This window comes from Nocardioides panacisoli (assembly GCF_039537325.1).
GTDB classification, from domain to species: Bacteria; Actinomycetota; Actinomycetes; order Propionibacteriales; family Nocardioidaceae; genus Nocardioides; species Nocardioides panacisoli.
Genome location: NZ_BAABAH010000003.1, coordinates 54181 through 110223, shown reverse-complemented (window position 1 = coordinate 110223; position 56043 = coordinate 54181). Strand labels below are relative to the sequence as shown.

The 56043-nt window shown below is 72.9% G+C and carries 49 protein-coding genes (2 of these 49 cut by a window edge); 31 read left to right on the top strand and 18 right to left on the bottom strand.

The genetic code is table 11. From position 1 onward, the window contains the following. A protein-coding gene (locus tag ABD709_RS05870) for a dihydrofolate reductase (RefSeq protein ID WP_344773270.1) crosses the window boundary here: on the top strand, positions 1-327 show its 3' portion. The gene continues 180 nt to the left of window position 1, outside the view; only the last 327 of its 507 coding nucleotides appear in the window; the start codon falls outside the window, past its left edge; the stop codon is at positions 325-327. Between the two features lie 3 nt (positions 328-330). On the opposite strand, the gene ABD709_RS05865 is transcribed toward ABD709_RS05870, so the two are convergent. Then, entirely contained in the window at positions 331-1686 is a 1356-nt protein-coding gene (locus tag ABD709_RS05865; protein ID WP_344773268.1) for a pyridoxal phosphate-dependent decarboxylase family protein, read from the bottom strand. A gap of 55 nt (positions 1687-1741) precedes the next feature. Between ABD709_RS05865 and ABD709_RS05860 the strand changes: the two genes are divergently transcribed. From ABD709_RS05860 to ABD709_RS05850, 3 genes are read left to right on the top strand one after another with little or no spacing between them, the layout of a single operon-like run. Further along, a complete protein-coding gene (locus tag ABD709_RS05860; RefSeq protein WP_344773266.1) occupies positions 1742-2689 on the top strand; it encodes an LLM class F420-dependent oxidoreductase in 948 nt (315 codons plus the stop codon). A gap of 23 nt (positions 2690-2712) precedes the next feature. Further along, a complete protein-coding gene (gene dapA, locus ABD709_RS05855) occupies positions 2713-3621 on the top strand; it encodes a 4-hydroxy-tetrahydrodipicolinate synthase (protein WP_344773264.1) in 909 nt (302 codons plus the stop codon). Beyond that, complete coding sequence (locus ABD709_RS05850; RefSeq protein WP_344773262.1) at positions 3618-5303, top strand: ribonuclease J; 1686 nt, start codon at positions 3618-3620, stop codon at positions 5301-5303. Before dapA ends, ABD709_RS05850 begins: the two co-directional genes overlap by 4 nt. Before the next feature lie 65 nt (positions 5304-5368). Here ABD709_RS05850 and ABD709_RS05845 read toward each other — a convergent pair whose 3' ends face one another. After that, positions 5369-8377 carry a M4 family metallopeptidase gene (locus ABD709_RS05845; protein ID WP_344773260.1) on the bottom strand — a complete coding sequence of 1003 codons (3009 nt, stop codon included), beginning with the start codon at positions 8375-8377 and terminating at the stop codon, positions 5369-5371. Positions 8378-8547: 170 nt separating this feature from the next. On the opposite strand from ABD709_RS05845, the gene ABD709_RS05840 reads away from it, so the two are divergent. The 8 genes from ABD709_RS05840 to ABD709_RS05805 all read left to right on the top strand — a co-directional run bounded on the left by ABD709_RS05840 (position 8548) and on the right by ABD709_RS05805 (position 21051). Next, positions 8548-11142, top strand: a complete 2595-nt coding sequence (locus tag ABD709_RS05840; protein ID WP_344773258.1) for a DNA translocase FtsK — start codon at positions 8548-8550, stop codon at positions 11140-11142. A gap of 5 nt (positions 11143-11147) precedes the next feature. Further along, entirely contained in the window at positions 11148-12722 is a 1575-nt protein-coding gene (locus ABD709_RS05835) for a helix-turn-helix domain-containing protein (RefSeq protein ID WP_344773859.1), read from the top strand. Positions 12723-12794: 72 nt separating this feature from the next. Beyond that, positions 12795-14186 (top strand): 30S ribosomal protein S12 methylthiotransferase RimO, encoded by a 1392-nt coding sequence (gene rimO, locus ABD709_RS05830; RefSeq protein ID WP_344773256.1) that lies wholly within the window; start codon positions 12795-12797, stop codon positions 14184-14186. Further along, positions 14183-14833 (top strand): CDP-diacylglycerol--glycerol-3-phosphate 3-phosphatidyltransferase, encoded by a 651-nt coding sequence (gene pgsA, locus ABD709_RS05825; RefSeq protein ID WP_344773254.1) that lies wholly within the window; start codon positions 14183-14185, stop codon positions 14831-14833. Before rimO ends, pgsA begins: the two co-directional genes overlap by 4 nt. 123 nt (positions 14834-14956) lie before the next feature. Then, positions 14957-17776: an ExeM/NucH family extracellular endonuclease gene (locus ABD709_RS05820; RefSeq protein WP_344773252.1), complete on the top strand. Its 2820-nt coding sequence runs from the start codon at positions 14957-14959 to the stop codon at positions 17774-17776. Positions 17777-17799: 23 nt separating this feature from the next. Then, complete coding sequence (locus tag ABD709_RS05815) at positions 17800-20178, top strand: bifunctional metallophosphatase/5'-nucleotidase (RefSeq protein WP_344773250.1); 2379 nt, start codon at positions 17800-17802, stop codon at positions 20176-20178. A gap of 27 nt (positions 20179-20205) precedes the next feature. Beyond that, positions 20206-20706: a CinA family protein gene (locus ABD709_RS05810; RefSeq protein WP_344773248.1), complete on the top strand. Its 501-nt coding sequence runs from the start codon at positions 20206-20208 to the stop codon at positions 20704-20706. 36 nt (positions 20707-20742) lie between these two features. Beyond that, entirely contained in the window at positions 20743-21051 is a 309-nt protein-coding gene (locus ABD709_RS05805; protein WP_344773246.1) for a helix-turn-helix domain-containing protein, read from the top strand. A gap of 45 nt (positions 21052-21096) precedes the next feature. Here the strand turns inward: ABD709_RS05805 and htpX are convergent, their stop codons facing one another. From htpX to ABD709_RS05790, 3 genes are read right to left on the bottom strand one after another with little or no spacing between them, the layout of a single operon-like run. Continuing rightward, a complete protein-coding gene (gene htpX / locus ABD709_RS05800; RefSeq protein WP_344773244.1) occupies positions 21097-21975 on the bottom strand; it encodes a zinc metalloprotease HtpX in 879 nt (292 codons plus the stop codon). Positions 21976-22035: 60 nt separating this feature from the next. Continuing rightward, entirely contained in the window at positions 22036-22821 is a 786-nt protein-coding gene (locus ABD709_RS05795) for an Fpg/Nei family DNA glycosylase (protein WP_344773242.1), read from the bottom strand. Beyond that, positions 22814-27358, bottom strand: a complete 4545-nt coding sequence (locus ABD709_RS05790) for an ATP-dependent helicase (protein ID WP_344773240.1) — start codon at positions 27356-27358, stop codon at positions 22814-22816. Before ABD709_RS05790 ends, ABD709_RS05795 begins: the two co-directional genes overlap by 8 nt. 45 nt (positions 27359-27403) lie before the next feature. On the opposite strand from ABD709_RS05790, the gene ABD709_RS05785 reads away from it, so the two are divergent. Genes ABD709_RS05785 through ABD709_RS05770 form a run of 4 tightly spaced genes read left to right on the top strand, consistent with a single transcriptional unit; the run spans position 27404 to position 29552 of the window. Then, the gene (locus tag ABD709_RS05785) at positions 27404-27994 is read left to right on the top strand and encodes a GNAT family N-acetyltransferase (protein WP_344773238.1); all 591 of its coding nucleotides are present in this window, start codon (positions 27404-27406) and stop codon (positions 27992-27994) included. A gap of 6 nt (positions 27995-28000) precedes the next feature. Next, positions 28001-28411 (top strand): VOC family protein, encoded by a 411-nt coding sequence (locus ABD709_RS05780; protein WP_344773236.1) that lies wholly within the window; start codon positions 28001-28003, stop codon positions 28409-28411. Positions 28412-28425: 14 nt separating this feature from the next. After that, on the top strand, positions 28426-29070 hold the full coding sequence (locus ABD709_RS05775; RefSeq protein ID WP_344773234.1) for a hypothetical protein: 645 nt from the start codon (positions 28426-28428) through the stop codon (positions 29068-29070). Continuing rightward, positions 29067-29552 (top strand): GNAT family N-acetyltransferase, encoded by a 486-nt coding sequence (locus ABD709_RS05770; RefSeq protein WP_344773232.1) that lies wholly within the window; start codon positions 29067-29069, stop codon positions 29550-29552. The genes ABD709_RS05775 and ABD709_RS05770 overlap by 4 nt, the downstream gene beginning before the upstream one ends. On the opposite strand, the gene ABD709_RS05765 is transcribed toward ABD709_RS05770, so the two are convergent. Further along, on the bottom strand, positions 29528-30952 hold the full coding sequence (locus ABD709_RS05765; protein ID WP_344773230.1) for a 13E12 repeat family protein: 1425 nt from the start codon (positions 30950-30952) through the stop codon (positions 29528-29530). The genes ABD709_RS05770 and ABD709_RS05765 overlap by 25 nt on opposite strands. A 114-nt stretch (positions 30953-31066) precedes the next feature. On the opposite strand from ABD709_RS05765, the gene ABD709_RS05760 reads away from it, so the two are divergent. Next, entirely contained in the window at positions 31067-31315 is a 249-nt protein-coding gene (locus ABD709_RS05760; RefSeq protein ID WP_344773228.1) for a DUF2188 domain-containing protein, read from the top strand. A gap of 19 nt (positions 31316-31334) precedes the next feature. Here ABD709_RS05760 and ABD709_RS05755 read toward each other — a convergent pair whose 3' ends face one another. Continuing rightward, positions 31335-31865 (bottom strand): DUF1697 domain-containing protein, encoded by a 531-nt coding sequence (locus ABD709_RS05755; RefSeq protein ID WP_344773226.1) that lies wholly within the window; start codon positions 31863-31865, stop codon positions 31335-31337. A gap of 25 nt (positions 31866-31890) precedes the next feature. Then, a complete protein-coding gene (locus ABD709_RS05750; protein WP_344773223.1) occupies positions 31891-32223 on the bottom strand; it encodes a TfoX/Sxy family protein in 333 nt (110 codons plus the stop codon). 52 nt (positions 32224-32275) lie between these two features. On the opposite strand from ABD709_RS05750, the gene ABD709_RS05745 reads away from it, so the two are divergent. Then, positions 32276-32680, top strand: coding sequence for a VOC family protein (locus ABD709_RS05745; protein WP_344773221.1), 405 nt, complete (start codon positions 32276-32278; stop codon positions 32678-32680). On the opposite strand, the gene ABD709_RS05740 is transcribed toward ABD709_RS05745, so the two are convergent. Continuing rightward, entirely contained in the window at positions 32671-33096 is a 426-nt protein-coding gene (locus ABD709_RS05740) for an anthrone oxygenase family protein (protein WP_344773219.1), read from the bottom strand. The genes ABD709_RS05745 and ABD709_RS05740 overlap by 10 nt on opposite strands. Positions 33097-33169: 73 nt before the next feature. Between ABD709_RS05740 and ABD709_RS05735 the strand changes: the two genes are divergently transcribed. Then, entirely contained in the window at positions 33170-34078 is a 909-nt protein-coding gene (locus ABD709_RS05735) for an AraC family transcriptional regulator (RefSeq protein WP_344773217.1), read from the top strand. Here the strand turns inward: ABD709_RS05735 and ABD709_RS05730 are convergent. The 4 genes from ABD709_RS05730 to pdxR are packed head-to-tail and all read right to left on the bottom strand — an operon-like array spanning position 34057 to position 36849. Further along, positions 34057-34626 carry a TIGR03086 family metal-binding protein gene (locus tag ABD709_RS05730; protein ID WP_344773215.1) on the bottom strand — a complete coding sequence of 190 codons (570 nt, stop codon included), beginning with the start codon at positions 34624-34626 and terminating at the stop codon, positions 34057-34059. The genes ABD709_RS05735 and ABD709_RS05730 overlap by 22 nt on opposite strands. Then, positions 34623-35120 (bottom strand): SRPBCC family protein, encoded by a 498-nt coding sequence (locus tag ABD709_RS05725; protein ID WP_344773213.1) that lies wholly within the window; start codon positions 35118-35120, stop codon positions 34623-34625. Before ABD709_RS05725 ends, ABD709_RS05730 begins: the two co-directional genes overlap by 4 nt. Beyond that, positions 35104-35469 carry an ArsR/SmtB family transcription factor gene (locus ABD709_RS05720; RefSeq protein ID WP_344773211.1) on the bottom strand — a complete coding sequence of 122 codons (366 nt, stop codon included), beginning with the start codon at positions 35467-35469 and terminating at the stop codon, positions 35104-35106. The genes ABD709_RS05725 and ABD709_RS05720 overlap by 17 nt, the downstream gene beginning before the upstream one ends. Before the next feature lie 48 nt (positions 35470-35517). Then, the gene (gene pdxR, locus ABD709_RS05715) at positions 35518-36849 is read right to left on the bottom strand and encodes a MocR-like pyridoxine biosynthesis transcription factor PdxR (protein ID WP_344773209.1); all 1332 of its coding nucleotides are present in this window, start codon (positions 36847-36849) and stop codon (positions 35518-35520) included. Positions 36850-36918: 69 nt separating this feature from the next. On the opposite strand from pdxR, the gene ABD709_RS05710 reads away from it, so the two are divergent. Together ABD709_RS05710 and ABD709_RS05705 are read left to right on the top strand one after the other, a co-directional pair. After that, on the top strand, positions 36919-37599 hold the full coding sequence (locus ABD709_RS05710; protein WP_344773207.1) for a pyridoxamine 5'-phosphate oxidase family protein: 681 nt from the start codon (positions 36919-36921) through the stop codon (positions 37597-37599). After that, a complete protein-coding gene (locus ABD709_RS05705; RefSeq protein WP_344773205.1) occupies positions 37596-38882 on the top strand; it encodes an APC family permease in 1287 nt (428 codons plus the stop codon). Before ABD709_RS05710 ends, ABD709_RS05705 begins: the two co-directional genes overlap by 4 nt. 79 nt (positions 38883-38961) lie before the next feature. Here the strand turns inward: ABD709_RS05705 and ABD709_RS05700 are convergent, their stop codons facing one another. After that, positions 38962-39666 carry an NUDIX hydrolase gene (locus ABD709_RS05700; RefSeq protein ID WP_344773203.1) on the bottom strand — a complete coding sequence of 235 codons (705 nt, stop codon included), beginning with the start codon at positions 39664-39666 and terminating at the stop codon, positions 38962-38964. Further along, positions 39663-41729, bottom strand: coding sequence for a nicotinate phosphoribosyltransferase (locus tag ABD709_RS05695; RefSeq protein WP_344773201.1), 2067 nt, complete (start codon positions 41727-41729; stop codon positions 39663-39665). Before ABD709_RS05695 ends, ABD709_RS05700 begins: the two co-directional genes overlap by 4 nt. Here ABD709_RS05695 and ABD709_RS05690 point away from each other — a divergent pair. Next, entirely contained in the window at positions 41624-43075 is a 1452-nt protein-coding gene (locus ABD709_RS05690; RefSeq protein WP_344773199.1) for an HsdM family class I SAM-dependent methyltransferase, read from the top strand. The genes ABD709_RS05695 and ABD709_RS05690 overlap by 106 nt on opposite strands. Here ABD709_RS05690 and ABD709_RS05685 read toward each other — a convergent pair. Next, complete coding sequence (locus ABD709_RS05685) at positions 43041-43562, bottom strand: TOPRIM nucleotidyl transferase/hydrolase domain-containing protein (RefSeq protein ID WP_344773197.1); 522 nt, start codon at positions 43560-43562, stop codon at positions 43041-43043. The two genes, ABD709_RS05690 and ABD709_RS05685, sit on opposite strands and share 35 nt — an antisense overlap. A 55-nt stretch (positions 43563-43617) precedes the next feature. Between ABD709_RS05685 and ABD709_RS05680 the strand changes: the two genes are divergently transcribed. Genes ABD709_RS05680 through ABD709_RS05665 form a run of 4 tightly spaced genes read left to right on the top strand, consistent with a single transcriptional unit; the run spans position 43618 to position 46723 of the window. After that, a complete protein-coding gene (locus ABD709_RS05680; RefSeq protein ID WP_425575047.1) occupies positions 43618-44544 on the top strand; it encodes an ABC transporter ATP-binding protein in 927 nt (308 codons plus the stop codon). Beyond that, positions 44544-45338 (top strand): ABC transporter permease, encoded by a 795-nt coding sequence (locus ABD709_RS05675; protein ID WP_344773195.1) that lies wholly within the window; start codon positions 44544-44546, stop codon positions 45336-45338. The genes ABD709_RS05680 and ABD709_RS05675 overlap by 1 nt, the downstream gene beginning before the upstream one ends. Next, complete coding sequence (locus ABD709_RS05670) at positions 45335-46144, top strand: ABC transporter permease (RefSeq protein WP_344773193.1); 810 nt, start codon at positions 45335-45337, stop codon at positions 46142-46144. The genes ABD709_RS05675 and ABD709_RS05670 overlap by 4 nt, the downstream gene beginning before the upstream one ends. 9 nt (positions 46145-46153) lie before the next feature. Continuing rightward, the gene (locus ABD709_RS05665) at positions 46154-46723 is read left to right on the top strand and encodes a DM13 domain-containing protein (RefSeq protein ID WP_344773191.1); all 570 of its coding nucleotides are present in this window, start codon (positions 46154-46156) and stop codon (positions 46721-46723) included. Here ABD709_RS05665 and ABD709_RS05660 read toward each other — a convergent pair. After that, on the bottom strand, positions 46716-48287 hold the full coding sequence (locus ABD709_RS05660) for a non-homologous end-joining DNA ligase LigD (protein WP_344773189.1): 1572 nt from the start codon (positions 48285-48287) through the stop codon (positions 46716-46718). The genes ABD709_RS05665 and ABD709_RS05660 overlap by 8 nt on opposite strands. An 88-nt stretch (positions 48288-48375) precedes the next feature. On the opposite strand from ABD709_RS05660, the gene ABD709_RS05655 reads away from it, so the two are divergent. After that, positions 48376-48837: a potassium channel family protein gene (locus tag ABD709_RS05655; protein ID WP_344773187.1), complete on the top strand. Its 462-nt coding sequence runs from the start codon at positions 48376-48378 to the stop codon at positions 48835-48837. Here the strand turns inward: ABD709_RS05655 and ABD709_RS05650 are convergent. Further along, positions 48834-49610, bottom strand: coding sequence for an IclR family transcriptional regulator (locus ABD709_RS05650; RefSeq protein WP_344773185.1), 777 nt, complete (start codon positions 49608-49610; stop codon positions 48834-48836). The two genes, ABD709_RS05655 and ABD709_RS05650, sit on opposite strands and share 4 nt — an antisense overlap. Positions 49611-49690: 80 nt before the next feature. On the opposite strand from ABD709_RS05650, the gene hutH reads away from it, so the two are divergent. The 4 genes in view from hutH to ABD709_RS05630 are tightly spaced (at most 9 nt apart) and all read left to right on the top strand, a layout consistent with a single transcriptional unit that may run on beyond the window. Continuing rightward, positions 49691-51241, top strand: coding sequence for a histidine ammonia-lyase (gene hutH, locus ABD709_RS05645; protein WP_344773183.1), 1551 nt, complete (start codon positions 49691-49693; stop codon positions 51239-51241). Continuing rightward, positions 51238-52929, top strand: a complete 1692-nt coding sequence (hutU, locus tag ABD709_RS05640; protein WP_344773181.1) for a urocanate hydratase — start codon at positions 51238-51240, stop codon at positions 52927-52929. The genes hutH and hutU overlap by 4 nt, the downstream gene beginning before the upstream one ends. Next, positions 52929-54173: an allantoate amidohydrolase gene (locus ABD709_RS05635; RefSeq protein WP_344773179.1), complete on the top strand. Its 1245-nt coding sequence runs from the start codon at positions 52929-52931 to the stop codon at positions 54171-54173. Before hutU ends, ABD709_RS05635 begins: the two co-directional genes overlap by 1 nt. 9 nt (positions 54174-54182) lie before the next feature. Further along, a protein-coding gene (locus ABD709_RS05630) for a helix-turn-helix transcriptional regulator (protein ID WP_344773177.1) crosses the window boundary here: on the top strand, positions 54183-56043 show its 5' portion. 902 nt of this gene lie beyond the right edge of the window; only the first 1861 of its 2763 coding nucleotides appear in the window; it begins with the start codon at positions 54183-54185; the stop codon falls past the right edge of the window.

The window sequence follows — 56043 nt, the reverse complement described above, 5'->3', positions numbered from 1 at the left end:
ACCAGCAGGTCGTGGACGGCCGACGGCGTGCAGGTCGCGCACAGCGTGCCCGAGGCGCTCGAGCTGGCCGACCAGGTGCTCGCCGGCCAGCCGCCCGAGCGCCAGGTGATGATCGGCGGGGGAGCGGCGGTCTACGCCGCCGCGCTGCCCTACGCCGACGAGCAGGTCATCAGCGAGATCCCGCTCCGGCCGGCCGGCGACACCCACTACCCGGCCTTCAGTCGGCAGCGGTGGCGCGAGGTGAGCCGGGAGCCCCGCGACGGCTTCACGATCGTCACGCTCGAGCGCGCGTTCGGCTGCGGCGGCGCCGAGACCACCGGCGGCTGAGCCTCAGCGGGTCCGGGCGCGGTCCGCGCACTCCAGGACGACTGCTGCGATGTCCTCGGCGTCGGCCGGCGAGGACTTCCACGACGAGACGCTGATCCGCATCGCCGTGCGGCCGTGCCACTGGGTCGCTCCGCACCAGAGCCGGCCGTCGGCCTGGACGGCCGCGACCAGCGCGGCCGTCGCCGCCTCGTCGTCGAGGCGCACGAGGACCTGGTTGAGGACGACCTCGTTGAGCACGTCCACACCGCCGGCACGGAGCCGGTCCGCCACGGCGCGGGCGGTGTCGCTGGTGCGCCGGACGAGGTCGGCGACGCCGGCCCGCCCCAGGGCGCGCAGCACTGCCCAGACCTCGACCTGCCGGGCGCGCTGCGACGACTGCGGCGTGTGGTGCATCGCCTCGAACGCCGCGTCGTCCCCAGGCAGGTAGCCCGCGACGGCGGTGAACGTACGGCGCAGCGCGGCCGGATCACGCACGAAGGCGATGCCGCAGTCGTAGGTGACGTTGAGCCACTTGTGTCCGTCGGTCGCCCAGGAGTCCGCGCGATCGAGGCCGGCCACCAGCTCCGCGCGGGAGGGGTCGGCGAGCGCCCACAGCCCGAACGCGCCGTCGACGTGCAGCCACGCGTCCCGCCCCGCCGCCCAGTCGGCGATGGCGTCGAACGGGTCGAACGCGCCGCTGTTGACCTCCCCGGCCTGGGCGCACACCAGGACCGGACCGGTCACGTCAGGCAGACGCTCGGCCCGCAGCCGACCCTCGTCGTCGGCGGGCACCTCGACCACCCGCCGCCGCCCCAGGCCGACCAGGCCGAGGGACTTCGAGAGCGTGGAGTGCCGGTGGGCACCGACCACGACGGTGACCGGCGGCGCGCCGAACAGCCCGTCCGCCTGGACGTCCCAGCCCTCGCGTTCGAGGAGTGCGTCCCGGGCCGCAGCCAGGCAGGTCGCGTTGGCCACGGTCGCGCCGGTGGTGAACACGACGCCGGTCGTCGGCGGCAGGTGCAGGAGATCGACGAGCCAGCCGCGCACGACGTCGTGCAGCCGGGCGGCCACCGGCGACATCACCGGCAGGGCGGCGTTCTGGTCCCACGCGTCGGCCAGCCAGGCTGCGCCCAGAGCCGCGGGGTGCACACCGCCCACTACGAAGCCGAAGTAGCGGTCGCCGGTGCTCGCGACGGTCGCGGGCGACCCGGCCCGGTCGAGCAGCCGGAGGGTGTCGGCCACGTCGGCCCCCGTCTCCGGCATCGGCTCGTCGAACGCGGCGAGGCCGGCGATCGCGTCGGAGGCCGGGTAGGCGGGACGGGCGTCGACCGTCGCGGCGTACTCGAGAGCCGCCGCGGCCGCGGCGCGCAGAGCGTCCATGTGCCAGTCGTACCACCATCGGACCGTCTCTGGAGCGGCCTGAGAAGGTGGACGCATGACAGTGGAGCTGCGGGTGTTCACCGAGCCGCAACAGGGCGCGACGTACGACGACCTCCTCCAGGTCGCCCGGACGGCCGAGGAGCTCGGCTTCGGGGCGTTCTTCCGCTCCGACCACTACCTGGCCATGGGCGGCGACGGACGCCCCGGGCCGACGGACACCTGGACGACCCTCGCAGGGCTGGCGAGGGAGACGTCGACGATCCGGCTCGGCTCGATGATGACCAGCGCGACGTTCCGCCATCCCGGGGTCCTCGCGATCCAGGTGGCGCAGGTCGACCAGATGAGCGGCGGCCGGGTCGAGCTCGGCATCGGCGCGGGCTGGTTCGAGCAGGAGCACACCGCCTACGGCATCCCGTTCCCGGACACCCGCGAGCGCTTCGAGCGGTACGCCGAGCAGCTGGAGCTGATCACCGGCCTCTGGTCCACGAAGGTGGGGGACACCTACGACTTCGCGGGCAGCCACTACCAGCTGTCCGACTCGCCCGCGCTGCCGAAGCCCGCGCAGGACGGCGGTCACGCCGGCGGCCCGCCGGTGCTGGTGGGCGGCCTCGGTGCGCGGAAGACCCCGGCGCTCGCCGCGCGGTTCGCGGACGAGTTCAACCTGCCCTTCGCCGATCTCGAGACCACCCGCACCCAGTTCGAGCGGGTCCGGCGGGCGTGCGAGGAGATCGACCGCGACCCGGAGTCGGTGGTCCGGTCCAACGCGCTGGTCCTGTGCGTCGGCGCGGACGAGGCCGAGGTCCGGCGCCGCGCCGAGGCGATCGGCCGCGAGGTGGAGGAGCTCCGCGAGCACGGCGTCGCCGGCACGCCGGACGAAGCCGTCGAGCGGATCCGCGCCTACGCGGAGATCGGGGCTGAGCGGATCTACCTGCAGACGCTCGACGTGTCCGACCTCGACCACCTCAGGCTGGTCGCCGCGGAGGTCATGCCGCAGCTCGGCTGACCGGTGGCGATAGGCTGCCACCCATGACTGCTGCGCCCTTCGGCACCGTGCTGACCGCGATGGTGACGCCGTTCCACGAGGACGGCTCGGTCGACTTCGAGGGCGTGCAGAAGGTCGCCCAGCACCTGGTCGACCACGGTCACGACGGACTCGTCGTCTCGGGGACGACGGGGGAGTCGCCGACCACCACCAAGGAGGAGGACGGCGAGATCCTCGCGGCCGTCAAGGACGCGGTGGGCGGCAGCGCCAAGCTGGTCGCCGGCATCGGCACCAACGACACCAGCACGTCGATCTGGCTCGCCCAGCAGGCCCAGAAGGTCGGCGCGGACGGCGTGCTGCTCGTCACGCCCTACTACAACAAGCCCGGCCAGCGCGGGGTGCTGAACCACTTCCGGCAGGTCGTCGACGCGGCCGAGCTCCCGGTGATGCTCTACGACGTCCCGGGTCGCACCGGCACCCAGATCGCTCTCGAGACCTACCAGGCCGCGGCCTCCTGGGAGCAGGTCGTCGCCGTGAAGGACGCCGTGGGCGACATGGCGCGCGGCGTGCGGCTGACCGACCTCGGGCTCGCGGTCTACTCGGGCGACGACGTCAACAACCTGGCCTGGCTCGCGCACGGCGCCGCCGGGTTCGTCTCGGTCGCCGGCCACGTCGTCGGAGACCGGCTCCGCCAGATGTACGACGAGTTCCATCACGGCGATCCAGCCGCCGCGCTCGACACCTTCGCCGGCATGCTGCCCGCCATCGACGCGATCATGGGGGTGCCCAACTACGGCGCCACCGCTGCGAAGGCGGCGCTGCAGCTGGTCGGGGTGCTCGACAACCGCCACGTCCGCTCCCCGCTGGTCGAGCTCGACGACGAGGAGCTCGCCGCGCTGCGCGACGGCCTCGTGGCCGCCGGCATCGAGCTGGCCGGGGACGTCGCCCGGTGAGCCACCCGCACCCCGAGCTCGGCTCGCCCCCGGAGCTGCCCGCGGGCGGACTCCGCGTGATCCCCCTCGGCGGCCTCGGCGAGGTCGGCCGCAACATGACCGTCTTCGAGTACGCCGGCCGGCTGCTGATCGTCGACTGCGGCGTGCTGTTCCCGGACGACTCGCACCCCGGTGTCGACCTGATCCTGCCGGACTTCACCGCCATCCGGGACCGCCTCGACCAGGTCGAGGCGCTGGTGCTCACGCACGGCCACGAGGACCACATCGGCGCGACGCCGTACCTCCTCCGCGAGCGCGAGGACATCCCGCTCGTCGGCTCCGAGCTGACCCTCGCGCTGGTGAACTCCAAGATCCGCGAGCACCGGCTCCGGCAGACCGTCCACCACACGGTCAAGGAGGGCGACCGTATCTCCTTCGGCCCCTTCGACTTGGAGTTCGTGGCCGTCAACCACTCGATCCCCGACGCGCTGGCCGTCGCGATCCGCACCGGTGCCGGGATGGTGCTGCACACCGGCGACTTCAAGATGGACCAGCTGCCGCTGGACGGCCGGATCACCGACCTGCGCGCCTTCGCGCGCCTCGGCGAGGAGGGCGTGGACCTGTTCCTCGTCGACTCCACCAACGCCGAGGTCCCCGGGTTCACCACCCAGGAGAAGAAGATCGGGCCGGTCCTCGAGCAGGTCTTCCTCGAGTCCAAGCAGCGCATCATCGTCGCGTGCTTCGCCTCCCACGTGCACCGCGTGCAGCAGGCGCTCGACGCCGCGGTCAAGCACGACCGCAAGGTCGCCTACGTCGGGCGGTCGATGGTGCGCAACATGGGCATCGCCCGCGACCTCGGCTACCTCACGGTCCCGCCGGGCGTCATGGTCGACGCCAAGGAGCTCGCCGAGCTGCCGCCGGAGCGCCAGGTGCTGATCTCGACCGGCTCCCAGGGCGAGCCGCTCAGCGCGCTGTCCCGGATCGCCCAGCGCAGCCACAACTTCGTGCACCTCGAGGAGGGCGACACCGTCATCCTCGCCTCGAGCCTGATCCCCGGCAACGAGAACGCCGTCTACCGCGTGATCAACGGCCTGGCCCGCCACGGCGCCAAGGTCGTGCACAAGGGCAACGCGCTCGTGCACGTCAGCGGCCACGCCAGCGCCGGCGAGCTGCTCTACTGCTACAACATCGTCAAGCCGCGCAACGTCCTGCCCGTGCACGGCGAGATCCGGCACATGCTCGCCAACGGCGAGCTCGCCAAGGCGACCGGCGTCGAGAACGTCGTCTACGCCGAGGACGGCGTGGTGGTCGACCTGGTCGACGGGCGCGCCTCGGTCGTCGGCAAGGTCGACTGCGGCTACGTCTTCGTCGACGGCCAGTCGGTCGGCGACGTCACCGAGTCCGAGCTCAAGGACCGGCGGATCCTCGGCGAGGAGGGCTTCATCTCGGTGATCGTGGTCGTCGACTCGGTCAGCGGGAAGGTCTCCGCAGGCCCCGAGATCCACGCTCGCGGCCACGCCTGGTCCGACTCCTCGTTCGACGAGATCAAGGGCCCGATCACCGAGGCGCTGGACGCTGCGATCGCCGAGGGCAACACCGACGCCTACCAGCTCCAGCAGACCGTACGACGCGTCATCGGCCGCTGGGTCAGCCAGAAGCACCGAGCGCGCCCGATGATCATCCCGGTCGTCGTCGAGGCCTGACGACCGCCGACCACGGGGGAGGGCCCCCACCGGAGATCCGGTGGGGGCCCTCCTCGTTGCTGTAGCTACTCGTCCGTCGTCAGGCGAGCCGCCTTGCGCGACACCTCCTTGCAGACCTGCACCGCCACGTCGTCGATGTACCAGCCGTCGACGCCGTTGCAGCCGTCCCGGCCCATGTCGAAGCGGAACTGGACGACGTCGCCCTTCTTCGCTCCGGCCTTGGCCAGGTTGACCACGGAGGTGCCCCACGAGCCGGTGACCTCGCCACCGTCGGTGCCGGTGAACGCGGCCTCGCCGGCCATCGGGTCGGTGTTGCCCTCGGCGACGCTGGCGAGCGTCGCACCCGGGCCGTTCAGCACCCACGCGTCGGCGGGGATCATCTCGAAGGGGTCCCCGTTGATGCTGATCTTCACGTTGCCGCCGTCGAAGCCCTGCTCCGTGGCGACGTAGTGGGCGAAGGACAGCCGCGGCTGGAACCCGCCCGGCACGGTGACCTCCGGGCTGATCAGCCCGTCGCGGGAGGACTCGTCGTCCGCGTCGAACGCGCAGCTGCCCGTCGTCGGATCGGCGCCGAAGGCCACCTTCGACTTCGGGTGCGTCCCGGCGCCGCCCGGCAGATCCGTGACCGGCGGCAGGTCCTTGGTCACCTTCCACGGGTGCGAGGTGTGGCCGCCCGGGTAGTCGCCGGACGGGTCAGTGGTCGTCGTCGGCGGGTTCCCGTTGACGAAGAACTCCGCGTCCTTGGTCCAGTTCCCGAGTCCGTGCTCGAAGTCCTCCGACCAGACGGTCTTGGTCTTGAACTGCTTTCCGCAGGAGACCGTGCCCTTCTCCAGCATCGGCTGGAAGTTGCACTGGACCGGGTTCTTCCGCAGCTGGGTCACCTTGACCGCGTTCGCCACCTGGGTGCAGTCCGCCGCCTTGATCTTGGCCGCGGGGGGAGCGGTCGCCTGACCGTCCGCCTCGTCGGCCCGCTGCGGGTTGCCCAGCGTGACCTTGTTGATCGCCTTGCCGGTCAGGTCGGCGCACGAGGCCTCCAGGCCGTCGGCCAGGTCCTTGAAGCCGGACACCGGCGTCAGGTAGTTGGTCTGCGTGTGCCAGAACAGGTTGGCCGCCTTGTCCAAGCCGATCCCGGTGACGTTCCCCGGGGCGTAGCCGTCGACCAGGATGGCGTAGGTCCGGTTCACGATGCCCGAGTTGGTGTGCACGCCGCCGTGGTCGTCGGAGCCGTCGCAGATGTACTCCTCGTCCGACACGCGGCCGGGGTCGCCGTAGCAGTTCGGGCTCCACATGTCGCGGATCGCGCCGCCGAAGGCAGGGTCGTTCTCGCCCGACAGCCAGCGGTAGGTGTCGTCGGTGTCGGCCGGCTGGGCGTTCACCTTGAGCGTCACCGGGCCGGGCACGCTCTTGATCTTCGTGCCGCTGGCCTGGTCGACCATGATCCCGTAGAGCGACGACTCGCCGGCGACGCTGAACGGCGGCTCCTCGCGGTTGTCGCCGATGACGATGCCCTCGGCCCCGGCGTCCTCCGCGTTCGCGATCTTGACCGCGAACGTGCAGAAACCGCGGTCGACGAAGACCCAGTTGCCGGCGACCTCGGCCGCGTTGTCGAGCGGGTCGCAGCCGTTGGTGGTGGTGTCGTTGGCGATCGGGTCGTTGTCCGGTCCGTCGGTGTCGGCGTCGGCGCCGACGACCACCTGGACGGTCAGCGGCGTCTGGGTGATGACCGGTCCGAAGCTGGCCGGCGCCGCCTGGCAGTCACCGGCGATCTCGGCGGGAGCGGTGATCGAGACGGCGATCGGCGAGCGCGTGTAGTTGGAGCACGTGCCCGGCGTCCGCTTGATCGGGTCGGCCTGCGTCTCGCCCTTGTCGTTGAAGCGGTTGTTCAGCATGTCGACGGTCTCGCCCCAGATGTCGGAGTAGGCCTCGTTCATCGCACCGGGCTGCCACTGGTAGATCAGCCCCGAGGTGTACTCCGTGTAGGCGTGCGCCCACTCGTGGGCGACCGTGTCGTCGCTGCTGACGCCGTTGCAGTAGTTGGTCGTCTGGCCGTTCCAGTTGGCGTTGGGGCAGTCGATCCGGCCGTCGTTGTTGACGGTCGTCATCGGGTGGCCCTTGCCGTCGTAGGAGTCCCGGCCGAAGGTGTTGCGGAACATCCAGTAGGCCTCGGCCGTGCCGAGCACCTCGTTCTGCTGGTCCTGGTCGAGGCCGTCCGGGAACGGGTCGCCCTCGTGCCAGACCTCGGTGAACGTGCTCGGGTCGTCCGAGCCGTTCGCCTCGACCAGCGTCCGGTCGAGGTCGTCGGTCATCATCGACCACCGGTTGAGGTACTTCCCGGTGGCGGCGTCGAGGACGACCATCTCGCGGATGTTGTTCTTGTTCCAGACCTCGGCGACCCACGCGAGCTTCGCTTCCCCGTCGATGCCGCGGGTGGATCCGGTCCGGTAGACCATCAGCTTGATGTCGCGGACGGTGAGGCCCTGCTTGTAGTTGGCGGGGCCGCCGTCCTCGTAGCCGGCCGGCTGGGCCTTCACCATGGTGAGCGCCCGCGCGCTGGCGTCGCTCTCCGAGACCTTCGGGGTCGTCGAGAGCGACAGGTGCGGAGCGGCGTAGCCGTTGACCGAGGTCAGGTCGCCCTGCCGGTCGACGTGCGCCTTGAGCTCGGCCCCGAACACGGGGACGCCCCGGTAGGACTGCGAGAAGGAGATCGAGTAACCGGCCTGGTCGGCGTAGACGCCCGACTGCTTGAGCTCGTCGGCACGGGCACCGAAGACCGTGGCGTAGCGCCGTAGGTACGTCGTCGCCTTGTCGATCGCGCCCTGCCGGTCCTCGGCACTGACGCCGGGCAACAGGTCGGCGTTCGTGCCCGTGGCGCGGGCGAAGCCCACGTCACCGGTCGCCGGGTTCGCGCGGAGTGCGACGCTGCCCGAGGCGACGCTCCTCATCTTGCTGACCAGGTTGGGGTCCGGCTTGGCCGCGGGAGCGGCCGACGCGGACAACGCCGGTGGTGCCGCCAGGCCGGCGGCAACGAGGGCGAGACCGAGAGCGACGCTCCGGCCTCGAGAGAGAATCTTCACCGAGAAGCCCCTTCACATTTATGAATTGCGAGGAGTGCGACCAAGGGGAGCGCACCGTCCCGAAACCCTAGGAGTGATCTGTGCCACGGGTCAACGGGCGGGAAAGCCGCGCGGGAGACACGCTCGTGTGGTGCCTGTGACTGGTGTGATCCGTGGGTAGGTTGTTCACCATGGCGACCCGTACGTCTTCCCCGCCGGGGTCGCGAAGCCGGACCACGTCCTCCAACCGCAGCTCGTCGAGCGGCGCGAGGAAGACCACCAGCTCGCGTTCCCGGAGTACGACGAAGAGAGCACCTGCCCGCTCGACCAAGGGCAGGTCCGGCTCCTCGCGCCGTCCGGCACCCCGCGCGGTCCGCAGCGGCCCCGGTCCGGTGGCCCGCGCGTTCGGTGCCCTCGGTCGTGGCGTCGCCGCGGTGTGGCTCGCCGTGGCGCACGGCGTCGGCGCCCTGGTCCGCTCGATCGTCGGAGGCGCCCGCGACATCGAGCCGGAGCAGCGCCGCGACGGCGCCGGCCTGCTGCTGGTCGCGCTCGCCCTCGTCGTCGCCGCTGCGATCTGGTTCGAGGTGCCCGGCGGGCTGATGGCGTTCGTGCGTGCCGCGGTCTCCGGCACGGTCGGGAAGGTCGGCTGGCTGGTGCCCCTGCTCGTCCTGCTCGCCGCGTGGCGGGTGATGCGCGACCCGGTGCAGAACGGCCCGGTCGGCCGCCAGATGATCGGCTGGACGGCTTTCGCCTTCGGGCTGCTCGGCATCGTGCACATCGCGAACGGCAGCCCCGAGCCGGTCAACGGCGACACCACCGTCCTCCGTGACGGTGGGGGAGCGATCGGGTACGTCGTCTCTGCGCTGCTGCTCGACCTGCTGCGGTCGGCGTACGTCGTCGTGCCGATCCTGCTGCTGGTCGCCTTCTTCGGCGTGCTCGTGATCACCGCGACGCCGCTCTACCGGGTCCCGGACAAGCTGCACGCCCTGGGCGACCTGCTGCTCGGCCGGCCCGCCGTCGACGACGCGGACCCCACCCGGCCGATGCGCGGCCGGGCGCTCGACGACACCTTCGGGCCCACCGGCGACCCGGCCTACGACACGCCTCTGCTCGAGGACAAGAAGAGCCGCAGGAAGCGCAAGCCGCCGGCCGACCCCGAGGAGAGCATGGAGCTCCTCGAGCCGATCGACATCCCGCTCGTGGACCCGGAGCCCGTGCCCGCCGCGCTGGTGGCCGACGACGAGCCGACCGGCGAGATGGAGCCCCCGCCGCACACCCCGCTGCCGCAGCGCGTCGAGCAGCTGGAGCTGTCCGGCGACGTCGTCTACTCGCTGCCCGACGCGGCGGTGCTCAAGGCGGGCGACCCCCACAGGGCCCGGTCCAAGGCCAGCGACGACGTCGTCGCGCGCCTGCAGGCCGTCCTCGACGAGTTCGCGATCGACGCACAGGTGACCGGCTACACCCGCGGTCCGACGGTGACCCGCTACGAGATCGAGCTCGGCACGGGCGTCAAGGTCGAGAAGATCACGAACATCACGCGGAACATCGCCTACGCCGTCGCGACGTCGGAGGTGATGATCCTCAGCCCGATCCCCGGCAAGTCGGCGGTCGGCGTCGAGATCCCGAACGTGGACAAGGAGATCGTCTCCCTCGGTGACGTGCTGCGGTCCAACGCGGCCCGCAACAACCACCATCCGATGGTGGCCGGCCTCGGCAAGGACGTCGAGGGCGGCTTCGTCGTGGCGAACCTCGCGAAGATGCCGCACCTGCTGGTCGCCGGAGCCACCGGCTCCGGAAAGTCGAGCTTCATCAACTCGATGATCACCTCGGTGCTGATGCGGGCCACGCCCGACGAGGTGCGGATGATCATGGTCGACCCGAAGCGGGTCGAGCTCACCGCCTACGAGGGCGTGCCGCACCTGATCACCCCGATCATCACCAATCCCAAGAAGGCCGCCGAGGCGCTGCAGTGGGTCGTGCGCGAGATGGACATGCGCTACGACGACCTGGCCAACTTCGGCTTCCGGCACATCGACGACTTCAACAAGGCCGTCCGCTCGGGCAAGGTCGAGGTGCCCGCCGCCAGCGAGCGGGTGCTGACGCCGTACCCCTACCTGCTGGTGATCGTCGACGAGCTCGCCGACCTGATGATGGTGGCGCCGCGTGACGTCGAGGACTCCGTCGTCCGGATCACCCAGCTCGCACGCGCCGCGGGCATCCACCTCGTGCTCGCCACGCAGCGGCCGTCCGTCGACGTCGTCACCGGCCTGATCAAGGCCAACGTCCCGTCGCGGCTGGCGTTCGCGACCTCGTCGGTGACCGACAGCCGGGTCATCCTCGACCAGCCGGGCGCCGAGAAGCTGGTCGGCCAGGGCGACGGTCTGTTCCTGCCGATGGGTGCGTCCAAGCCGATCCGGGTCCAGGGGTCGTGGGTCAACGAGAGCGAGGTCGCGCAGGTCGTCAAGCACTGCAAGACCCAGCTGCAGCCGACCTACCGCGAGGACGTGACTGCCCCGCAGCAGAGCAACAAGGTCCTCGACGACGACATCGGCGACGACCTCGACCTGGTGGTCCAGGCGATCGAGCTGATCGTCTCGACCCAGTTCGGGTCGACCTCGATGCTGCAGCGCAAGCTGCGGGTCGGCTTCGCCAAGGCCGGCCGGCTGATGGACATCCTCGAGAGCCGTGGCGTGGTCGGACCCAGCGAGGGTTCCAAGGCACGCGACGTCCTCGTCAAGCCCGACGAACTCGACTCCGTCATCGCGACCATCCAGGGGGAGGCGTGAACGAGATGCCCGAAGACCCGACCAACGACCTGACCAACGACCCCGACGCCCACACCACTCCCAGCGTCGAGGTGCGCCGCAACCTCGTGCTGTCCGCGAGCGTCGGCGCCGTCGCCGGCCTGCTCGCGGCCGCCTTCGCGGTTCGCGCGTTCGGGGGCGGCGACCTCCTCGACTGGGCCGGCTTCACCGTCCTCGGGGTCATCGCGCTCGTCTACCTCGCCGCCGTCGTGGACAGCCGGGCGCCGCTGCTCATCGCGGACGACCAGGGCGTCCGGCTCCGCGAGGGGTCGACCTGGCTCGGCGTCGCGTGGACCGACATCGAGTGCCTCGAGCACCTGCCCCGGCACGGCCTCCTCAAGGACGGGCACCTGCTCGTCGTCGGCGACGACGACCAGCAGCTCGTCGTACCGCTGACGCTCGCGACCCGCGTCGTCGGCGCCGCCCCCGGGATGCTCAGCGACACGCTCGCCGACCTTGCGGACGGCCGCGCCGACGTCGTCGAGGTGGTCCCCGGCCTCGACGAGCCCGCGGACCAGCTGACCGAGGCCGACCCGGACCCGGAGGAGACCATCCCCGTCGTCCGCCGCGGCATCGCCGCCGAGGTCGACCGGCACTACCACGGCGACGCGCACCCGGGCGACCCCGGATCCGACGCCATCGCGACCGGTGAGATGGCGGCGGTCCGGTCGACCGTGGTGCCCGCGCGCTTCGACGTACGCGTCGAGCCGCGCCCGCAGGCGCACCTGGACAGCCACCTCGACACCCACGGCGCCAACGCGCTCCGCCTGGACGCGCTCCCGGACCCGGAAGCGGTCCCGGACGAGGTCACCGTCGTCCTGACCGACGTGTCGGTGCAGCCGGCGGACGAGCCGGTCGTCGGACCCCAGCTGGCGGAGGCCCGCGAACGGCTCCGGCTCAGCGTCGAGCAGCTGTCCGAGCGCACCCGGATCCGCCCGCACGTGATCGAGTCCATCGAGGTCGACGACTTCGCCCCCTGCGGCGGCGACTTCTACGCCCGCGGCCACCTGCGCACCCTCGGTCGGGTGCTCGGCGTCGACTCCGCGCCGCTCGTGGCGACCTACGACGAGAAGTACGCCGACGCGCCGGTCGACCCCCGCAGGGTGTTCGCCTCCGAGCTCGCCACCGGCGTCGGCGGCTCGATCCGCGGCACCCGCGGCGGCCGGAACTGGTCGGTCCTCATCGCGGCCGTGATGGCGGCGATCCTGGTCTGGTCGATCGCCAAGCTGGCGATGGACGGCCCGGTGCAGCTCGACCACCCGCCGGTGCTCAACCAGAGCGGCGGGCTGCCCAAGGCCGGCGCCGGCAAGGCCGACCCCGTCGGGGTGACGCTCACCGCCGTCAAGGGCGGCGCGCAGCTGGTCGTCCGGGACGCCTCCGGCGACGTGGTCTTCGACGGCAACCTCGCGTTCGGGCAGACGTCGGACCTGAAGGTCGTCCCGCCCGTGCGGGTCTGGACGTCCGACGGGTCGGTGACCGCCTCGGTCGACGGCCAGGAGGCCGAGCCGCTCGGCGACACCGGCAGCGAGGCCAGCACCACGCTCGTCGCCCCCTCCGACTGAGGGCCGCGCAAGGCATCTCACGTCGGCCCGGTTTCGCGCTGGCGAGCCGGGTCGCGGGATACTCGGTCGGACATGACCGATTCCGAACTCGCCGTCGCGCTGCTGACGCTCGGCTGCGCACGCAACGACGTCGACTCCGAGGAGCTCGCCGGGCGCCTCGCCGCCGGCGGCTTCCGGGTCGTCGACGACCCCGAGGACGCCGACACGGTGGTGGTGAACACCTGCGGCTTCGTCGACGCGGCCAAGAAGGACTCGATCGACACCCTCCTCCAGGCAGCGGACCTGAAGGACCCTGCCGGCGGTGCCCACGTCAAGGCGGTCGTCGCGGTCGGCTGCCTCGCCGAGCGCTACGGCTCCGAGCTCGCCGACTCGCTCCCCGAGGCGGACGCGGTCCTCGGGTTCGACGACTACGGCGACATCGCCGAGCGGCTGCGCTCGATCGTGGCGGGAGAGCGGCCGCACCCGCACACGCCGAGGGACCGCCGGAAGCTGTTGCCGATCAGCCCGGCCGAGCGGGACGCGCTGCCTGCGGTCGAGGAGCGCAAGCGGCTCAGCGACGCCCCGTGGGCGCCGCTGAAGCTCGCGAGCGGATGCGACCGGCGCTGCACCTTCTGCGCGATCCCGGCCTTCCGCGGCTCCTTCGTCAGCCGCCGCCCCTCCGACGTGCTCACCGAAGCGGCCTGGCTCGCCCGCCAGGGTGCGCGCGAGGTCTTCCTCGTCTCGGAGAACTCGACGTCCTACGGCAAGGACCTCGGCGACATCCGGCTGCTCGAGACGCTGCTGCCCGAGCTCGCCGCGGTGGAGGGCATCGACCGGGTCCGGGTGTCCTACCTGCAGCCGGCCGAGACCCGTCCCGGCCTGGTGCAGGCGATCGCGACGACCCCGGGCGTGGCGCCGTACTTCGACCTGTCCTTCCAGCACGCGAGCAACGCGGTGCTGCGCCGGATGCGCCGGTTCGGTGACCCCGACAGCTTCCTCGGCCTGCTCGAGCAGGTCCGTTCCTACGCGCCCGAGGCCGGGGTCCGCTCCAATGTCATCGTCGGCTTCCCCGGCGAGACCGAGGACGACCTGCAGACGCTGTGCGACTTCCTGGTCGCGGCGCGGCTCGACGTCACCGGCGTGTTCGGCTACTCCGACGAGGACGGCACCGAGGCGGCGTCCTTCGACGGCAAGCTCGACGACGACGAGATCGCCGCTCGCGTCCGGCACGTGACCGACCTGGTCGACGGCCTCACGTCCGACCGCGCCGAGGAGCGGATCGGCAGCACCGTGGAGGTCCTCGTCGAGGAGCACGATGACGACGGCCTGCCGGTCGGGCGAGCCGCCCACCAGGGACCCGAGGTCGACGGCACCACCCGGCTCACCCGTGCCGACGGGGTCGGCGTCGGAGATCTCGTCGAGGCGGTCGTCGTCGGCAGCGACGGCGTCGACCTCGTCGCCGAAGCCACGGGAGGACACCGATGAGCGAGACGAACGACACCGGGACCGCGGCTCCCGCCCCGGTGAGCAACTGGAACGTCCCCAACGCCCTCACCACCTTGCGGATCGTGATGGTGCCGTTCTACGGGTGGGCGCTGCTCGTCGACGGAGGCGACTCCGTCGCCTGGCGCTGCGTGGCGTGGTTCATCTTCGGCGTCGCCATGATCACCGACAAGGTCGACGGCGACATCGCGCGCAAGCGCAACCTGATCACCAACTTCGGCAAGATCGCCGACCCCATCGCCGACAAGGCGATCACCGGGATGGCGTTCATCGGCCTCGCGATCATCATCGACACCTGGTGGATGTGGGCGATCACCGTGGTCGTCCTGGTCCGCGAGTGGACCGTCACGCTGTTGCGGCTCTCGATCCTGAAGAGGGTCGTCGTCCCGGCGGCGCAGAGCGGCAAGGTGAAGACCGCGGCGCAGGCCGTGGGCCTCGGGCTGCTGACCCTGCCGCTGCTCGAGGTGGACGGGTGGCTCGACGTCCCTGGCGAGGTCGTCTACGGCTTCGCGCTGGTGATCCTCGGCATCGCCGTGGTCCTCACGATCACCTCCGGCTACGAGTTCTTCCGTGAGGTGTGGCGGCAGCGACACGAGATCCGCGAAAAGTCACCGGAACGTCGGAAATAGTTCGCCGGGACTCTTGCGGTTGCCCCAGGCAAGCGACATAGGGTCGGGGTCCTCCGCACGGCCGCTCGGGGCTGTCCGCGGTCCCTCGTCCCGTGCCAGTCGAAATCTCGGAGTCTCGGTCCCATGCGCAATTCACAGCGTCTTCTGTCCTGCACGCTGGGCGCCGGACTGGCCGTCACCGGCCTCGTCCTCGCCCCGACCCCTGCCCACGCGAACCCGGCCGGCTCCGGCCTGGTCATCTCCGAGGTCTACGGGGCGGGCGGCAACAGCGGTGCCGCCTACAACGCCGACTTCGTCGAGCTCTACAACCCGACCGGCGCGGCGGTCGGCCTGGCCGGCACCTACATCCACTACCGGTCGGCGGCCGGCGGCTCGGGCGGCACGCCCGTCGCGCTCACCGGCAGCGTGCCCTCCCACGGCCACTTCCTGATCCGGATGGGCGCGACCGGCGCCAACGGCGCCGCGCTGCCCTCGCCCGACCAGGAGCCGGGCTCCTTCTCGATGGCGGCCGCCGGTGGCCAGGTGTTCCTGCTCTCGCAGAGCACGCCGGTCGCCACCTCCGGTGACATGGCCGGTGCGCCCGGCGTCATCGACATGGTGGGCGCCAGCGGCTCGACCAGCTTCGAGCACTCCGCGGCGGGTGCCGCGACCGCCACGAGCTCGCTGAACCGCACGGCCGCGGGCGCGGACACCGACAACAACACCGCCGACTTCACCCTCGCCGCGCCGACGCCCACCGGCAGCAGCGGCGGAGGCGGCGGCACCACGCCGCCGGTGGACGCGACGATCGCGCAGATCCAGGGCACCGGTGCGGCATCGCCCCTGGCGGGACAGGCCGTGCACACGACCGGCGTCGTCACCGGCGTCTACGGCGACCCCTACGACGACCAGCCCGGCATGGCCAACTACGGCGGCTTCGACGGCTTCTACCTGCAGACGGGCGGGACCGGTGGCACCACCGATGCCACGCCCGGCGCCTCCGACGGCGTCTTCGTGTACACCGGGAACAACCTGCCGGCGATCGCGGTCGGCGACTCCGTCGACGTCACCGGCACCACCAAGGAGTTCAGCGGCCTCACGGAGGTCGACGCGTCCGCCGGCACCGTGAGCCCGCTGACGCCCGCGCTCGCCCCGGTGACGCCGCTCGCGGCGGCGTACCCGACCGACGACGCCGGCCGCGAGGCCGAGGAGGGGATGCTGCTCGCGCCGACGGACACGTTCACGGTGACCGACAGCTACTCCACCAACCTGTACGGCGAGGTCGGCCTGGCGACCGGCAACCGCCCGCTGGTGCAGCCCACCGAGGTGGGCCGACCGGGCAGCGCCGAGGCCCAGGCCGCGATCGACGACAACGCCAAGCGGGCGGTCACCCTCGACGACGGCGCCAGCATCGACTACCTGAAGAACGGGTCGGCCCAGCAGGACTACCCGCTGCCGTGGCTCGCGCCCGACAACCCGATCCGCGTGGGTGCCGAGACCACGCTGCACGCGCCCGTCGTGCTCGACTACCGCAACGGCCAGTGGGACCTCCAGCCGCAGCACCCGGTGACCGACGAGGGTGCCGACGTGGCGACGTTCGAGAACACGCGGCTGCAGAACGCCGCGCCGCAGGACGTCGGCGGCGACCTCCACATCGCGACCTTCAACGTCCTGAACTTCTTCGACACCACCGGCGAGCAGTTCGAGGCCGACGGCGGCTCGTGCACCTACTACACGGACCGCGACGGCAACCCGATCTCGGACAACACCTGCACGCCGAGCGGACCGCGCGGTGCCGCGACGGCTGCGAGCTTCCAGCGCCAGGAGGACAAGATCGTCACCGCGATCAACGGTCTCGGCGCGGACATCGTGTCGCTCGAGGAGCTGGAGAACTCGATCAAGCTGCTCGGTGAGACCGACCGCGACGAGGCGATCTCGGCGCTCGTCGACGCCCTCAACGCCGAGGCGGGCGCCGGCACCTGGGCCTACGTCCCCTCCCCGGCATCGGCGACCACGCCGGAGCACGTCGACCAGCAGGACGTGATCCGAACCGGCTTCATCTACAAGCCCGCGACCGCCCAGCCGGTCGGCGGCTCGGAGATCCTGTTCGACTCCACCGAGTTCGCCAACGCCCGCGAGCCGCTCGCCCAGGCCTTCAAGGCCACCGGCGCGCCGGACTCGGCGGCGTTCGCCGTCATCGCCAACCACTGGAAGTCCAAGGGCTGCGACGGCGCGACCGGCGACAACACCGACGCAGGCGACGGGCAGTCCTGCTACAACGGCGACCGGACCCGCCAGGCCGCCCGCGTGCTGCAGTTCGCGAACGACTTCGCCGCCGCGCGCGGCACGTCCGCGGTGTTCCTCGCCGGTGACTTCAACTCCTACACCCAGGAGGACCCGATGCAGGTCCTCTACGGCGCCGGCTACCAGGCGATCACCTCCGACGACCCGAACGACGACAGCTACTCCTACGGTGGCCTGTCCGGGTCGCTGGACCACGTCCTCGGCAACAGTGCAGCGACGGCGATGGTGACGGGTGCGGACGTCTGGGAGATCAACGCCGACGAGTCGGTGGCCTTCCAGTACAGCCGCTACAACTACAACGTCACCGACTTCTACGCCCCCGACCAGTTCGCGGCGTCGGACCACAACCCGGAGATCGTCGGCATCGACGTGCCGACGCTGGACGTGGTCACCCCGTCGAGCATCAGTGGCGAGCCGAAGGTCGGCAAGAGGCTGGTCGGCACGCCGGCGACGTTCACGCCCGACCCGGAGGCCGTCACCTACCAGTGGCTCGCGGACGGCGTACCGATCGCGGGGGAGACGGGCACCACGCTGAAGCTGAAGAAGGAGCTGATCGGCAAGCGGATCACGTTCCGCACGACCGCGACGTCACCCGGTTACAGCGACGGGGTGTCCGTCTCGGACCCGACCGCACCGGTGTTCAAGGGCTCCGGAAACTGAGAATCGAACGGAGTGAGATGCGCATGAGAAGCAGCACGCCCCGGCGGCTCGCCGCCTCGACCCTCGGAGTCGGTCTCGCCGTCGCCGGACTGACCGCCGCCGGCACGGCGCCCGCCTCGGCGGCCGCCCCGGTCGACATCCAGATCCTCGCGACCAACGACTTCCACGGCCGGATCCTCCAGAACGCCTCGGGCGGCGAGGCCGGCGCCGCCGTCCTCGCCGGCGCCGTCGAGCAGCTGCGTGGCACGAACCCCAACACGGTGTTCGCGGCCGCGGGCGACCTGATCGGCGCGTCGACGTTCGAGTCGTTCATCCAGCACGACAAGCCGACCATCGACGCCCTGAACGCCGCTGGCCTCGAGGTCTCCGCGGTGGGCAACCACGAGCTCGACCAGGGCTACGACGACCTCGTCAACCGGGTGATGGCGCCCTACGACGCCACGACCAACCCCGAGGGCGGGGCGGAGTGGAAGTACATCGCCGCCAACCTGAAGATGAAGGCCACCGGCGATCCGGCCGTCCCCGCGACCTTCATGAAGTCCGAGGGCGGCGTGGACGTCGGGTTCGTGGGCGCGGTCACCGAGGACCTGCCGTCGCTGGTCTCGCCCGCCGGGATCGCCGACATCGACGTCACCGACATCGTCGACTCGGTGAACACCGAAGCGGCCGCGCTCAGGAACGACGGCGCCGACGTCGTCGTCATGCTGGTCCACGAGGGCTCCGCATCGACCGACTGCCAGTCGCCTCAGTTCACCGATCCCTCGACCACCTGGGGCAACATCGTCCAGAACGTGTCCCCGGACGTCGACGCGATCGTCTCCGGCCACACCCATCTCGCCTACAACTGCCACTTCCCGGTGTCGGCGTGGGCGGGCCGGCCGGTCACCGACCGCCCGGTCGTCTCGGCCGGCCGCTACGGCGTCAACCTGAACCAGCTCGAGTTCTCGGTCGACCCCGACACCGGTGACGTGCAGGCGGTGGACCAGCAGCTGCTGCCGCTGATGAGCCCCGATCCCGACGGCTCGGGCCCGGGCCTGCCCACCGCTCTCTACCCGGCCGACCCCGCGGTCCAGACGATCGTGCAGGACGCCAAGGACAAGGCCGCCGAGCTGGGTGCGCAGGTGCTCGGCCAGGTGGCGGCCCCGTTCAACCGGGCGAAGCTGGCCGACGGCACCACCGAGAACCGCGGCGGGGAGTCGACGCTCGGCAACCTGGTCGCCGAGGCACAGCGCTGGGCGACCGAGAAGCCCGAGTCCGGCTCGGCGCAGATCGCGTTCATGAATCCCGGCGGCCTGCGTGACGACATGGCCGGCACGGTCGACGGGGACGCGCGCGACGTGACCTACAAGCAGGCGGCCGTCGTCCAGCCCTTCGCCAACACGCTGGTCAACATGGACCTGACCGGCGCGCAGATCGAGACGGTCCTCGAGCAGCAGTGGCAGCGCGACGCCAACGGCAAGGTCCCGTCCCGGCCGTTCCTCCGGCTCGGCGTGTCGAAGGGTTTCACCTACACCTACAAGGAGTCCCCGGTCACCGCGCCGGGTCAGCAGGACGGCACGACCGTCGACACCTTCCAGGGTGAGGTCACCGGGATGTGGCTGAACGGTGAGCCGATCGACCCGGGCGCGACGTACTCCGTCACGGTGAACTCGTTCCTCGCCTCGGGTGGGGACAACTTCCGCGAGCTCGCGAACGGTGCGCACCAGGCCGACACCGGCAAGGTCGACCTGTCCGCGATGGTCGACTACCTGGCCCAGTTCGCGTCCGACGCGCCGCTGCCGGTCGACTACAGCCAGCGCGCGGTCGAGACCTCGGACGTGGCGCCCGCCGAGCCCGGCGGTGACGTCGCCTTCGACGTGTCCTCGTGGTCGATGTCCACCCAGGCCGACGTCAAGGACAGCGAGATCACGGTCAAGCTGGGCAAGAAGGTGCTGGGCACGGCCCCGGTCGACAGCACCGTCGGTACGGACCCCTACGACAACACGGGGACCGCGCACGTCGACGTCACCCTGCCCGTTGGTGCCGACACCGGCTCGACGTCGCTGACCCTGGTCGGGTCCGACACCGGCACCCGGGTCCACGTCCCGCTGAAGATCAAGAAGGCGGTCCCCACCCTGAAGGTGACCGTCACTCCGGACCGGATCGTCGCGGGGGAGACCAGGGCGCTGGTGACCGTCAAGGTCGTCGCGCCGAACGGCATCCCGGCCACGGGCGCCGCGTCGGTCGAGTGGTCGGGCCGCCAGCAGGGGCAGGGCGTCGGGGGATCGCTCGTCGACGGCAGGTTCCGGGCCCGGCTGCCGGTGTTCAAGAAGGCGGGCACCAAGACGCTGACGATCAAGTACGGCGGCAACGACCAGCTGGCCAAGGTGACCGACACGGTGACGATCATCATCCGAAGGTGATTGAACGCCCTGCCTAGGATGCGCCCCATGGCTGACGAGACGGACCTGATCGACCTCCTCGTCGCCCATGGGGCATCCGTGGTGACGGCCGAGTCGCTCACCGGCGGCCGGCTGGCCGCCCGGCTGACGGAGGCGCCGGGCTCCTCGCGGGCGTTCCTCGGCGGCGTGGTGACCTACGCCACCGAGGCCAAGATGGCGGTGCTCGACGTACCGGAGGAGATCGTCGAGAAGTACGGCGTGGTCTCCGAGGAGTGCGCCCGGGAGATGGCCGAGGGCGCGCGCCGACTGTACGGCTCGACGTACGCCCTCAGCGCGACGGGCGTGGCCGGTCCGGACCGCCAGGAGGACAAGCCGGTCGGCACCGTGTTCGTCGGGCTCGCGGGCCCTGAGGGCACCGAGGTGCTTTCGCTGGACCTGGACGGCGACCGGGAGACGATCCAGAAGAGTACGGTGGCCGCAGCGGTCGAGGTGCTGACCGAGCGGCTGGGTTCGGCAGGTCGGGACCCGGAAGATCCGGCGCTCGGGTAGCGTTGTGCAGACGACACGGAGAGGAGGGCGATCGCGATGAACACACCGGTGCTGTTCCGTCGGTTGCTGGGTGACGTGTTGCGCGACCGGCGCTCCGAGCTCGGGATGACCCTTCGCGAGGTCTCCGGTGTCGCGCGCGTGAGCCTCGGCTACATCTCCGAGATCGAGCGCGGACAGAAGGAGGCGTCCTCCGAGCTGCTTGCCTCGCTGTGCGACGCGCTCGACGTCTCGCTGTCGCGGGTGCTCCACGACGTCGCCGACCTGGTGGCGCTCGAGGAGGGCCTCACCGCCGCCGAGCTCACCCCGATCCGGCCGCGGCCGGACGTCGTCGCCTCCGCCGCCTGACCCTCGCCGCCTGATCCTCGCTGCCTGGTCCTCGACGCAGGCGGGTCAGCGGGGGCTGCTCGCCATCGCCTCGAGGCGGGCGATGCGGTCACCCATCGGCGGGTGGGTGGAGAACAGCCGCGACACGTCCTGAGCGCGGAACGGGTTCGCGATCATCAGGTGGCTGGCGTTCTGCAGCTGCGGGGACGGCGCGAGGGGGGCGCGCTGGGTGCCTGTCTCCAGCTTGCGCAGGGCCGAGGCCAGGGCGAGCGGGTCGCCGGTCAGCCGGGCGCCGTCCTCGTCGGCGTCGTACTCCCGCGTGCGGCTGATCGCCATCTGGATCACCATCGCCGCGAACGGCGCGAGCAGGGCGGTCGCGATCATCGCGATCGGGTTGGGCCGCTCCTCGTCGCTGCCGCCGCCGAAGATCGAGGTGAACGCCAGGAACTGGCCGACCGAGCTGATCACGCCGGCGACCGCCGCGGCCACCGAGGACGTGAGCACGTCGCGGTTGTAGACGTGCATCAGCTCGTGACCGAGCACGCCGCGCAGCTCGCGCTCGTCGAGCAGGCCGAGGATCCCCTCGGTGCAGCAGACCGCAGCGTGCTGCGGGTTCCGTCCGGTCGCGAACGCGTTGGGCGCCTGCGTCGGGGAGACGTAGAGCCGGGGCATCGGCTGGCCGGCCCGGGCGGAGAGCTCGCGGACGATCCGGTACATCCCCGGAGCCTGGGCCTCAGTGACCGGCACGGCGTGCATGGCGCGGATCGCGATCTTGTCGGAGTTCCAGTAGCCGTAGGCGGTCGTGCCCACACCGATCAGCGCGAAGATCCAGACGAAGGCGCTGTTGCCCGTCGCGGCCGCGATCAGCCCTCCGACGACCAGCAGCAGCGCGAAGATCGCGCCGAAGAGTCCGGCCGTCTTGAGCCCGTTGAAGTGGCGGTGCATGTCTTTGCCAACGCGGCCGAGCGGCGGAGCGTTCCCGGTGCGGCGCGGGTCACAGCAGACTCACAGGGGCTGGCAGCGCGGGCACCAGTACGTCGTGCGCTGCTTGTCCGGCGGGCCGATCGGGCCCGCCTGCACGATCGTGCCGCACCGTCGGCACGGCTGCCGGTGCCGGCCGTAGATCCAGAGCGGGTCCCGGCGGTCGCCGGTGGTCACCGGCCGGCCGGTGCTGACACCGGTCTGCAGCATCAGCCGGCCGCGGGTCAGCAGCCGCTCCGGGTCGCGCACGGTGCCGACCGGCGCGAGCGGGGACGCGCCGTGGACGAAGCAGGCCTCCGCGACGTAGATCGTCCCCATCCCGGCGACCACCGTCTGGTCGAGGAGCGCCTCGCCCAGCGGCCGGTCGGGGTCGGCGACCAGGCGCTGTGCTGCTGCCTCGGCGTCCCAGGTCGCTCCGAGCAGGTCCGGCCCCAGGTGGCCGATCACCTGGTCCTCGTCGGCGGTCGGCAGCAGCTCGACCAGCCCGAGGCTGAAGCCGACCGCCTCCTGCTGCTGGGTCGTGAGCACGACCCTGACGTTGTGCGCCGGCGCCGGCCAGCGCCGTCCCAGGTCGACCACCCGCCAGCGGCCCTCCATCTTCAGGTGGGTGTGGAGGGTCAGCGGCGTCCCGTCCCGCTCCATCCGGGTCAGCAGGTGCTTGCCGTGGGTGGCCGTGCGGTGCACCTTCGCCCCGGCGAGGTCGACGGTCGCGAGCGACGGCCAGCGGAACTGGCTGCGGGTCAGCGTGCGCCCGGCGAGGGCACGGTCCAGCCGGTTGCCGGTCAGCCGGACCGCGTCGCCCTCAGGCATGCGCGGTGCGGATCCTCAGCCCGCGCGGGGTGGCGAGGAAACCGGCAGCGTCGAGCGCCTCGCGCAGGGGCGACGGACCGGCGCCGAGGATCGGGGCACCGTCGGCCCGCTCGACGGTCAGCCTGCCGAGGGTGCCGCGGCGTGCGGCTGTGGACAACGCCTCGGCCGCGGGGCGCAGCAGCTCCGGCTCGTCGCTCCAGGTGAGCAGCGTCCGGCCGCCGCGCTCGACGTAGAGGACGAGCCGGCCGTCGACCAGCACCACCAGGGCTCCCGCCTTGCGGCCGGGCCGATGACCACCGTCGTCGGGCAGGGCGGGCCAGGACAGGGCGGCGCCGTAGGGGTTGGCGGGGTCGGTCGCGGCGAGCGCGACGGCAGCCGGCTTGTCGTCCGCCGACCCGTCGGCCGGCCGGGCGAAGGTCCGCAGCCGGTCGACCGCTCCTGCCGTGCCGAACTGGGAGGCGCCGAGGCCCTCGACGAAGTAGCCGCGCCGGCAGCGGCCGGACTCCTCGAACCGGGACAGCACGCGGTAGGCGGCCGCGAAGCCGCCGGGGACGCGCTCGCTCGTCACGGCACCGCGGGTGACGACGCCGTGCCGGTCGAGGAGTCGCTCGGCGGTGGCGTGCGCACGCCGGGTGGCGTCGTCCTCGATCTCCGGGAGCAGCGACCAGCGGCCAGCGGTCTCCGGCGGCCCGGATCGGGCGACCCGACCTGGGCGCGGAGCCGCCCGCCGGCTCCGGTGCGCGGGGCGACCGGCGTTGGTGAGCGCCCGCAGCGGGGCAAGGGTGTCGCCGGAGATCCGGCCGCTCCACACCAGGCCCCAGAGGGCCGCGCTGAGCGCGGCGTCGTCCTTGGACCTGACCGCGTCGCTGAGCTGCCGGAAGAACCAGGCGCCGCCGGGAGCGAGCATCTCCAGGACCTTCGCCTGCAGCTCGTCGGTGGCGTCGCCGTCCGGGTCGGGGAGGGTGAGGTGGGCCTGGTCGGCCAGGTGCAGCGACACCCAGCCATCCGTCCCGGGCAGCGGGCCGTGACCGGCCCAGAGGACCTCGCCGGTGGCCGTCAGCTCGTCGAGGTAGGCCGGCTCGTAGTCGCGCACCCGGGCGGGCAGCACGAGCGACTCCAGCGCCGAGGCAGGCACCGGAGCGCCGGCGAGCTGCTCGACCGCGCGCACCACGCCGTCCACACCGCGGAGTCCCTTGCTTCCGGGGCCGACGTGCTGCCACGCGGCGGAGAACCGCGCCAGGGCGGTCGGCTCCACGGGCTCGATCTCGTGCCGGAGCCGGGCCAGCGAGCGGCGCCGCAGCCGCCGGAGGACCTCGGCGTCGCACCACTCCTCGCCGGCGCCCGTCGGCCGGAACTCGCCGGTGAGGACCCGGCCCTGCGCCTCCAGGCGCTGGAGCGTGTGGCGCACGACCGCGGGGCCGAGGCCGAGGCGGGTCGCCACGTCGGAGACCGTGAACGGCCCATGGGTGCGCGCGTAGCGGCCGACCAGGTCGGCCAGCGGGTCGTCGACGGGCTCGAGGAAGGTCGCCGGTGTGCCGGGCGGCACCGGTGTGCCGAGGCCGTCGCGCAGCCGGGCGACGTCCTCGACCACGGCGTGCGCGTCGCCGTACGCCATCCGGACCGGGACGACGCGGCGGGTCAGCGCAGCCAGCCAGCCGTCGATGTCGGCGCCCTCGACGCTCCGCTCCCGGATCTCCTCGAGGGTGAGCGGGCCGAGGAGCCGCAGCGTGTCGACGAGCGCCTCGGCGTCGCGGGCGCGCCGGTCGGGGGCGGTGCGCTGGAGCTCGGCCTCGACCTCGGCGAGGACGTCGGGGTCGAGCAGCTCGCGCAGCTCCGCGCGGCCGAGCAGCTCGGCGAGCAGGCCCTGGTCGAGGGTGAGCGCGGCGGCACGGCGCTCGGCGAGAGGGGAGTCGCCCTCGTAGACGTACTGGGCGACGTAGCCGAACAGCAAGGTGCGGGCGAACGGGGAGGGCTGGGCCGTCTCGATGTCGGTGACGCTGACCTCGCGCCGCTCGATCCGGCGCAGCAGGTTGGTGAGCGCGGGCAGGTCGTAGACGTCGTTGAGGCACTCGCGGACGGTCTCGAGCAGGATCGGGAACGACGGGTAGCGGGACGCGACCTCGAGCAGGGCGGCGGCGCGCTGCCGCTGCTGCCACAGCGGCGAGCGCCGGCCGGGGTCGCGGCGGGGGAGCAGCAGGGCCCGGGCCGCGCACTCGCGGAACCGCGACGCGAACAGGGCGGACCCGCCGACCTCGCGGGTGACGAGCTCCTCGATCTCGTCGGGCTCGAAGACGACCAGCTCGGCGGACGGCGGCTCGGCGTCGGTGTCCGGGATCCGGATCACGATGCCGTCGTCGGAGGCCATCGCCTGGCCGTCGAGGCCGTAGCGCTCCCGCATCCGCGCGTTGATCGCGAGTGCCCACGGGGCGTGCACCGCGTTGCCGTAGGGCGAGTGCAGCACCAGCCGCCAGTCGCCCAGCTCGTCGCGGAACCGCTCGAGGAGGAGGGTCTGGTCGCTCGGCAGCACCCGCGTGGCGTCGGCCTGCTCGCGGAGATAGGTGACCAGGTTGGCCGCGGCGTTGTCGTCGAGGCCCTCGGCGTGCGCCCGCGCCCGCGCCTCGGCGTCCGGGACCCCCCCGAGCTCGCGGGTGAACGCGCCGATCGCCTCACCCAGCTCGGCCGGGCGGCCCAGGGTGTCGCCCTTCCAGAACGGCAGCCGGCCGGGGATCCCGGGCGCGGGGGAGACGATCACCCGGTCGTGGGTGATGTCCTCGATCCGCCAGCTGGTCGCGCCCAGCGCGAAGACGTCGCCGACGCGTGACTCGTAGACCATCTCCTCGTCGAGCTCGCCGACCCGCCGGCCGGTGCCCTCCCCGATGAGGAAGACGCCGTAGAGGCCGCGGTCGGGGATCGTCCCGCCGCTGGTCACCGCGAGCCGCTGGGCACCCGGCCGCCCGGCGATCCGGCCGGTCACCCGGTCCCAGGTGAGCCGCGGGCGCAGCTCGGCGAACTCGTCGCTCGGGTAGCGGCCGGCGAGCAGGTCCAGCACGGCGTCGAAGACGGACCGGGGGAGCTGCGCGTAGGGCGCCGCTCGCCGTACGACGTCGAAGAGCTCGTCGACCTCCCACTCGTCGAGGGCCGCGGCCGCGACGACCTGCTGGGCGAGCACGTCGAGCGGGTTCGCGGGGATGCGGAGCGCCTCGATGCCGCCGCTGCGCATCCGGGCCACCGAGACCGCGGCAGGCACGAGGTCGCCGCGGTGCTGGGGGAAGAACACGCCCTTGGACGTCTCGCCGACCTGGTGACCCGCGCGGCCGACCCGCTGCAGCGCGCTCGCCACGCTCGGCGGGGACGCGATCTGGACGACCTGGTCGACGGCGCCCATGTCGATGCCGAGCTCGAGGCTGCTCGTCGCGACGACGGCCGGCAGCCGGCCGGACTTGAGGTCGTCCTCGACCAGGGCCCGCTGCTCCTTGGAGACCGAGCCGTGGTGGGCCTTGGCCAGCAGCTCGGGCGCGCCGGCGGAGAGCCCGGCCTGGGCCATGATCTCCGCGGGCGGGGCGACGCCGTCGGTGCTCACGCCGGTCGCGATCTCGTTGAGCCGGGCGGTGAGCCGCTCGGCGCCCCGGCGCCCGTTGGTGAACACGATCGTCGAGGTGTGCTCGCGGATCAGCTCGGCGACCCGCTGCTCCACGTGGGGCCAGATGCTCTGGCCGCGCCGGGCGGTCGACTCGCCCAGCTCGTCGTACTCCTCCACCTCGGGGAGGTCGGCCTGCCCGGCGTTGGGCTCGGTCATGTCCTCGACCGGTACGACGACCTGCAGGTCCCACTCCTTGTGGGCCGGGGGAGCCACGATCTCGACCGGGGCGGCACCGCCGAGGAAGCGGGCCACCTCCTCCGTCGGCCGCACGGTCGCGGACAACCCGATCCGCTGTGCCGGGCGCGGGAGCAGCGCGTCGAGCCGCTCGAGGCTGAGCGCGAGGTGCGCGCCGCGCTTGGTGCCCGCGACGGCGTGCACCTCGTCGAGGATCACCGTGTCGACGCTGCGCAGCGTCTCCCGGGCCTGGCTGGTGAGCATGAGGAACAACGACTCGGGTGTCGTGATCAGGATGTCCGGCGGCCGGGTCTGCAGCCGGCGCCGGTCGGCGGTCGTGGTGTCCCCGGACCGGATGCCGACGGTGACCTCGGGCAGCGGCTTCCCGTCGAGCCGCTCGGCGGTCTGCCGGATCCCCGTCAACGGCGCGCGGAGGTTGCGCTCGACGTCCACCGCGAGCGCCTTCAGCGGCGAGATGTAGAGCACCCGCGTGCGCTGCTTCCGGTCGTCCGGCGGCGGTGTCGTGAGCAGCCGGTCGATCGCAGCCAGGAAGGCGCTGAGCGTCTTGCCGGACCCGGTCGGTGCGACCACCAGGCTGTGCCGGCCCGCGTGGATCGCCGCCCACGCGCCCGCCTGGGCAGGGGTCGGCTCCGCGAAGGCCGCGCGGAACCAGGCGCGGGTCGGCTCGCTGAAGGAGCCCAGCGGATCGGAGGTGGGCGGCACCGGACAAGTCTTGCGCACGGCACCGACACCACTGAGAGTGACGGCATGAGCGCGAGCGGGACCGACGGCTACCGGGTCCGGGAGCTGGGTTCGGGCACGTGGGAGGCCTACGCCGCCCTGATCGAGCGGCACAACGGCGTCTGGGGCGGCTGCTGGTGCACGTGGTTCCACACGATGTCCTCGGAGAAGGAGCGGGACGCCGACGCCAACCGGCGGCTCAAGCAGCGCCTGGTGAGCGAGGGGCGTGCCCACGCCGCGGTGGTCTTCGACGGCGACGAGGCCGTGGGCTGGTGCCAGTACGGCGCCCCGGCCGAGCTGCCGAACATCAAGCACCGCAAGGAGTGGGAGGCGACGTCCGTGCGATCGCCCGACTACCGGGTGACCTGCTTCTTCGTGGACAACCGCTACCGGCGCAAGGGCGTCGCCGAGCTCGCGCTGCAGGGGGCGCTGGACCTGATCGCGGAGGCGGGTGGCGGTGTCGTCGAGGGGTATCCCCATGACACCGACGGGGCGAAGAAGACGGCCTCCTTCCTCTACAGCTGCACCCGCACGATGTTCGAGAAGGCCGGGTTCGCCTACGACCGGCCGAAAGGCCAGGGCAACTGCGTCATGACGATCACCGTGGCGGGGAAGTAGGAGGACATGCCCGGGTTCCCCCAGCTCCTGCACACGGCCATCGACACCACGGACTGCCGTGGACTCGCGGAGTTCTACCGCGAGCTCTGCGGCTACCGCTACCGGCCGGGCGACGCGCCTCCCGAGGACGGCCCCGACGACGCTGACTGGCTGGTGCTGGTCGACGAGGCCGGCACCCGCAAGCTCGCCTTCCAGCAGGTCGACCGGCTCGAGCGCACCACCTGGCCGCAGCACGACGTACCGATGCAGATGCACCTCGACTTCACGGTCGGCTCGCCGGCCGAGCTCGAGCACCAGCGCGGCCGGGCCGAGAAGCTCGGCGCGGAGCTGCTGCTGGACCGCACGGACGACGAGCACGAGCCGCTCTATGTCCTCGCCGACCCGTCGGGCCACCCCTTCTGCCTGCTGGTGCGCTGAGGGGAGGAGACGGCATGGCCCTGGAGACGCCGGAGGAGTACTACGCGCGGATCGTCGCGGCGGCCGGCGAGGACGGGCGGTTGCCCGTCGCGGTCGAGGAGATGCCCGGCTGGGACATCTACCCCTACGAGATCGACTCGCTGCGGATCAAGCCCCTGCAGCCCCTGGCCGACGAGGAGCCCCCACGGCGCGGGGAGGCCGCGGAGGACTGCTGGTGCACCGATCCGGGCGCGCAGCAGCCGGTCGCCGGCACGGCGTGGCGCAACGAGCGGTGGCGGCTGATCGTGGCCCGGGAGACGCGGGTGCCGGCGTACCTGATCCTCGAGCCGCTCACGCATTGCGACCTCGCCAGCGTGCCGTCCGACCTCGCGACCGAGATGGGCCGACTCGTGGTGGAGATCGCCGCGGCGATGGAGGCGCTCCCGAGCGTCGCCCGGGCCCAGCTGTTGCGGTTCGGCGACGGGGGAGCGCACCTGCACCTGATGTTCCTGGGCAGGCCGCGACGCGCCCTGCAGCTCCGGGGCTCGCCGCTTCTCGACTGGGAGGAGAACCTCCCCGTCGTGCCGCTGGAGGTGCACCAGGCGAACGCGGCGTACGTCGGCGAGCGCCTGGCCGAACGGGTCGGCGGCACCGGCCCGAGCTGGGTCCAGCCGGCGTGAGCGGTGCCGCCTTCGCCGTGGGGCGCGTGCCGATCGCCGACACCCTGGCCCTGCGCGCGAAGGTGCTGCGGCCGGGTGGACCGCCGGAGTCGGCGCGGGTGCCCGGTGACGACCACCCGGAGGCGGCCGCGTACGCCGCCCGGGACGGCGGCGAGATCGTCGGCTGCGTCGTGTTGTTCCCGGACCCGTGCCCGGACCTCCCGGGCCGGGCTGCGGGCTCGTGGCGGATCCGCGGGATGGCGACGGCGATCGGGTGGCGGGGCTCCGGTGTCGGCAGCGCCGTGCTGGACGCGGCGCTGGCGCACGTGCGCGCGGCCGGCGGCGACCTGGTCTGGTGCAACGCCCGCACTCCCGCCCGCACGCTCTACGAGCGCGCCGGGTTCCGGCAGGTCGGTGAGGAGTGGATCGAGGGCGACTTCGGTCTGCACGTCCGGATGTGGTGCGAGCTCGCGCCTGATCAGCCAGCGAACCTGTCGGTGTAGTAGATCTCGCCGACGGATCCGTTGGCGCCGGTGATGGGATCGAACTTCTTGGTGCCGGTGGTGGTGACCAGGCGGCCCAGGCCGTGGGGGGTGACCCAGCGGTAGGCGCCGAGGCCGAGCTGGCGCAGCTGGTAGCCGGCGTGAGTCTTGGCGCGGTGGTGCTTCCTCGTCAGGGGTGCGTCGTTGTGGTCCCCGGTCTGCCCGGGCGGCCCGTTCGGGTCGTAGGCGGTGGCGTGGTCGTGGTCCAGGCGCCGGTAGCCGGCGTTGGTGGAGTGGGGGAAGACGTCGCCGAGCATCCGCAGCACCGTCCGGTGCTTGACCAGGGTGGGGTGCTCGTAGCCGTTGACGCTGTGACCCTGGTTGAGGTCGATGACCGGCTGGACGGCGACCTCCCGGTTCTGGAGCAGCTCCTGCAGCTGCTCGAGCAGCATCGGGCCCATGCCCTCGACCCGGGCGAGGCCGTGCACCGCGCCGCACAGCACCAGGTCGGTGAGGTGGAGGTAGATGGTGGCGGGCCGCTTCTTCTTCGGCGCCGGCAGCGGAGCCGGGACGTCCTCGCCCTCGGGGGAGACGGGGGCGGGGTCGTTGACCTGGTCGAGGAACGCGGCCGCGGCGTGCGGGTTGGACAACAGCTCCACCGCCTTGGCCTCAACCTCACCCCGGGTCAGGGTGCAGTCGCCGGTCTGGGCGGTGATCTGGTCGACCAGCGCGTCGGCGATCTCATCGACGGTGGCGTCGAAGTCCAGCGCCGCGCCGGCAGGGAGCTTCAACGTGACCCGACGAGTGCAGGGCTCGCCGTCGACCTCATCGACGACCCCACCGGGTCGGGGCTGGGAGATGGTGACGCCGACCTTCGCGGCGTCCTCCGCAAGGCGGGCGCGGTGGGCGTCGAGGTCGGCCTCGATGACCTTGGCCTCGGCGATCATGAGGATCCGGCCCGGCGCCTGGTCGACCGCCGCGGCGACCCCGGCGTCGACCAGCCGGGCCTGCTCGGCGGTGAGCTTGCGGGACATCGAGGCGACCTTGCGGGCCACCCACAGCGCCAGCACCCCGTCGAGGACCGCTTGGTAGAGCAGCGGGAGCCGGTGGCGCAGGTCGAGGGCGTCCGCGGCGAAGTTCTCCATCGCGACCACCCCACAGCCCCGCGCGATCGCCAGCTCGGCCCAGCACAGCTCCCCGACCGCCGGCGTGCCGTCCCCGCCCGGGCGGATCAGCTTGTCCCCGCCATGGACCACCGGCACGGCTCCCGGCAGCGACTGGGGGTCCTCGGCGTGCAGGTCGGCCCAGTGCAGGACCCGGAGCAGGTCGGCGATCTCCTCGCGCCGCTGGGCGGCCACGCCGGCCTCCGCGGCGGCCAACGTGCCCGCGGCGTCGAGGTCGAGGACCTGCTCCGAGTTCATGCGACCAGTCTCTGAGCAGGGTCCGACACAAAGCATGACGACGAGGGAGGCGGGTATCTCTGCCCCGACGGCCCGGGCTCCACGGGCCGGCGACTCCCAGGGGAAGGACCGCGCATGCCCAACGGTGACATCGAGACCGTCCGCGAGGACGACCAGTGGACGAACGTGGTCGTGGGCGAGGGGCCCAGCCACTTCCTCTTCGAGACGCAGGACGAGGCCATCGCCGAGGGCCGGCGGTTGGCCAAGGACGCCGGGACCGACCACATCGTCCGGAACGAGGACGGCACGGTCGTCGAGCGGAGCTCCTACGCCGACGACGCCGACGACGTCGACGACGTCGACGACGCCGACGCGGCCGGCTGATCCGGGAGCGCCCTCGGGTTCAGCCGTCGAGGGCGGCGACGACGCGACGGAGCGTCGACCAGCCCCGCGCGGTCGCCGGGCAGCCGGTCGCCTCCTCGAGGAGGCGGTTCACGTGCGGCCGCGCGCCGCCCGAGCGCGGGCGGGCGGCCAGCACCTCGTGAGGGCGTACGTCGACGATCACGGTCTGGCGCGGGTACGCGATCCGTCGCTCGTCCAGGGGTGGCGCGTCGTGGCGCAGGAACGACACCTCGGTCTCCCAGTCCTCCCCGGCGAAGGCGGCGAACCTGTCCACCGCGACCAGGTCGCGCAGAGCGTCGAGCGACCGCACCGCCACCAGTTCCGCGCGGCCGAGGGCGGCCGCGACACCGGCCTCGATGCGCTCGACCACGTCGTCGAGGTCGCCCGGAGGCGCGACGAAGCTGATGTTGCCGGTCGTGAGGTAGGAGCGAGGCTCGCGACCTCCGGCGTCACCCACCGCCTCAAGCAGCACAGCCCTGCTCAGCCCTTGCCGACCGAGCATCACGTTCCGCACCAGCCCGACCCACTGCACCTGCGGCTCCTCCGGCTCCGCCGCGCTACTTCGCCCGCAACGAGCCGGCGTACGCCGCGCCGCGGCGCACCCACTCCGCGAGGTCGTCGTCGGAGGTCACGTGCTCGTCGGCTACGCGCAGCCAGCCCGACATCGCCCGGCTGCGCATCTCCATCGGCTCCGCGGGGGTGGTGGCGATCAGCTCGTCGCCCTCGGTCGGGTCGACACGGACCATGATCCCGCCGCGGCCGCTGGCGGCGACGGCCATGGTGCCGCCGATGAGGAAGGCAAGACCGCCGAACATCTTCTGCTCGGTGAGCATCGGCTGGTCGCCGATCAGCCCGCGGATCCGCGCCGCGAGCGCTTCGTCGTATGCCATGGCGGGCAGCCTAGGACCGACCACGGACACCGGCCCGACCTACGATCGCAGGATGACGAGCGAGCTCACGCCCTACCTCGCGGTGGCCGACGCGCGCCGCGCGATCGACTGGTACCAGGAGGCGCTGGGGGCCGAGGTGGTCCATGAGCCGATCGTGATGCCCGACGGCCGCGTCGGTCACGTCGAGCTCGCCGTCGACGGGGGTCGCTGGATGATGGCCGACGAGTTCCCCGACCTGCACGTCGAGGCGCCGGCACCCGGGCGTGGGGCAGCGGTGACGCTGCACCTCACCGTGTCCGACGTCGACGCGCTCGTCGCCCGCGCGGTCGGCGCGGGTGCCGTGCTCGACCGGGGCCCGGAGGACAGCCCGCCCGCGGGCCGGGTCGCTGTCGTCCGGGATCCGTTCGGCCACCGGTGGCTCCTCGACCAGCCGCGTCCGGGGTTCGCTCAGCCCTGAGCCGGGGTCCGGCAGAGCAGGCCGAAGGCCGCGACGGCGGTCGCCGTGCGCAGGCAGTGCCACACGATCCACGGCACCTCGAAGTCGGAGCGGGACACGCCGTCGGCGAGCGCGTCGTTGAGCGGGAGGTTGGCGGCGAAGGTGACGACCAACGCCGCGACCGCGCACCCGGCCGCGGTGATCCCGAGGGCGCCGTGGTCCCACCGCAGCAGGACCGCCGCGGCGAGGGGAGCGCCGAGGAAGAGCACCAGGAAGGGCGGGTTGACGATCACCACGTTGATCCGGTTCATCACCTCGGCGAAGACCTCGTCGGTCTGGCTGTGCAGCGCCGGCATCACGGCGAGCAGGAACGCGGCGTAGATCCCGGCCAGCAGGCCGTTGAGGATCCGGGCACTCACGAGAACGAATTCATCCATGGCTCCAATCTGTCCCGGAACCAAGACGTTCAGAATGTTTGGCACGCTCGACAACATGTGTCATCGTCTCGTCGTGGACCTTGTCGATGCCCTCCTCGACGGCCCCCGCGCCGAGCACGCCTTCCTGCTCAAGGCGATGTTCGCGGGCACCTGGTCCATCCGGATCGAGGACGAGGCGGCGCTGAGCGTGGTCGTCGTGGCGCGGGGCAGCGCCACGTTCACGGGCTCCGACGGCCCACGGACGGTGTGCGAGGGCGACGTCGTCGTGGTGCGTGGCCCGGCGCCGTACACGTTCGCCGACCGGCCCGACAGCCCGGAAGAGATCCGGATCCTTCCCGGCCAGGTCTGCGTCGACCCGCACGGCGTGCTCCTCGACGACGCGATGGGGCTCGGCGTGCGGACCTGGGGCAACTCCCGCGCGGACGACGCGACGGTGATGCTGATCGGTACCTACGAGCGCGAGACGGCGGTCGGTGCGCTGCTCCTCGAGCAGCTGCCGCAGGAGCTGGTCCTTCCCGGGCTCCACCTGCCGGTCGCGGACCTGCTCGCGTTGGAGGTGATCCGCGACGAGCCGGGCCAGGGCGCCGTCCTCGACCGGCTGCTCGACCTGCTCCTCGTCTCGGTGCTCCGCAGCGTCCTGCCGGGCGGCGAGCTCGCCCCCACCGACCCTGCGGTGCGGGGCGCCCTCAGGGCGATGCACGAGCACCCGGACCGGCCGTGGACCGTGCAGGCGCTCGCGCAGACCGCCGGGCTGTCACGGGCTGCCTTCGCGCGCCGCTTCGCCGAGCAGGTCGGCGAGCCGCCCCTCGCGCACCTGACTCGGTGGCGGCTGGCGCTCGCCGCGGACCTGCTCGCCGGGACGGACCTGACCCTGGCGACCATCGCCGGACGGGTCGGGTACGCCGACGCGTTCGCGCTGAGCGCCGCCTTCAAGCGCCGGTACGGCGCCCCGCCGAGCCGCTACCGGGCGGCGGCGTCCTGAGCCGGCCAACCCGGATCCCGGCCGATGAACCCGACCAGCCGATCCTGGGCCGGCGCGTCCTCCGGGACAGGAATGCGCGGCCCGAACTGACCGCTCTGGCGGAGCACGTCGTCCATCGGCTCCATGCCGACGAGCGCGTCGGCGCAGCGCTGCTCGCCGAGGTCGATGTCCTGGCCCAGCGCCCTCGCGAGGTCCCAGGAGTGCATCCAGATGTCGTTGATGTAGATCTGCGCGAGGATCGCCCCCACCGTGGTGACCCCGAACATCGGGCTCTCGAACCGGCGGTCGCTCTGCTCGTCCAGCAGGGCCTGCACGTCGGCCGCGCGCTGGTCCCAGGCCGCGGCGGGGTCGTCGCCGATCGAGACCGGCGGCAGCGTGATGTCGGCGCGCTCGAGGAAGTCGGGCAGCCACTCGACCAGGTGCGCGACGACGTCCCGCGCCGTCCACCCGGCGACGGGGGAGGGCCGGTCCCAGTCGGAGGCGGACGCTGACGCGGCGATCTCCGCGAAGAGGGCGGCGTCCTGGGCGTGCTGCTCGGCCGGGGTCACGCGAGGCGCTCCAGCAGCTCGTCGAGCGCGGCGTACCCCTCGACCACACCGGTCTCCATGCCGCTGGCGAGCATCGCGTCCCGCGCCTCGATCGAGTCGACCACCGAGGTGGCGACGAGCCGGGTCCGGCCGTCGCCGAGGTCCTCGAGCTCGAGCGTGTCCAGGCTGACGGCCTCGGGCATCTCCTCGAACCCGAAGGTCTGCACGATCTTCCGGTTCTCCCACACCCGGTGCACCGAGCCGTAGAAGTGGGCGATCGCCTTGCCGTCGCGCAGCGCGGTGTAGCGGTACTCGCCGCCGGTCCGCAGGTCCCAGACGTCGATGTCCATGTCGACCGACCGCGGCCCCATCCACTGCTTCACGAGCTCGGGATCGACGTGCGCGCGGTAGACCTGCTCGGGCGGCGCGGCGAACTCGCGCACCAGCCGGACGACGGGCAGGTCGGGGACCGCCTCGATCGTGGTCTCGGGCCCGGTCTCAGGCACTGTCCGCATCCTCGTCCTCCTCCTTCTGCCGGCGCGCGAGCAGCGCGTCCAGGCGGCGGTAGCGCTCCTCGGCCTCGCGCCGGTAACGCTCGATCCACTTCGTCATCAGGTCGAAGGCCTCCGCTTCCAGGTGCACGGGGCGGCGCTGCGCGTCCCGGCTGCGGGTCACCAGGCCCGCCTCCTGCAGGACCTGGATGTGCTTGGACACCGCCTGGAGCGAGACGTCGTACGGCGCCGCGAGCTCCCCGACCGTGGCGTCGCCCGTGGCGAGCCGGGCGACGATGTCGCGCCGGGTCGGGTCGGCGAGCGCGGCGAACACCCGCGAGAGCCCGGCCGGCTCGGCCTCGTCGTCAACCATGCGGTTGAGTAGATCAGCGGTCTGCGAGGTTGTCAACCGCTCGGTTGATCACGCCCGCTCGAGACCACCGGCGATCGCGGCGAGCGCGCGGTCGAGCTCGGTGTCGGTGAGCCCGCCGAACCCCAGGACGATCCCGGTCCGGCGGCTGCTGCGGCAGTAGTCGGCCAGCGAGTTGAGGTCGAAGCCCGCGTCCCGCGCGGCGTCCCTGGCCCGGCGGACCGAGGCGGCGGGCATCAGCCAGGTGGAGTACATCCCCGCGGCCGGCGCGGCGGGGGTGCCGTGCGGGGCGAGCGCGGCCGCGACGCGGGGCGCGCGGTCGGCGTACACGCGCCGGGCGGTGCGGACCACCTTGTCCAGCCAGCCCTCCCGCAGCAGGGTGAGGAGCGCGCGCTGGGCCGGCCAGGACGGCATGTCGTAGGTCTGCTCGCGCAGCGCCACCATCGGGGCCAGCAGGTCCGGAGGCGGTACCAGCCAGCCGAGGCGCAACCCGGGGCCGGCCGACTTCGACGTCGTGCCGAGGTAGGCGACCTGCTTCCGGTCGAGCGCCGCCAGCGCGGGGATGGGTGCGACGTCGTAGCGGAACTCGGAGTCGTAGTCGTCCTCGACCAGCACCGTCCCGCTGCTGCGCGCGGCCTCGAGCAGCGCGAGCCGGTCCGCGGCCGGGAGCACGTGGCCGAGCGGGTGCTGGTGGGCGGGGGTGAGGTACGCCGCCGCGAGACCCGCGATCTCGGGGGTGGCGGGCACGGGCAGGTCGACCACCTCGCGACCCGCGGTCCGCACGCACTCGACGGCGGCGCGGTAGCCCGGGTCCTCGATGCCGACCGGCCCCGCGGGCAGGTGGGGGAGCAGCTGCCGGAGCCCGTCGGCGGTTCCCGCGGTGAGCAGCACCTCGTCCGGGTCGACGGTGAGGCCGCGGGTGCGGGCCAGCCGGTCGGCCACAGCGGCGCGGAGCTCGGGGATGCCGCGCGGGTCGGGGTAGCCCATCGGCGGCGGTGCGACCGACACGTCGCGCCACGCCCGCCGCCAGCCCGCGGCGTGCCGCGGGTCGATCCACGGTGAGCCGGTGTCGAGCTCGACCAGCTCCGGTCCGGCCGGCCGCGGCGGCCGGGCTCGGGTCGTCGTACGCGGGGCGGCGCCGGAGGCCACGAACGTCCCGGCGCCCTGGCGCGCGGTCAGCCAGCCCTCGGCGAGCAGCTGGTCGTAGGCCTGCTCGGTCACCGACCGGGCCACGCCGAGGTCGGTGGCGAGGGCGCGGGTGCTGGGCAGCCGGTCGTCGCGCTCGAGGGTGCCGCCGATGATCAGGCCGCGGACCTGGTCGGAGAGCTGTACGCCGAGCGGCTCGGCGCTGTCGCGGTCGAGCCGGACGGGCAGGGTGCGCATCAAGTGTCCTGTCGAAATCGCGTGGAAGTGGCCCGTGACCCAAGGCCAATCGTGGTCGACGATAGACCCATGGAGCAGCTCTCGCCCACCCCCAGGACGACCGGCACCCGCGAGTCCGAGCGCGCCGTGGCCGACCGACGCCGGCTGCTCGCGCTGCTCGACGACGCGCTGATCGCGCACCTGGGGGCGGTGGTGCAGCGCGACGGGGTCACCCACCCGGTGGTGCTGCCGGTCGCCTTCGCGGTCGACGTCGAGGGGCCGGACGAGGGCGGGACGCTCTACCTGCACGGCTCGACCGGCGCGGGCTGGCTCCGGTCCGCGCTCGAGACCGACGTGTGCGTCACGGTCACCGAGCTGGACGGGCTGGTCGCGGCGCGCTCCGGCTTCAACCACTCGATGAACTACCGCTCTGCGGTGGTGATCGGGCGTGCCCGGCTGGTCGAGGACGCCGACGAGCGCGGGCACGCGCTGGACCTCATCGTCGACCACATGATCCCGGGCCGGTCCGCCACGCTGCGGGCCCCGACCCGCAAGGAGCTCGCGGCTACGGCGGTGCTCGCCGTCCCGCTGCGGGAGGCCTCGATGAAGGAGCGCGCCGGCGCCCCGGAGGACGAGCCCGAGGACGTGGCCACGGGGGTCTGGGCCGGGCACATCCCGCTGCGCAGGATCGCCGGACCGCCCGTGACTGCGCCCGACACCGACCGCGAGGTGCCGGACGACGTACGGTCGCGCGCGGCCGCGCTCGGATGACGCCCGACCCGGCGCACCGCGGCACGCTCGGCGTCCTCCAGGGCACCGCGCTGACGCTCGCCGGGGTCCTCGGTACCGGCGTGATCGCGCTGCCGGCGCTGGCGGCGCACGCCGCGGGGCCGGCGTCGTTGGTGGCGTGGGCGGCGCTGCTCGTCGTCTCGGTGCCGCTGTCGGCGACCTTCGCCGCGCTGGGCGCGAAGTACCCGGACGGGGGCGGCGTGGCGACGTACGCCCGGCTCGCCTTCGGCGACCACGCCGCGACCCTGGTCGGCTGGGCGTTCTTCCTCGCGATCCCGATCGGGGCGCCGGTGGCGGCCGGGTTCGCGGCGTCGTACGTCGCCGACGCGGTCGGCGGCGGCCGGACCACCGAGGTCCTGGTCACCGCGGGGGTGATCGTGGTCGTGGCGGTGATGAACTGGCTGGGCATCCAGGTCTCGGCCGGCGTCCAGCTCGGCATCGCGGCCGTCATCGCGATCCTGCTGCTCGTCGCGATCGTGGTCTCGCTCCCGCGGGTGGACACCGGCAACCTGACACCGTTCCTCCCGCACGGCTGGTCCGGCGTCGGATCGGCGGCGGCGCTGCTGGTCTGGGCCTTCGCGGGGTGGGAGATCGTGAGCTCGCTGTCCGCTGAGTACCGCGACCCGGCGCGCGACATCCGCCGCGCGACGGCGATGACGCTCGGCATGGTGACGGTGCTCTACCTCGGCATCGCCTTCACGACCGTGGCGGTGCTCAGCGGCCACGTCAGCCGGGCGCCCCTGGCCGACCTGCTCGCGGGCGCCCTGGGCGGGTGGGCACGGCCGGTGACCACCGTCGTCGCCGTGCTGCTGACCGTCGGCGCGATCAACACCTACTTCGCCGGCGCCTCCCGCCTGGGCGCGGCGTTGTCGCTGACCGGGACGATGCCCGCCTGGCTGGCGTCCGACATCCGCGCGGGCTCCCGCACGCCGCGGCACGCGCTGTCGGTCGTCGCCCTCGGCGGCCTCGCCACGACCGCCGTGGTCGCTGTTCTCGGCCGGCGTACCGACGCGACGCTGCTGGTCACCACCGGCACCTTCGCTCTGGTGTACGTCGTCGGCACGGCCGCCGCGGTCAAGCTGCTCCCCGGCGGCTGGCCCCGCGCCGCCGCCCTCGTGTCGCTGCTGGCGTCGGTGGTGCTCGTCGTGCTCACCGGACCGGCCGTGCTGCTGCCGATCTGCACCGGCCTCGCCGGCGTCCTGTGGAGCGGGAAGCGGAGGCGGGCGGCGGACCGGGGGCGGCTGCAGGTTCCCCAAGGGATGTAGGGAAAGTCGCGCTTCCCAGGCGCTGCAACCATTGGGAAGCGCAGGTTTCGCTGCATACCTTGGGAAATCAGCGCGCCCGTCAGCCCCGCACCATCGGCGGCGAGATCGTGGTGGCGGAGCCGCGCTTGTAGAGCAGGGCGCGGCGGCCGCCGGAGCCGGTGGCGGAGCCGTGCGCGTCGGTCGGTACGACGAACCCATCGGTGCCGAGCACCTTGCGACGGAAGTTCCCGAGGTCAGGGGGAGTGCCCCACACGGCGGCGTAGACCCGGCGCAGCTCGGGCAGCGTGAACGGCTCGGCGACGAACTGGGCCGCGAGGGTCGTGTACTCCAGCTTGGCCCGCACCCGCTCCCGCGCGTCGAGCAGGATCTGCCGGTGGTCGAAAGCGAGCGCCAGGCCCTCCCCGTCCTCGGGATCGAGCACGTCGTCGACCACCCACCAGCGGGCGTCTGCCGCGTCGGTGCCTGCCTTCGGGTCGGCCAGGTCGGGGGCCAGGGCGACGTGCGCGATCGAGACCACCCGCATCCGCGGGTCGCGGTCCGGTGCGGAGTAGGTGCGCAGCTGCTCGAGGTGGCCGGGGAACCGCTGCACGCCGGTCTCCTCGCGCAGCTCGCGCCAGGCCGCTGCCTCGGCGTCCTCGTCGGGCTCGACGAAGCCGCCGGGCAGCGCCCACGAGCCGGCGTACGGGTCCTCGCCGCGCTCGACCAGGAGCACGGCCAGCGCGCCGTCGCGGATCGTGAACACCGCGATGTCGACGGTCACCGCGAACGGCGGGTGCTCGCTCACAGGACCACCCCCGCGGCCGCCAGCTCGCCGAGCGCCGCCTCCGAGGACTCCGGGGCGACGCCGGCGTGCAGCCCGTCGAGCAGGCGTACGGCGAACCCCTCCCGGCGGGCGTCGAGGGCCGTCGCCCGCACGCAGTAGTCGGTCGCGATGCCGGTGACGTCGACCTCGGTGACGCCGGCGGCACGCAGCACGTCGGCAAGCGTGCCGCCGTCGTCGGTGACGCCCTCGAACGCCGAGTAGGCCGGGACGCCCATGCCCTTGCGGACGTGGTGGGTGATCGCGTCGGTGACCAGCTCGGGTGCGTAGTCCGACCCTGTCTCGTCGGACACGCAGTGCACCGGCCAGGTCGTGACGTAGTCGGGGTCGGTGCCGGGCTCGGCGAAGTGCCCGCCGTTCGTGTCGTGGCCGTGGTGCCAGTCGCGGGACGCCGCGATCACGGCGTAGTCGCCCGCGTGCGCCGCCAGGTGCTCGCTGATCCGACCCGCGACCGCCCGGCCGCCGTCGACGCCGAGCGAGCCGCCCTCGACGAAGTCGTTCTGCACGTCCACGATCAACAGCGCCTTCGTGGGGTTGCTCATGGTTCCTCCCGGTGGGTCGGTGTGCGGGGTGACGGTGAGGTACGGCGGCCCGGCGGCCACCGTGCGCGCGGCGCGGGGGAGTGTCCCGAGCGCCTGCGCGGTGAAGGCGCGCACCTCGTCGAGGCTCGGCGCGTGCACGGTGCGGCCGGCGCGCATGACCGGCACCTGGACCTGCTGCGCAGAGGTCGGAGTGGGCTCCGCCGCGGTCACGAACGTCTCGCGGACCAGGACGCCCCGGTCGTCGTACTCCCGGAACGCGTGCTTGCGCCCGCCGACCGACGCCTTGTCCTTGGACTTCTTCGAGACCCGCCGGCCTGACACCTCGACCAGCTTGTAGACCATGCTCGCGGTCGGGTGGCCGGACCCGGTGACGACGCGGGTGCCGACGCCGTACCCGTCGATCGGCGCGTCGGCCAAGGCGGCGATCACGAACTCGTCGAGGTCGCTGGTGACGACGATCCGCGTGGACGTCGCGCCCAGCGTGTCGAGCAGCTCCCGCGCTTTCACGGACTCCTCGGCGAGGTCGCCCGAGTCGATGCGGACCGCGCCGAGCCCCGGGCCTGCGACGCGGACGGCGGTGCGGATGCCCTCGGCGATGTCGTAGGTGTCGACGAGCAGGGTGGTGTCGACCCCGAGTGCCGCGACCTGGCTGCGGAACGCCGCCTCCTCGCTCTCGTGCGCGAGCGTGAACGCGTGGGCGGCGGTGCCGACGGTGGGCACGCCGTAGGTGCGGCCCGCGGCCAGGTTGCTGGTGGACCCGAAGCCGGAGAGGTACGCCGCCCGCGCGGCGGCGACCGCCGCCTCCTCGTGGGTGCGGCGGCTGCCCATCTCGATCAGCGGCCGGCCCTGCGCCGCGTCGACCATCCGCGCCGCTGCGCTCGCGATCGCGGTGTCGTGGTTGAGGACGCTCAGCACCAGCGTCTCGAGCACGACGCACTCACCGAGGGTGCCGCTGACGGTCAGCACCGGGCTGCCGGGGAAGTAGAGGTCACCTTCGCGGTAGGCGTCGACGTCGCCGCCGAAGTGGAAGTCGCGCAGGTACGCCCCCGTCTCCGCGCCGACCACGCCGCGCTCCTGGAGCCACGCGACCTCCTCGTCGTCGAAGGTGAAGTCGTCGACGAGGGGGAGCAGCCGGCCCAGGCCCGCCAGGACGCCGTACCGGCGGCCCTCGGGCAGGCGCCGCGCGAACGCCTCGAACACCGCCGGCTCGTGCACGCTGCCGTCCTTGACCCAGGAGTCGAGCATGGTCAGCTCGTAGTGGTCGGTCAGCAGTCCGGTGCGGCTCATTCGGGACTCCTTAGTTGTAGTCAAGATGACTATAACACGCGGCGGTCGCGCCGATGCCTCGGCGACCGTCGCACGCCCTCTAGCCTGCCAGCGTGGACGAGCGGCGCCGGACCGAGGAGCTCGCCCACGCCTACGAGCAGCGCCTGGCCGCCGACGACCGCGACGGCCGGCGAGCGCGCGGGGCGTTCTACACGCCACCCGACCTGGTGGCCTGGGTGCTGGACCGGGCGCTCGAGCCGGGCACGACGCGGGTCCTCGACCCGGCGTGCGGCACCGGGCACTTCCTCGTCGCCGCCGCGCGCCGGCTGGGGGTCCGCGCGGTGCACGGCTCCGACCTCGATGCCGAGGCGGTGCGGATCGCCCGGCTGCGGCTGGCCGCGGAGGACCCGTCCGTCCCCGCCGCCGACATCGAGCGGCAGGTCCGCGTCGCCGACGGGCTGACGGCCTGGGAGGGCGAGAGGTTCGACGCGGTGGTCGGCAACCCGCCGTTCCTCGGCCAGCTCCGCCGGCGTACGGCGACCGCCGGCCCGAGCGCGCACGGGCTCGGCGCCTACACCGACACCAGTGCCGTCTTCCTGCACCGCGCCCTGGACCTGGTCCGCCCCGGCGGCGCCGTCGCGCTCGTGCAGCCCCTCTCCGTGCTCGCCGCCCGGGACGCGACCCGGGTCCGGGAGGCGGTCGCCGACGCGGGGGCGGTCACCGAGATGTGGGTCTCCGAGCGCCCGGTGTTCGCCGGCACCCCGGTCCGCACCTGCGTCCCCGTGGTCCGGCTCGGCGCCACCGGCGGCCCCGGTCCTGACGACTGGGGCCGGCTCGCCGCGCCGTACTTCGGCATCCCGCCCGTCGATCTTCGCCGAGTCGGCTCAAGCTTGAGCCGACTCGGCGAGCTGGCGACGTGCACCGCGGACTTCCGGGACCAGTACTACGGCCTGGTCCCGTTCGTGGGTGAGAACGATGACACGAAGGACGGCGAGGGCACACCGCTCGTCACCAGCGGCCTGATCGAGCCGGGCGCCTGCGAGTGGGGGAGACGGAGGACCCGCTTCGCGGGCCAGGAGTACGCCGCTCCGGTCGTCGACGTCGCCGCGCTGGCCGCCGCGGACCCGCGGCTCGCAGCGTGGGCTCGGTCGCGGCTGGTCCCGAAGATCCTCGTCGCCGGTCAGGGCAGGGTGATCGAGGCGGTGGCCGACGAGCAGGGCGCGTGGCTGCCGTCGGTGCCGGTCGTCTCCGTGCTGCCGCACGACCCCGCCGACCTGTGGCGGCTGCTGGCCGTCCTCCTCGCGCCGCCGGTGGTGGCGCACGCGGCCGCGCGCTACCTCGGCACCGGGCTGTCGCCGGGGTCGGTCAAGGTCAGCGCGCGCCAGCTCGCCGACCTGCCGCTGCCGGTCGACGCCGCCGCCTGGGCCGAGGGCGCGGAGCTGGCGCGCCGGGGTGAGGTGGCGGAGGTGGGGCGGTTGATGACCGTGGCCTACGCCGCGGACCCGGCGGACGGCGTGCTCGACTGGTGGCTCAACCGGGTCGCACAGCGTCCAGGACGCCGCTGAGCGGAGCCGGCACGCGATCGGGGTCCAGGGCGGCGGCGAGCAGCGCGGCGTACTTCTCCTTGCGCCCGCTCGTCGTGCCCCAGAACCGGCGCAGCACCTCGGCCGCCGGCCGCTCGCGGTGGAAGGGCTGGTTGCAGAGGATGTGCCACGCGGGGAGGTCGCCGGCGGCCGCCACCACGTCGAGAGCGCGGGACGTGCCCAGGCTGCGGACCAGCTCGTCCTCGAGGTCCGCGTGGCACACATAGCGCGGCAGGTCGAGCCGCAGGCTGCGCAGGGTCCGCTCCACCCACGACTTTTCGCCGGCGTCGTGCAGCAGCACCGGGAGCGGCTCGGCTGCGTCGAGGTCGGCCAGGTGACGGCGCAGGTTGGTGATGCCGCCCATGGCGACGACCTCCACCCCGGTGAGGTCGCGGCCGAGCCGTTCCGCGAGGGTGAGCAGCGCGGCACGGTCGCTCTCGCCCTCGACGAGGACGACGGAGCCGGGCACGACACCGACGATATTCGAGCGCACCACGTCGGCAGGCCCGCATAACATCCGACAGGTGGCCGATTCGATGATCCGTGCGCGAGCACTGCGCAAGACCTTCGGGGACTTCGAGGCGGTCCGGGGCATCGATCTCGACGTGCGCAAGGGCGAGGCGTTCGGCTTCCTCGGGCCCAACGGCGCCGGCAAGTCCTCGACGATGCGGATGATCGCCGCCGTCTCCCCGGTGAGCGACGGCGAGCTCAGGATCCTCGGGATGGACCCGACGGCGGACGGTCCCGCGATCCGCGGCCGGATCGGCGTCTGTCCCCAGGAGGACAACCTCGACCAGGAGCTCAACGTCTTCGAGAACCTCTACATCTACGGCCGCTACTTCGGGCTCCCCAAGGCCGTGGTGAAGGAGCGCGTCGGGGAGCTCCTCGAGTTCGCGAAGCTCACCGAGAAGGCGAAGTCGCGGGTCGAGGAGCTGTCGGGTGGCATGAAGCGGCGGCTCACCATCGCCCGCTCGCTGATCAACAAGCCCGACCTGCTGCTGCTCGACGAGCCCACGACCGGCCTGGACCCGCAGGCGCGGCACCTGCTGTGGGACCAGCTGTTCCGGCTCAAGCAGTCCGGGGTGACGCTCGTGCTGAGCACCCACTACATGGACGAGGCCGAGCAGCTCTGCGACCGCCTGGTCGTCATGGACAAGGGCGTGATCGTCGCCGAGGGCGCGCCGCTCGACCTGATCCGCAAGCACTCGACGCGCGAGGTCGCCGAGCTGCGGTTCGGGGTCGGGGAGAACGAGGCGCACGCCGACCGGGTCGCCGACCTGGGGGAGCGGGTCGAGGTGCTGCCCGACCGGCTCCTCGTCTACACCGAGGACGGCGAGAAGGTCGTCGCGAGCACCCACGACCGCGGCCTCCAGCCGCTGGCGACGCTCGTACGCCGATCGACGCTCGAGGACGTCTTCCTCCGGCTGACCGGACGGACGCTGGTGGACTGATGGCCGCTGCTCTGCCGTTCGTCGAGGGCGTGCTGCGCCAGACCGACTACTGGGCGACGCTGTGGCGCCGCACCTGGCGGGGGGTCGTCGCCTCCTCCTTCCTCTCGCCGTTCCTCTACGTGATCGCGATGGGCGTGCTGCTCGGCGGCTTCGTCAAGGCCGACGCCGACAAGCTCGAGGGCGCGACGTCCTACCTCGCCTTCGTGATCCCCGGACTGATCGCGGCCCACGCCATGCAGACCGCGGTCTCCGAGACGACGTACCCGGTCATGGGCATGATCAAGTGGCAGCGGATCTACGAGTCGATGCTCGCGACACCGCTGCAGCCGCGCCACGTCGTCGGCGCGCACCTGATGTCGGTCGTGCTGCACCTGTCGGCGACGTGCGGGCTCTACACGATCGTCACGGCGTTCTTCGGGGTCTACGCCTCGTGGTGGGGCCCGATCCTCGCGTTCGGTTCCCAGGTCCTGTGCGGCATCGCGTTCGCGACGCTCGTCTATGCCTTCACCACCAGGAACAAGTCCGAGGAGGGGTTCGGCGTGCTGTTCCGGCTCGGGGTGTTCCCGCTGTTCCTGTTCTCCGGCGCTTTCTTCCCGGTCAGCAACCTCGGCTCGGTGGGATCCTGGATCGCCCGGTGCACACCGCTGTGGCACGGCGTGAACCTCTCCCGGATGTTCGCTCTCGACAACGTCACCTGGTGGGTGGCCGGCGTCAACGTCGGCGTCCTCGCCGTGCTCGCCGTCCTCGGCTGGCGCTGGTCGGTCACCGGCCTCACGAAGCGGATGATCTCGTGACGGCGACCGTCATCCCCGACACCACCGAGGTCCGGCCGCTCGGGAGCTTCGAGGCCGCCCGGCTGCTGGTGCTGCGCAACTACGTCGTCTACCGCAACGCATGGAAGCTGTTCCTGACCGGCTTCCTGGAGCCGGTCTTCTACCTGCTCTCGATCGGCATCGGCGTCGGCGCCCTGGTCACCAGCTTCCACGTCGGCGGCCGCGAGGTGCCCTACGCCGCGTTCGTCGCCCCGGGCATGCTGGCCGCCTCCGCGTTCAACGGCGCCCTGCTCGACAGCACCTTCAACGTGTTCTTCAAGCTCAAGTACGTCAAGCTCTACGACCAGATGCTCGCCACGCCGCTGTCGACCGGCGACATCGCCCGCGGCGAGATCGCGTGGGGCCAGCTGCGCGGGTCGACGTACGCCGCCGCGTTCCTGCTGGTCATGCTCGCCATGGGCCTCATCGAGTCGTGGTGGGCGCTGCTCGCGCTGCCCGCCGTGCTGCTGATCGGCTTCGCGTTCAGCGCGGTCTGCATGGCGGCGACCACCTGGATGAGGACGTTCCAGGACTTCGACAAGATCACCCTGGTCCAGCTGCCGCTGTTCCTCTTCTCGGCGACGTTCTTCCCGGTCGACACCTACAGCGGCCCGGTCCGCTGGGTCGTCGAGGCCACCCCGCTCTACCGCGGCGTCGTCCTCTGCCGCGAGCTCACCCTCGGGATGGTCGGCTGGGGATCGGTGGTCTCGGTGGTCTACCTCGTCGCCATGGGCGTCGCCGGGCTGATGGTCGTCCGCCGGCGCCTCGACGCCCTCCTGCTCACCTAGGGTGCCCGGGTGGGACGCAAGCGCCGGGTCGGCCTGGGTGTGGGTGCGGTGGTCGCCGCCGCCGTGCTCGTCGTCGGTCTGCTGCTCTTCGAGCCGTGGCTGCTCTGGGTCGACGACACCGTCGACGAGGACCTGCCGGACGCCGTGCCGGCGGATGCGACGACGCCCACCGGCGGCCCGCCCGGCCAGAGCACCAGCACGGTCGCGGAGTGGACCGAGCTGTCCTCGAGCGGGTTCGTCAGCGGCGAGCACGGGACGTCCGGCACTGCTCGCGTGGTCCGCAACGCCGACGGGAGCCTCCAGGTCTGGCTCGAGGACCTGGACACCTCCAACGGACCCGACCTCCACGTCTGGCTGACCGACCAGGACAGCGGCGGCGACTGCGGCGGCTGCTCGGACTCGTGGGGGATCTACGACGACGGCCGGCACGTCGAGCTCGGAGCGCTCAAGGGCAACCGGGGCGACCAGCGCTACGACGTCCCGGCCGACGCCGACCTGGCCGGCCTGGTGTCGGTCGTGATCTGGTGCGACCGGTTCAACGTGGCGTTCGGCACCGCGGCGGTCGACCGGATCACGTGATGTCGGGCAGGTCCTGCTCGACGCCGAGGAGCGCGCGGAAGGGGTCGCCGCGGTCGTCCAGGCGGTCGAGGACGGTGCGGATCGTCCAGCGGTCGGGGCGCAGGCCGGGGTCGTCGAGCTCGTGCCACGCGATCGGGACCGAGACCGGCGCTTCACGGGACGGCCGGGTGGAGTACGGCGCCACGAGGGTCTTGTTGATCGCGTTCTGGGTGTAGTCCAGCCGGGCGAGGCCCTTTCGCTGCTTCTTCTCCCACTTCCAGCTGACCAGGTCGGGCAGCACCTTGCCGACCGTCCGGGAGAGCTTCTCGGTCCATGCGCGGGTCTCGTCGAAGGTGTAGCCCGGCCGCACCGGGATCCAGATCTGGATGCCGCGCTTGCCGGTGACCTTGGCCCGCGCGACGAGCCCGAGGTGCTCGATCGCCGTCCGGTGCAGGCGGGCGAGGTCGAGCAGCTCCTCCCAGGTCGTCCGCTCACCGGGGTCGAGGTCGACCAGGGCGTACGTCGGCTCGTGCATCGCGGTGGTCCGCGACGTCCACGGGTGCCACTCGAGCGCACCGAAGTTGGCGGCCCACAGCAGGGCGGCGGGCTCGTCGACGACCAGGTAGGTCTGCGTCTCGCCGGCGTCGGCCTCGGGGTTGTCCCACCGCGGCAGCCAGCTCGGTGCGTGGGAGGGGAGCTCCTTGTGCCAGAAGCCGGCCTTGTCGGCGCCGTTGGGATAGCGGTGCAGGTTGATCGCGCGGCCCTCGAGGTAGGGGAGCGAGACCGGCGCGACCCGTGCGACGTAGGCCAGCAGCTCGCGCTTGGTCACCGGCGGGTCCCCCGGGAAGAGGACCTTGTCGAGGTTGGTCACCTTGAGCCGGCGGCCGAAGACCTCCCAGGTCCCCTCCTTGCCGAGGTCCTCCAACGCCTCGATCGCCTCGTCGGGGACCGGCTCCGGCAGCAGCGACTCCTCCGCCTCGCCGGCGGGCGCGCCGGAGCGCCACACCCGGTCGGGGTCGGCGGCCACGTCGTCGTTCGTGCGTCCGGTGAGGACGGACGCCAGGTGCTCCTCGGGGTCCCAGCCCGGGACGGCGTGCTCGTCGTTCTTGTGCAGGAGCAGCCACTGCTCCTTCTCGCCGGGCCGGGCGTCGTCGCGACGCACGAGGACCAGCCGGCCGCGCAGCTTCTCGCCGTGCATCTCCGCGTGCAGCTCGCCGTCGGCCACCGCGCGCCCCGGGTCGTCGGTCTTCACCGGCTCCCACGTCCCGGTGTCCCACACGATCACGTCCCCGCCGCCGTACTGCCCGCCCGGGATCACGCCCTCGAAGGACATGTACTCGATGGGGTGGTCCTCGACGTGCACGGCCATCCGCCGCACCTTCGGGTCGAGCGTCGGCCCCTTGGGGACCGCCCAGCTCACCAGGACGCCGTCGATCTCGAACCGCAGGTCGTAGTGCAGGTGGCTGGCCCGGTGCCGCTGCACCACGAACCGCCGCGCCCCGTCCGCCTCGCCGGGCGTCGTGCCCGCGGGCTCCGGGCTACGGCGGAAGTCCCGCATCCGCCGGTAGGTCGCGAGCTCACCCATGTCCTCATGGTGCCCGGTCACGGCACCGCCATCCGGTGGCCGAAAGGCCGGTCGACGGCACCCGTCGGCGGTCCGCCATCATGAGTGCGTGGACGAGGACCGCAGGGTGGCCAGCCGGTGGGGCTTCCGCCGGTTCCAGCTGCGCATCGTGGCCGCCATCACCGCCGTGATCACGGTGATCGTCGCTTCCTCGTCGCTGGTGATGTGGCTCGTGGAGCGGGACGGCCCGCACTCCAACATCCACAGCTATCCCGTCGCGGTCTGGTGGGCGATGGAGACCATCACGACCGTGGGGTACGGCGACCACCACCCGACCACGACCCTCGGGCGGGTCGTCGCCGGGTTCCTGATGGTGGCAGGGGTGGCCCTCGTCGGCGTCATCACCGCGACGGTCGTCACCTGGTTCTTCGCCGAGCTCGACGTGCTCCGCGAGGTGCGGGAGATCGAGCGCGAGGAGGAGCGGACCGAGGCGACCCTCGAGGAGGTGCTCGCCCAGCTGGAGCGCCTGCACGAGCGGTTGGACCGGATCGAGCGCCGTGGTCGGGACTAGCGGGCTTCGGGGACGGTCGGGCGCGCTCCACCGAGCCGTCCGCTGACGGTGGCGGCCGTACGGCGCACGGCCCGCACCGTGCGCGGCAGGTCGACGTCGGCTCCTGCCGGGTAGGTGACGGCGATCGCCGCGACAGGGTGCCCGTTGTGGTCGTGCACCGCGGCCGCGACGGACTCGAAGCCGGGCGTCACCTCGCCGCTCTCGTCGGCGTGGCCGCGGCGCCGGGTCTCGGCCAGCACCGACCTCAGTGCCGTGAGCGATCGCGGTCCGGTGCCGTGGCGGTCGACGAACGCGGCCCGGTCGGGGTAGAGCGCCCGCACCTGGGCCGGTGGCAGCTCGGCGAGGATCGCGCGGCCGCTCGCCGTCAGCTGCGCCGGGAGACGTACGCCGACGTCGGTGACCAGCGGCGGCCGGCCCGGCGCGCGCTCCTCCACCACGTAGAGCACGTCCCGGCCGTGCAGCACCGCGAGGTGCGCCGACTGGCCCACCTGGTCCACCAGCGCCGCGAGCGGCCGCCGCGCGATCCGCTGCAGCGGCGCCTGCCGCGCGTAGCCGCTGCCCGCCTCGAACGCCGCGACCCCGACGCCGTACCTCCGCTCGTCCTCGAGGTGCACCACGAAGCCCTCGGCGACCATCGCTCCGAGCAGGTGGTAGGCCGAGGACCGCGGCATCCCGACCGCGGCCACGATCCGCTCCAGCGGCACCGGCTCGGGCTGTGCGGCGAGGTAGCGCAGCACCCGCAGGGCGCGGGTCGCGGCAGGAACCTGGCTCACCGGTCCACTGTCTCGTATCCGAGACACGAAAGACAGATCCGCTCTGGTGACCGGGCCGGCCCCGGCGTTGGATGAGCCTCATGGAGAACAAGTACGTCGACGTCGGCGTCGGCCCGCTGTCGTTCGCCGACGTCGTGGCGGTCGCGCGGGACGGCATGCCGGTCCGGCTGACCGAGGAGGCGCTGTCGGCGATCGACCGCGCGCGGGCCGTCGTGGAGGAGCTGGCCGCGTCGCCCACGCCGGCGTACGGCGTCTCCACCGGGTTCGGCGCGCTCGCCACCCGGCACATCGCCCCCGAGCTCCGCACCCAGCTGCAGCGCTCGCTGGTCCGCTCGCACGCCGCCGGTTCCGGTCCCGAGGTGGAGCGCGAGGTCGTCCGCGGCCTGATGCTGCTCCGGCTCTCGACCCTCGCGACCGGCCACACCGGGGTCCGTCGCGAGACCGCCGAGCTGCTCGCCGCGCTGCTGGCCCACGGCATCACGCCGGTGGTCAGGGAGTACGGGTCGCTCGGCTGCTCCGGCGACCTCGCGCCGCTCGCGCACTGCGCGCTCGCGCTGATGGGGGAGGGCGAGGTCCGCGACCCGGACGGCCGTCTGGTCCCGGCCGCCGAGGCGCTCGCCGCCGCCGGACTGACGCCGGTCGAGCTCGCCGAGAAGGAGGGCCTGGCGCTGATCAACGGCACCGACGGCATGCTCGGGATGCTCGTGCTCGCGATCACCGACCTGCGCCGGCTCCTGCAGACCGCCGACATCGCCGCCGCGATGTCGGTCGAGGCCCAGCTCGGCACCGACCGGGTCTTCGCCCCCGAGCTGCAGGCGCTGCGACCGCACCCCGGCCAGGGCGACTCCGCCGCCAACCTGGTCGCGGTCCTCGCCGACTCCGGCGTGGTCGCCTCGCACCGCGGCCCGGACTGCAACCGGGTCCAGGACGCCTACTCGCTGCGCTGCTCCCCCCAGGTCCACGGCGCGGCGCGTGACACCGTCGCCCACGCCGCCACCGTGGCCGGTCGCGAGCTCGCCAGCGCGGTCGACAACCCGGTGGTGCTGCCCGAGCAAGGGCGGCTGGAGAGCAACGGGAACTTCCACGGCGCGCCCGTCGCCTATGTCCTCGACTTCCTGGCCATCGCCGCGGCCGACGTGGCCTCGATCAGCGAGCGGCGTACGGACCGCTTCCTCGACAAGTCCCGCAGCCACGGGCTGCCGCCGTTCCTCGCCGACGACCCGGGCGTCGACAGCGGCCACATGATCGCGCAGTACACCCAGGCCGCGATCGTCTCCGAGCTCAAGCGGCTCGCGGTGCCGGCCAGCGTCGACTCGATCCCCTCCAGCGCGATGCAGGAGGACCACGTCTCGATGGGCTGGTCGGCCGCCCGCAAGCTGCGGCGCTCGGTCGACGGGCTCGCCCGCGTGCTCTCGGTCGAGGTGCTCACCGCGGCCCGCGCCCTCGACCTCCGGTCGCCCCTCGAGCCCTCGCCGGCCACCGCGGCCGTCGTACGCCGGCTCCGCGAGGCCGGCATCGCCGGTCCGGGCCCGGACCGGCACCTCTCACCCGAGATCGAGACGGCCGTCTCGCTCGTCCAGTCCGGTGCGGTGGTCGACGCCGCCCGGTCAGTGATCGGAGATCTTCGATGACGGATTCGACCCGCTCGACCAACGACCGGCTGCCGATCCACGCCGCCACCGGCACCGGGCTGACCGCGAAGTCGTGGCAGACCGAGGCGCCGCTGCGGATGCTGATGAACAACCTCGACCCCGAGGTCGCCGAGCGCCCCGAGGACCTCGTCGTCTACGGCGGGTCCGGCAAGGCGGCGCGCTCGTGGGAGGCCTACGACGCCATCGTCCGCACGCTGCGCGACCTCGAGGCCGACGAGACCCTGCTCGTCCAGAGCGGCAAGCCGGTCGGCGTCATGCGCACCCACGAGTGGGCGCCGCGGGTGCTGATCGCGAATTCCAACCTGGTCGGCGACTGGGCCAACTGGGAGGAGTTCCGCCGGCTCGAGGACCTCGGGCTGACCATGTACGGCCAGATGACCGCCGGCTCGTGGATCTACATCGGCACCCAGGGGATCCTGCAGGGGACGTTCGAGACGTTCGCGGCCGTCGCGACGAAGCGGTTCGGCGGCACGCTGGCCGGGACCATCACGCTCACCGCCGGCCTCGGCGGCATGGGCGGCGCCCAGCCGCTCGCCGTCACCATGAACGACGGCGTCGTCATCTGTGTCGAGTGCGACCAGTCGCGGATCACCCGCCGGATCGAGCACCGCTACCTCGACGTCGAGGCCCGCGACCTCGCCCACGCGCTCGAGCTCGCCGTCGAGGCCCGGGACGCCCGGAAGCCGCTCAGCATCGGGGTCCTCGGCAACGCCGCCGAGCTGGTGCCGGCCCTTCTGGAGCAGGACGCTCCGATCGACATCGTCACCGACCAGACCTCGGCGCACGACCCGCTCTACTACCTGCCGATCGGCGTGCCGTTCGAGGAGTGGAAGGAGCAGCGCGAGGCCGACCCGAGGGGGTTCACGAAGCGCGCCCAGGAGTCGATGGCCGTCCACGTCCGCGCGATGGTCGAGTTCCAGGACCGCGGCGCCGAGGTCTTCGACTACGGCAACTCGATCCGCGACGAGGCCCGGAAGGCCGGCTACGACCGGTCGTTCGAGTTCCCGGGCTTCGTGCCGGCGTACATCCGGCCGCTGTTCTGCGAGGGCAAGGGCCCGTTCCGCTGGGCGGCGCTGTCCGGTGACCCGGCCGACATCGCGGCGACCGACCGCGCGATCAAGGAGCTGTTCCCGGCCGAGGAGAAGCCCGAGTACGCCCGGCTCCACAAGTGGCTCGACATGGCCGCGGAGCGGGTGCACTTCCAGGGGCTCCCGGCGCGGATCTGCTGGCTCGGGTACGGCGAGCGCCACCGCGCGGGCCTGAGGTTCAACGAGATGGTCGCCAGCGGCGAGCTGAAGGCACCGATCGTGATCGGCCGCGACCACCTCGACTGCGGCTCGGTCGCCTCGCCCTACCGCGAGACCGAGGCGATGCTCGACGGCTCCGACGCGATCGCCGACTGGGCGCTGCTCAACGCGCTGGTCAACACCGCGTCCGGCGCGACCTGGGTGTCGATCCACCACGGCGGCGGCGTCGGCATCGGCCGATCCATCCACGCCGGCCAGGTCACCGTCGCCGACGGCACCGACCTCGCGGCTGCCAAGATCGAGCGCGTGCTCACCAACGACCCCGGCATGGGCGTGATCCGCCACGTCGACGCGGGCTACGAACGCGCCGCCGAGGTCGCCGCCGAGCGGGGCGTCCGGATCCCGATGCAGGAGGGCTGATGACGTTCGAGTCGATGTGGCGCGACCTCGCGCCGATCGGCCGGTCGTCGGCGTCCGGCGGCTACTTCCGGCAGCCCTGGGCGGGCGCCGAGCTGGAGCTCCGCGCCTGGTTCCGCGAGCAGGCGGACGCCCGCGGGCTGACGCTCGAGGAGGACCCGTTCGGGAACCTGGTCGCCTGGTGGAGCCCTGGGTCTCGTGACGGTCGCCAGGGCGACCTCCTCGACCACCGGGGCGCCGTGCTCACGGGCTCCCACCTCGACCAGCGGGGCGCCGTGCTCACGGGCTCCCACCTCGACTCGGTCCTCGACGGCGGCGCGTTCGACGGCCCGCTGGGGGTCGTCTCGGCCTTTGCGGCCGTCGACCTGCTCCGCGACCGCGGGGTCACGCCCGGCCGCGCGCTGGGGATCGCCGCCTTCGTCGAGGAGGAGGGCTCCCGCTTCGGCCGGGCCTGCCTCGGCTCGCGGCTGGCGACCGGCGCGGCCCGCTGGGAGGACGCGCGCTCCCTGGCCGACCGGGACGGCGTGCTCCTCGGCGACGTCGTCGCCGGCGGCGACCCCACCCCGTGGCTGGACCGCGTCGGGTGCTTCGTCGAGCTGCACGTCGAGCAGGGCAGGGGCCTGGTCGACCACGAGTCGCCGGTCGGCATGGCGAGCGGGATCTGGCCGCACGGCCGGTGGCGGTACGACGTCCGCGGCCGGGCCGACCACGCCGGCACGACGCGGATGGCGGACCGTGCCGACCCGATGCTGACCTTCGCGATGACCGCGCTGGCAGCGAACAAGCAGGCCAGGCTGACCGACCAACGGGCCACCTTCGGCCGGGTCGAGGTCGCGCCGAACGGCACCAACGCGGTCCCGTCCCGGGTGACCGGCTGGCTGGACGCGCGCGCCGAGACCGAGGCGGACCTCGAGTCGCTCGTGACCGCGATCGAGAAGCTCGCCGGCGAGCGGGCGGACCGCGACGGCACGACCCTCGAGGTCACCGCCGAGTCGGTGTCCGCAGCGGTGTCCTTCGACGACGCGCTGCGGGAGCGCATCGGCGGCGGGCTGCCGGTGCTCCCGACCCAGGCGGGCCACGACGCGGGCATCCTGCAGGACGCCGGCATCCCCACCGCGATGCTCTTCGTCCGCAACCCGACCGGCGTCTCCCACTCGCCGGACGAGCACGCCGAGGCGGGCGACTGCGTGGCCGGCGTGGACGCGCTCGCGGACCTGTTGATGCGGGCGCTCGGTGAATCGCCCTAGGGTGAGCCCGTGCCGCACCGGCGCCTGCTCCTCGAACGTGATGATGTGCTGGTGGCGCTCCGGGACGCCTGGGCAGCCGCCGGGTCGAGCCATGGGTCCGTGCACCTCCTCGAGGGTCCGGCCGGGATCGGGAAGACCGCGGTGATCAACGCCTTCGTCGAGGAGGTCCGTCGCGATCCGCACGAGGTGCTCGTCGCACGGTGCAGCCCGCTCTCCTCGACCGCCCCCGGGGGAGTCGTGCGCGACTGGTTCGGCCCGGTCCTGCGCCGCTCCGGCATCGGGAAGCCGCCGTTCGACGGCCCCGGCGCCTCCGTCGCCGAGGCCACCGCGCCGCCGGCGGAGCTGGTGTACGGCGTGCAGTGGGTCATCGAGGACCTCAGCACCACGGGTCCGCTGCTGCTCGTCGCCGACGACGTGCACTGGGCCGATCCCGCCTCGCTCGCGGTGCTGGACCACCTCACCGCGGCGGTGGACGCGCACCCGCTGCTCGTGCTCGTGAGCCGGCGCAGCGGCGAGCGCTCGGCGGCGCCCGAGCAGCTCGCCCGCGTACGGCGCCGGTCCCGCCGTCACCTGCTGCAGCCCCTGTCGGCGCACGCGGCGACGACGCTGCTCGCCGACCTGCCGGCCGGGGAGGCGGTGGAGATCGCGCGGCTGAGCGAGGGCATCCCGCTCTTCGTGCACGAGCTCGCCGAGGCCCGCCGTTCCGGTGTCGACGCCACCCCGCGCGGCGTGGTCGACATCGTGCACGCGATCGTCAGCCGGATGCCCGAGGGCGCGCTCGAGGTCGCGCGGGCCGTGGCGGTCGTGGCACGGCCCGTCACGCCGGCGATCGCGGCCGACATCGCCCGGGTCCCGGAGAACGAGGTGCTCCGGATCGTCGACCGGCTCGCGGACGCCGAGCTGCTCACCTGGACCGGCGCGGACCCCGACGAGGTCGCCGTCGCCCACGCGCTGGTCGGCGACGCCTTCCTCGACGGCCTCGGCTCCGCCGGACGGGCCGAGCTGCACGGCCGCGTGGCCGCGGCCCTCCAGCGGGCGGGCGCCCCGGACGAGGAGATCGCGGGCCACCTCCTGCAGACCCCCGCGACCGGGCGGGACGACGTACGCGACCTGTTCACGGCACTAGGCCGCCAGGCGGTCGCCGGCGATGCGGCTCGCCTCGGCGCTCGCTACTTCCTCCGGGCGGTCGAGGAGGTGGACCGTCCGGGCGGGCCGGCGCCCGTCCCGCTGCTCCGCGAGGCCGCCCGGGCGCAGGCTGCCGCAGGGGATGTCGACGACGCGCTCCGGACCTGGCGCCGCGCCGCGGCGGGCAGCCCGACGACCGAGGCGGCGGCCGGCGTGATGGCCGAGGCGGGCGACGCGCTCACCGATGCGGGACGGCACCGCGAGGCCGTCGAGCTGTGGCGCTCGTGGCTCGACCGGCTGCCGGCCGGGGAGGGCGAGGAGGTCCGCAAGCGGCTGGTGGTGCGGATCTCGATGAGCTCCTTCGCCCTGGCCGAGGCCCCGCCCGAGCTCGGCGCCTTCCTCGAGCGGCTGCGGGCGCAGCCTCCGCAGAGCGACACCCACGGCGACCGGCTGATCGCGAGCGCCGCTGCCGCCGGGCTGGTGTTCGCCCGCCAGGGCTCCGCGGACGAGGCCCGCGCGCTGGCGACGCGGGCCTGGGCGGGCGGCAAGCTCTTCGAGGAGGAGACGGCGACCGGAGCGCCGCTCTACGTCGTGAGCGGTGTCCTGGACTGGACCGACGCCTACCGCGTCGCTCTCGACCTGCTCGACCGCGCCGTCGACGGCGCGCGGGCGGCGGGCTCCACCCTCGCGCTGGCGACCGCCCTCTACTGCCGCGGCTACACCCACCTCCGCCAGGGGTCGCTGT

What these genes read in the sequence shown, in the direction of transcription:
- ABD709_RS05865 (WP_344773268.1), bottom strand. Translation starts at nt 1,686, where the DNA reads ATGGACGCTCTGCGCGCCGCGGCCGCGGCGGCTCTCGAGTACGCCGCG.
- ABD709_RS05860 (WP_344773266.1), top strand. Translation starts at nt 1,742, where the DNA reads ATGACAGTGGAGCTGCGGGTGTTCACCGAGCCGCAACAGGGCGCGACG.
- dapA (WP_344773264.1), top strand. Translation starts at nt 2,713, where the DNA reads ATGACTGCTGCGCCCTTCGGCACCGTGCTGACCGCGATGGTGACGCCG.
- ABD709_RS05840 (WP_344773258.1), top strand. Translation starts at nt 8,548, where the DNA reads ATGGCGACCCGTACGTCTTCCCCGCCGGGGTCGCGAAGCCGGACCACG.
- ABD709_RS05835 (WP_344773859.1), top strand. Translation starts at nt 11,148, where the DNA reads ATGCCCGAAGACCCGACCAACGACCTGACCAACGACCCCGACGCCCAC.
- rimO (WP_344773256.1), top strand. Translation starts at nt 12,795, where the DNA reads ATGACCGATTCCGAACTCGCCGTCGCGCTGCTGACGCTCGGCTGCGCA.
- pgsA (WP_344773254.1), top strand. Translation starts at nt 14,183, where the DNA reads ATGAGCGAGACGAACGACACCGGGACCGCGGCTCCCGCCCCGGTGAGC.
- ABD709_RS05820 (WP_344773252.1), top strand. Translation starts at nt 14,957, where the DNA reads ATGCGCAATTCACAGCGTCTTCTGTCCTGCACGCTGGGCGCCGGACTG.
- ABD709_RS05815 (WP_344773250.1), top strand. Translation starts at nt 17,800, where the DNA reads ATGAGAAGCAGCACGCCCCGGCGGCTCGCCGCCTCGACCCTCGGAGTC.
- ABD709_RS05810 (WP_344773248.1), top strand. Translation starts at nt 20,206, where the DNA reads ATGGCTGACGAGACGGACCTGATCGACCTCCTCGTCGCCCATGGGGCA.
- ABD709_RS05805 (WP_344773246.1), top strand. Translation starts at nt 20,743, where the DNA reads ATGAACACACCGGTGCTGTTCCGTCGGTTGCTGGGTGACGTGTTGCGC.
- htpX (WP_344773244.1), bottom strand. Translation starts at nt 21,975, where the DNA reads ATGCACCGCCACTTCAACGGGCTCAAGACGGCCGGACTCTTCGGCGCG.
- ABD709_RS05795 (WP_344773242.1), bottom strand. Translation starts at nt 22,821, where the DNA reads ATGCCTGAGGGCGACGCGGTCCGGCTGACCGGCAACCGGCTGGACCGT.
- ABD709_RS05785 (WP_344773238.1), top strand. Translation starts at nt 27,404, where the DNA reads ATGAGCGCGAGCGGGACCGACGGCTACCGGGTCCGGGAGCTGGGTTCG.
- ABD709_RS05780 (WP_344773236.1), top strand. Translation starts at nt 28,001, where the DNA reads ATGCCCGGGTTCCCCCAGCTCCTGCACACGGCCATCGACACCACGGAC.
- ABD709_RS05775 (WP_344773234.1), top strand. Translation starts at nt 28,426, where the DNA reads ATGGCCCTGGAGACGCCGGAGGAGTACTACGCGCGGATCGTCGCGGCG.
- ABD709_RS05765 (WP_344773230.1), bottom strand. Translation starts at nt 30,952, where the DNA reads ATGAACTCGGAGCAGGTCCTCGACCTCGACGCCGCGGGCACGTTGGCC.
- ABD709_RS05760 (WP_344773228.1), top strand. Translation starts at nt 31,067, where the DNA reads ATGCCCAACGGTGACATCGAGACCGTCCGCGAGGACGACCAGTGGACG.
- ABD709_RS05750 (WP_344773223.1), bottom strand. Translation starts at nt 32,223, where the DNA reads ATGGCATACGACGAAGCGCTCGCGGCGCGGATCCGCGGGCTGATCGGC.
- ABD709_RS05745 (WP_344773221.1), top strand. Translation starts at nt 32,276, where the DNA reads ATGACGAGCGAGCTCACGCCCTACCTCGCGGTGGCCGACGCGCGCCGC.
- ABD709_RS05740 (WP_344773219.1), bottom strand. Translation starts at nt 33,096, where the DNA reads ATGGATGAATTCGTTCTCGTGAGTGCCCGGATCCTCAACGGCCTGCTG.
- ABD709_RS05725 (WP_344773213.1), bottom strand. Translation starts at nt 35,120, where the DNA reads ATGCGGACAGTGCCTGAGACCGGGCCCGAGACCACGATCGAGGCGGTC.
- ABD709_RS05720 (WP_344773211.1), bottom strand. Translation starts at nt 35,469, where the DNA reads ATGGTTGACGACGAGGCCGAGCCGGCCGGGCTCTCGCGGGTGTTCGCC.
- pdxR (WP_344773209.1), bottom strand. Translation starts at nt 36,849, where the DNA reads ATGCGCACCCTGCCCGTCCGGCTCGACCGCGACAGCGCCGAGCCGCTC.
- ABD709_RS05710 (WP_344773207.1), top strand. Translation starts at nt 36,919, where the DNA reads ATGGAGCAGCTCTCGCCCACCCCCAGGACGACCGGCACCCGCGAGTCC.
- ABD709_RS05705 (WP_344773205.1), top strand. Translation starts at nt 37,596, where the DNA reads ATGACGCCCGACCCGGCGCACCGCGGCACGCTCGGCGTCCTCCAGGGC.
- ABD709_RS05675 (WP_344773195.1), top strand. Translation starts at nt 44,544, where the DNA reads ATGGCCGCTGCTCTGCCGTTCGTCGAGGGCGTGCTGCGCCAGACCGAC.
- ABD709_RS05660 (WP_344773189.1), bottom strand. Translation starts at nt 48,287, where the DNA reads ATGGGTGAGCTCGCGACCTACCGGCGGATGCGGGACTTCCGCCGTAGC.
- hutH (WP_344773183.1), top strand. Translation starts at nt 49,691, where the DNA reads ATGGAGAACAAGTACGTCGACGTCGGCGTCGGCCCGCTGTCGTTCGCC.
- hutU (WP_344773181.1), top strand. Translation starts at nt 51,238, where the DNA reads ATGACGGATTCGACCCGCTCGACCAACGACCGGCTGCCGATCCACGCC.
- ABD709_RS05635 (WP_344773179.1), top strand. Translation starts at nt 52,929, where the DNA reads ATGACGTTCGAGTCGATGTGGCGCGACCTCGCGCCGATCGGCCGGTCG.